The 56185-nt window shown below is 66.3% G+C and carries 52 protein-coding genes, 1 tRNA gene and 1 pseudogene (1 of these 54 running past the window's edge); 22 read left to right on the forward strand and 32 right to left on the reverse strand.

The features are described from left to right. Positions 1-202: 202 nt before the first annotated feature. From ACT7B3_RS11005 to ACT7B3_RS11025, 5 genes and pseudogenes are all read right to left on the reverse strand, one after another. Complete coding sequence (locus ACT7B3_RS11005) at positions 203-667, reverse strand: DUF6586 family protein (RefSeq protein WP_445157974.1); 465 nt, start codon at positions 665-667, stop codon at positions 203-205. Beyond that, the gene (topA, locus tag ACT7B3_RS11010; RefSeq protein WP_445157975.1) at positions 664-3291 is read right to left on the reverse strand and encodes a type I DNA topoisomerase; all 2628 of its coding nucleotides are present in this window, start codon (positions 3289-3291) and stop codon (positions 664-666) included. Before topA ends, ACT7B3_RS11005 begins: the two co-directional genes overlap by 4 nt. Positions 3292-3569: 278 nt before the next feature. Next, positions 3570-3857, reverse strand: a complete 288-nt coding sequence (locus tag ACT7B3_RS11015) for a hypothetical protein (protein WP_444677330.1) — start codon at positions 3855-3857, stop codon at positions 3570-3572. A 456-nt stretch (positions 3858-4313) separates the two neighbouring features. After that, positions 4314-6230 (reverse strand): annotated as a pseudogene (locus ACT7B3_RS11020) (DUF3141 domain-containing protein); the annotation flags it as partial. Next, complete coding sequence (locus ACT7B3_RS11025; RefSeq protein ID WP_445157976.1) at positions 6227-7153, reverse strand: ATP-binding protein; 927 nt, start codon at positions 7151-7153, stop codon at positions 6227-6229. The pseudogene ACT7B3_RS11020 and the gene ACT7B3_RS11025, both read right to left, overlap by 4 nt. Before the next feature lie 98 nt (positions 7154-7251). Between ACT7B3_RS11025 and ACT7B3_RS11030 the strand changes: the two genes are divergently transcribed. Both ACT7B3_RS11030 and lipA read left to right on the forward strand, forming a co-directional pair. Then, entirely contained in the window at positions 7252-8241 is a 990-nt protein-coding gene (locus ACT7B3_RS11030) for a LysR family transcriptional regulator (protein ID WP_445157977.1), read from the forward strand. A gap of 116 nt (positions 8242-8357) precedes the next feature. Continuing rightward, positions 8358-9410: a lipoyl synthase gene (gene lipA, locus ACT7B3_RS11035; RefSeq protein ID WP_444677327.1), complete on the forward strand. Its 1053-nt coding sequence runs from the start codon at positions 8358-8360 to the stop codon at positions 9408-9410. Positions 9411-9435: 25 nt separating this feature from the next. Here the strand turns inward: lipA and lipB are convergent, their stop codons facing one another. The 11 genes from lipB to ACT7B3_RS11090 form a co-directional block, all read right to left on the reverse strand. Continuing rightward, positions 9436-10098, reverse strand: a complete 663-nt coding sequence (gene lipB / locus ACT7B3_RS11040) for a lipoyl(octanoyl) transferase LipB (RefSeq protein ID WP_444677326.1) — start codon at positions 10096-10098, stop codon at positions 9436-9438. Beyond that, positions 10098-10412, reverse strand: a complete 315-nt coding sequence (locus tag ACT7B3_RS11045) for an HP0495 family protein (protein ID WP_444677325.1) — start codon at positions 10410-10412, stop codon at positions 10098-10100. The genes lipB and ACT7B3_RS11045 overlap by 1 nt, the downstream gene beginning before the upstream one ends. Before the next feature lie 86 nt (positions 10413-10498). Further along, the gene (locus tag ACT7B3_RS11050; RefSeq protein ID WP_445158871.1) at positions 10499-11656 is read right to left on the reverse strand and encodes a D-alanyl-D-alanine carboxypeptidase family protein; all 1158 of its coding nucleotides are present in this window, start codon (positions 11654-11656) and stop codon (positions 10499-10501) included. 95 nt (positions 11657-11751) lie between these two features. After that, positions 11752-12711, reverse strand: a complete 960-nt coding sequence (locus tag ACT7B3_RS11055) for a septal ring lytic transglycosylase RlpA family protein (RefSeq protein WP_445157978.1) — start codon at positions 12709-12711, stop codon at positions 11752-11754. Then, the gene (mltB, locus tag ACT7B3_RS11060; RefSeq protein WP_445157979.1) at positions 12708-13712 is read right to left on the reverse strand and encodes a lytic murein transglycosylase B; all 1005 of its coding nucleotides are present in this window, start codon (positions 13710-13712) and stop codon (positions 12708-12710) included. Before mltB ends, ACT7B3_RS11055 begins: the two co-directional genes overlap by 4 nt. Positions 13713-13804: 92 nt before the next feature. Continuing rightward, complete coding sequence (gene rodA / locus ACT7B3_RS11065) at positions 13805-14965, reverse strand: rod shape-determining protein RodA (RefSeq protein WP_445157980.1); 1161 nt, start codon at positions 14963-14965, stop codon at positions 13805-13807. A gap of 2 nt (positions 14966-14967) precedes the next feature. Continuing rightward, positions 14968-16875, reverse strand: a complete 1908-nt coding sequence (mrdA, locus tag ACT7B3_RS11070; RefSeq protein ID WP_445157981.1) for a penicillin-binding protein 2 — start codon at positions 16873-16875, stop codon at positions 14968-14970. Between the two features lie 42 nt (positions 16876-16917). Further along, positions 16918-17385 carry a 23S rRNA (pseudouridine(1915)-N(3))-methyltransferase RlmH gene (rlmH, locus tag ACT7B3_RS11075; RefSeq protein ID WP_445157982.1) on the reverse strand — a complete coding sequence of 156 codons (468 nt, stop codon included), beginning with the start codon at positions 17383-17385 and terminating at the stop codon, positions 16918-16920. Beyond that, positions 17382-17744: a ribosome silencing factor gene (gene rsfS, locus ACT7B3_RS11080; protein WP_444677322.1), complete on the reverse strand. Its 363-nt coding sequence runs from the start codon at positions 17742-17744 to the stop codon at positions 17382-17384. Before rsfS ends, rlmH begins: the two co-directional genes overlap by 4 nt. A gap of 66 nt (positions 17745-17810) precedes the next feature. Then, positions 17811-18473: a nicotinate-nucleotide adenylyltransferase gene (gene nadD / locus ACT7B3_RS11085; protein ID WP_445157983.1), complete on the reverse strand. Its 663-nt coding sequence runs from the start codon at positions 18471-18473 to the stop codon at positions 17811-17813. Continuing rightward, positions 18470-19768, reverse strand: a complete 1299-nt coding sequence (locus ACT7B3_RS11090; protein WP_445157984.1) for a glutamate-5-semialdehyde dehydrogenase — start codon at positions 19766-19768, stop codon at positions 18470-18472. Before ACT7B3_RS11090 ends, nadD begins: the two co-directional genes overlap by 4 nt. 230 nt (positions 19769-19998) lie before the next feature. Between ACT7B3_RS11090 and ACT7B3_RS11095 the strand changes: the two genes are divergently transcribed. From ACT7B3_RS11095 to ACT7B3_RS11105, 3 genes are read left to right on the forward strand one after another with little or no spacing between them, the layout of a single operon-like run. Next, the gene (locus ACT7B3_RS11095; RefSeq protein WP_445157985.1) at positions 19999-20859 is read left to right on the forward strand and encodes a hypothetical protein; all 861 of its coding nucleotides are present in this window, start codon (positions 19999-20001) and stop codon (positions 20857-20859) included. After that, positions 20852-21778 (forward strand): diguanylate cyclase domain-containing protein, encoded by a 927-nt coding sequence (locus ACT7B3_RS11100; RefSeq protein WP_445157986.1) that lies wholly within the window; start codon positions 20852-20854, stop codon positions 21776-21778. The genes ACT7B3_RS11095 and ACT7B3_RS11100 overlap by 8 nt, the downstream gene beginning before the upstream one ends. A gap of 42 nt (positions 21779-21820) precedes the next feature. Beyond that, the gene (locus ACT7B3_RS11105; RefSeq protein WP_445157987.1) at positions 21821-23224 is read left to right on the forward strand and encodes a bifunctional DedA family/phosphatase PAP2 family protein; all 1404 of its coding nucleotides are present in this window, start codon (positions 21821-21823) and stop codon (positions 23222-23224) included. A gap of 20 nt (positions 23225-23244) precedes the next feature. Here the strand turns inward: ACT7B3_RS11105 and ACT7B3_RS11110 are convergent, their stop codons facing one another. The 3 genes from ACT7B3_RS11110 to mpl all read right to left on the reverse strand — a co-directional run bounded on the left by ACT7B3_RS11110 (position 23245) and on the right by mpl (position 25965). Next, positions 23245-23868, reverse strand: coding sequence for a LysE family translocator (locus tag ACT7B3_RS11110; RefSeq protein ID WP_445157988.1), 624 nt, complete (start codon positions 23866-23868; stop codon positions 23245-23247). A 107-nt stretch (positions 23869-23975) separates the two neighbouring features. Then, positions 23976-24593, reverse strand: a complete 618-nt coding sequence (locus ACT7B3_RS11115) for a flavin prenyltransferase UbiX (protein WP_444677315.1) — start codon at positions 24591-24593, stop codon at positions 23976-23978. Next, positions 24586-25965, reverse strand: a complete 1380-nt coding sequence (gene mpl / locus ACT7B3_RS11120; protein ID WP_444677314.1) for a UDP-N-acetylmuramate:L-alanyl-gamma-D-glutamyl-meso-diaminopimelate ligase — start codon at positions 25963-25965, stop codon at positions 24586-24588. The genes ACT7B3_RS11115 and mpl overlap by 8 nt, the downstream gene beginning before the upstream one ends. A 187-nt stretch (positions 25966-26152) precedes the next feature. On the opposite strand from mpl, the gene ACT7B3_RS11125 reads away from it, so the two are divergent. Beyond that, positions 26153-27412 carry a 6-phosphofructokinase gene (locus ACT7B3_RS11125; protein ID WP_445157989.1) on the forward strand — a complete coding sequence of 420 codons (1260 nt, stop codon included), beginning with the start codon at positions 26153-26155 and terminating at the stop codon, positions 27410-27412. 111 nt (positions 27413-27523) lie between these two features. On the opposite strand, the gene ACT7B3_RS11130 is transcribed toward ACT7B3_RS11125, so the two are convergent. Next, positions 27524-29179 (reverse strand): protein kinase domain-containing protein, encoded by a 1656-nt coding sequence (locus ACT7B3_RS11130; protein ID WP_445158872.1) that lies wholly within the window; start codon positions 29177-29179, stop codon positions 27524-27526. A 330-nt stretch (positions 29180-29509) separates the two neighbouring features. On the opposite strand from ACT7B3_RS11130, the gene ppa reads away from it, so the two are divergent. The 8 genes from ppa to purH all read left to right on the forward strand — a co-directional run bounded on the left by ppa (position 29510) and on the right by purH (position 38302). Continuing rightward, the gene (gene ppa, locus ACT7B3_RS11135) at positions 29510-30040 is read left to right on the forward strand and encodes an inorganic diphosphatase (protein ID WP_445157990.1); all 531 of its coding nucleotides are present in this window, start codon (positions 29510-29512) and stop codon (positions 30038-30040) included. Positions 30041-30285: 245 nt separating this feature from the next. Further along, positions 30286-32139, forward strand: coding sequence for a protein-disulfide reductase DsbD (gene dsbD / locus ACT7B3_RS11140; RefSeq protein ID WP_445157991.1), 1854 nt, complete (start codon positions 30286-30288; stop codon positions 32137-32139). 206 nt (positions 32140-32345) lie between these two features. Then, the gene (gene accB, locus ACT7B3_RS11145; RefSeq protein ID WP_445157992.1) at positions 32346-32807 is read left to right on the forward strand and encodes an acetyl-CoA carboxylase biotin carboxyl carrier protein; all 462 of its coding nucleotides are present in this window, start codon (positions 32346-32348) and stop codon (positions 32805-32807) included. Positions 32808-32835: 28 nt separating this feature from the next. Next, positions 32836-34176: an acetyl-CoA carboxylase biotin carboxylase subunit gene (accC, locus tag ACT7B3_RS11150; RefSeq protein WP_445157993.1), complete on the forward strand. Its 1341-nt coding sequence runs from the start codon at positions 32836-32838 to the stop codon at positions 34174-34176. Between the two features lie 65 nt (positions 34177-34241). Further along, a complete protein-coding gene (prmA, locus tag ACT7B3_RS11155) occupies positions 34242-35153 on the forward strand; it encodes a 50S ribosomal protein L11 methyltransferase (RefSeq protein ID WP_445157994.1) in 912 nt (303 codons plus the stop codon). 123 nt (positions 35154-35276) lie between these two features. Beyond that, positions 35277-36320, forward strand: coding sequence for a tRNA dihydrouridine synthase DusB (gene dusB / locus ACT7B3_RS11160; RefSeq protein WP_445157995.1), 1044 nt, complete (start codon positions 35277-35279; stop codon positions 36318-36320). After that, positions 36317-36664, forward strand: coding sequence for a DNA-binding transcriptional regulator Fis (gene fis, locus ACT7B3_RS11165; RefSeq protein ID WP_444677313.1), 348 nt, complete (start codon positions 36317-36319; stop codon positions 36662-36664). The genes dusB and fis overlap by 4 nt, the downstream gene beginning before the upstream one ends. A 54-nt stretch (positions 36665-36718) precedes the next feature. Further along, positions 36719-38302, forward strand: a complete 1584-nt coding sequence (purH, locus tag ACT7B3_RS11170; protein ID WP_445157996.1) for a bifunctional phosphoribosylaminoimidazolecarboxamide formyltransferase/IMP cyclohydrolase — start codon at positions 36719-36721, stop codon at positions 38300-38302. A 116-nt stretch (positions 38303-38418) separates the two neighbouring features. On the opposite strand, the gene ACT7B3_RS11175 is transcribed toward purH, so the two are convergent. The 4 genes from ACT7B3_RS11175 to folE all read right to left on the reverse strand — a co-directional run bounded on the left by ACT7B3_RS11175 (position 38419) and on the right by folE (position 41372). Next, on the reverse strand, positions 38419-39876 hold the full coding sequence (locus ACT7B3_RS11175) for an NAD-dependent succinate-semialdehyde dehydrogenase (protein ID WP_445157997.1): 1458 nt from the start codon (positions 39874-39876) through the stop codon (positions 38419-38421). Between the two features lie 100 nt (positions 39877-39976). Next, the gene (locus ACT7B3_RS11180; protein WP_445157998.1) at positions 39977-40243 is read right to left on the reverse strand and encodes a hypothetical protein; all 267 of its coding nucleotides are present in this window, start codon (positions 40241-40243) and stop codon (positions 39977-39979) included. Between the two features lie 94 nt (positions 40244-40337). Further along, the gene (folX, locus tag ACT7B3_RS11185) at positions 40338-40748 is read right to left on the reverse strand and encodes a dihydroneopterin triphosphate 2'-epimerase (protein WP_444677311.1); all 411 of its coding nucleotides are present in this window, start codon (positions 40746-40748) and stop codon (positions 40338-40340) included. A 66-nt stretch (positions 40749-40814) separates the two neighbouring features. Then, the gene (gene folE, locus ACT7B3_RS11190) at positions 40815-41372 is read right to left on the reverse strand and encodes a GTP cyclohydrolase I FolE (RefSeq protein ID WP_444677310.1); all 558 of its coding nucleotides are present in this window, start codon (positions 41370-41372) and stop codon (positions 40815-40817) included. A gap of 270 nt (positions 41373-41642) precedes the next feature. On the opposite strand from folE, the gene ACT7B3_RS11195 reads away from it, so the two are divergent. After that, entirely contained in the window at positions 41643-42209 is a 567-nt protein-coding gene (locus tag ACT7B3_RS11195) for a hypothetical protein (RefSeq protein WP_445157999.1), read from the forward strand. A 34-nt stretch (positions 42210-42243) separates the two neighbouring features. Here ACT7B3_RS11195 and ACT7B3_RS11200 read toward each other — a convergent pair whose 3' ends face one another. Continuing rightward, a complete protein-coding gene (locus tag ACT7B3_RS11200) occupies positions 42244-43230 on the reverse strand; it encodes a serine/threonine protein kinase (RefSeq protein ID WP_444677308.1) in 987 nt (328 codons plus the stop codon). A 74-nt stretch (positions 43231-43304) separates the two neighbouring features. Further along, a complete protein-coding gene (locus ACT7B3_RS11205) occupies positions 43305-44072 on the reverse strand; it encodes a ComF family protein (protein WP_445158000.1) in 768 nt (255 codons plus the stop codon). Positions 44073-44196: 124 nt separating this feature from the next. Between ACT7B3_RS11205 and bioB the strand changes: the two genes are divergently transcribed. The 7 genes from bioB (at position 44197) to bioA (ending at position 50273) form a co-directional block, all read left to right on the forward strand. Then, positions 44197-45294 carry a biotin synthase BioB gene (gene bioB, locus ACT7B3_RS11210; protein WP_445158001.1) on the forward strand — a complete coding sequence of 366 codons (1098 nt, stop codon included), beginning with the start codon at positions 44197-44199 and terminating at the stop codon, positions 45292-45294. 3 nt (positions 45295-45297) lie between these two features. Next, positions 45298-46458: an 8-amino-7-oxononanoate synthase gene (bioF, locus tag ACT7B3_RS11215; RefSeq protein WP_444677307.1), complete on the forward strand. Its 1161-nt coding sequence runs from the start codon at positions 45298-45300 to the stop codon at positions 46456-46458. Then, the gene (locus ACT7B3_RS11220) at positions 46455-47225 is read left to right on the forward strand and encodes an alpha/beta fold hydrolase (RefSeq protein WP_444677306.1); all 771 of its coding nucleotides are present in this window, start codon (positions 46455-46457) and stop codon (positions 47223-47225) included. The genes bioF and ACT7B3_RS11220 overlap by 4 nt, the downstream gene beginning before the upstream one ends. Continuing rightward, on the forward strand, positions 47200-48009 hold the full coding sequence (locus tag ACT7B3_RS11225; protein ID WP_445158002.1) for a methyltransferase domain-containing protein: 810 nt from the start codon (positions 47200-47202) through the stop codon (positions 48007-48009). The genes ACT7B3_RS11220 and ACT7B3_RS11225 overlap by 26 nt, the downstream gene beginning before the upstream one ends. After that, positions 48006-48707, forward strand: a complete 702-nt coding sequence (gene bioD / locus ACT7B3_RS11230; protein ID WP_445158003.1) for a dethiobiotin synthase — start codon at positions 48006-48008, stop codon at positions 48705-48707. Before ACT7B3_RS11225 ends, bioD begins: the two co-directional genes overlap by 4 nt. A 44-nt stretch (positions 48708-48751) precedes the next feature. Continuing rightward, positions 48752-48836: transfer RNA gene (locus ACT7B3_RS11235), tRNA-Leu, on the forward strand. Positions 48837-49007: 171 nt separating this feature from the next. Beyond that, entirely contained in the window at positions 49008-50273 is a 1266-nt protein-coding gene (bioA, locus tag ACT7B3_RS11240; RefSeq protein ID WP_445158004.1) for an adenosylmethionine--8-amino-7-oxononanoate transaminase, read from the forward strand. 63 nt (positions 50274-50336) lie between these two features. Here bioA and lpxC read toward each other — a convergent pair whose 3' ends face one another. The 6 genes from lpxC to murC all read right to left on the reverse strand — a co-directional run. Continuing rightward, a complete protein-coding gene (gene lpxC / locus ACT7B3_RS11245) occupies positions 50337-51248 on the reverse strand; it encodes a UDP-3-O-acyl-N-acetylglucosamine deacetylase (RefSeq protein WP_444677304.1) in 912 nt (303 codons plus the stop codon). Positions 51249-51359: 111 nt separating this feature from the next. Then, complete coding sequence (gene ftsZ, locus ACT7B3_RS11250) at positions 51360-52529, reverse strand: cell division protein FtsZ (protein WP_444677303.1); 1170 nt, start codon at positions 52527-52529, stop codon at positions 51360-51362. Positions 52530-52563: 34 nt separating this feature from the next. Beyond that, positions 52564-53847 carry a cell division protein FtsA gene (gene ftsA / locus ACT7B3_RS11255; protein WP_445158005.1) on the reverse strand — a complete coding sequence of 428 codons (1284 nt, stop codon included), beginning with the start codon at positions 53845-53847 and terminating at the stop codon, positions 52564-52566. A 201-nt stretch (positions 53848-54048) separates the two neighbouring features. Beyond that, entirely contained in the window at positions 54049-54774 is a 726-nt protein-coding gene (locus ACT7B3_RS11260; protein ID WP_445158006.1) for a cell division protein FtsQ/DivIB, read from the reverse strand. Continuing rightward, positions 54771-55700: a D-alanine--D-alanine ligase gene (locus tag ACT7B3_RS11265; protein ID WP_445158007.1), complete on the reverse strand. Its 930-nt coding sequence runs from the start codon at positions 55698-55700 to the stop codon at positions 54771-54773. The genes ACT7B3_RS11260 and ACT7B3_RS11265 overlap by 4 nt, the downstream gene beginning before the upstream one ends. Next, positions 55697-56185: the 3' portion of a UDP-N-acetylmuramate--L-alanine ligase gene (gene murC, locus ACT7B3_RS11270; RefSeq protein WP_445158008.1), read on the reverse strand. Its footprint extends 924 nt past the window's final position; the window shows 489 of its 1413 coding nt (coding positions 925-1413); the start codon falls outside the window, past its right edge; it ends in the stop codon at positions 55697-55699. Before murC ends, ACT7B3_RS11265 begins: the two co-directional genes overlap by 4 nt.

The raw sequence follows: 56185 nt of genomic DNA on the forward strand, positions 1-56185 counted from the left end.
ATAGCAAGAGTGAGAAGCGGTAACAGGAGCCTGACTCAGGAGGCTTTAACACGGGTGCTGTCACACGAGAACAGTACAGCTACGAAGCGCATCGGCCGTTGCGGGCAGCCGGCTCATGAGGGGGTAGGCCAGCCTGGAGAGGGAAAGCCAAGGGAACGAAGGTAAAAGACCGGCGCCAGCCTGGGCCGCGCCGGTCAGCAGGCTACCACTCGGCGCTGGTTTCCCGCAGCGCCTGGATTTCCCGCTTGGCTTCCAGCACGCAGGTGCGCAGCTCGTCGCCAAAAGCCGCGGCGCTGCCGACGGCGATCAGCCCTGGCGTCGCGCTGCTGGTACGGCGCGCCACGCCCTGGGGCTCGTGCAGCGCCTGGATACGCCCTACCAGCCAGCCGAGCCAGCTCTCCGGCCGGGCCGCCAGCTCGCGCAGCCGCTGCAGCTCGGCCACCGGCGCCCCCTGGGCGGCGAGGAGTTCGCGCCAGTCGTGGCGCTCCAGCCGCGCATGCTCGGTGACTTCGCGCAGCAGCGACTCCAGCGCCAACTCGATCAGGGCGAGCGCCCCTTCTTCGGCGGCCATGCGCCGCGCCTGGGCGTGCTCGTCGCTGCCAGGCGCCACGTCCAGCAGCAGCTCGGCCTGGTAGAGCAGCTGATTGGTGCGGGATCTCGGGTTCACTTGCGCTTATCCTCCACCTGCCACCTGCCATTGTCGTAGACCGCTTTCCAGCCGGTGGCCTTGCCCTCTTCCTCGGTCATCACGAACTGCTCTTTCGCCTTGCGCGAGAAGCGGATCTGCGCCGGTCGGCCATCCGGGTCGCGCTCCGGGGCGGTGAGCAGGAAGTGATACTTCTCCGGCAGCGCCTCGGCGTGGGGCTTGAGCTCCGCCACCAGCGGCGGGCGCGTCTCGCGGTTGCGCGGAAACTTGCTCGCCGCCAGGAACAGGCCGCTGGCACCGTCGCGCAGCACATAGTGATCGTCGACCTTCTGGCAGGCCAGCTCGGGCATCGGGATAGGGTCCATCTTCGGCGGGGCCACCTCACCGCTGCGCAGCAGCTTGCGGGTGTTCTTGCACGCCTCGTTGGTGCAGCCGAAGTACTTGCCAAAGCGCCCAGACTTGAGCTGCATCTCGCTGCCGCACTTGTCGCACTCGATGGTCGGCCCCTCGTAGCCCTTGAGGCGAAACTTGCCGTGCTCGATCTCGTAGCCGTCGCAGTCGGGGCTGTTGCCACAGATGTGCAGCTTACGCTTGTCGTCGATCAAGTAGCTGTCCATCGCCGTGCCGCACTTGCCGCAGCGCAGCTTGGCCCGCAGCGCCTGGGTCTCGGCCTCTTCGCCGGCATCGGCGGGTACCGCCTCATCGCCGGGCAGCAGGTCGATGGTGGTCTTGCAGCGCTCCTTGGGCGGCAGGTTATAGCCGGAACAGCCCAGGAACACCCCGGTGGAGGCCGTGCGGATCTGCATCTTGCGCCCGCAGCTGGGGCAGTCGATGTCGGTGGGCACCGGCTGGTTGGGACGCATGCCCGACTCGCTCTCCGCCGATTCCAGCTCCTGGCGGAACTCGGCGTAGAAGGCGTCGAGCAGTTCGCGCCAGTTGCGCTCGCCCTCGGCCACTTCATCGAGGCTGTCTTCCATGCGCGCCGTGAAGGAGTAGTCCATCAGGTCGGGGAAGGACTCCTTGAGCCGCTCGGTGACGATGTCGCCCAGTTTCTCGGCATAGAAGCGCCGGCTCTCCAGCTTGACGTAGCCGCGGTCCTGGATGGTCGAGATGATCGAGGCGTAGGTCGAGGGGCGACCGATGCCGCGCTTCTCCAGCTCCTTGACCAGGCTCGCCTCGGTGTAGCGCGGCGCCGGCTTAGTGAAATGCTGCTGGGGATCGAGCGAGGCCAACTTCATGGGAGTGCCTTCAGGAATGTCCGGCAGCGCCTGGTCCTCGTTCTTGCCGGCCGGCTTCATGACGCGGGTGTAGCCGTCGAACTTGAGCACCCGCCCCTTGGCCTTCAGCTCGTAGCCATCGGCTTCGACCGTGAGATTACTGGAGAGGTATTCGGCCGGGGTCATCTGGCAGGCCACGAACTGGCGCCAGATCAGCTCGTAGAGCCGTTCGGCGTCGCGCTCCATGCCCGCTAGGTCGGCGGCGCGGCGATTCACGTCGGACGGACGGATCGCCTCATGGGCCTCCTGGGCACCCTCCTTGCTCGAATAGCGGTTCGGCGATTCGGGCAGGTAGCGCTGGCCGTACTCCTGCTCGATATGTTCGCGCGCCATGGCCACCGCATCCTGCGAGAGGTTGGTGGAGTCGGTACGCATATAGGTGATGTAGCCCGCCTCGTAGAGTCGCTGGGCCAGGGTCATGGTCTTCTTCACCGAAAAGCCCAGGCGCCCGCTGGCAGCCTGCTGCAGGGTCGAGGTGATGAAGGGCGCACCGGGCTTGGAGCGGGTGGGCTTGTCCTCGCGACCGGTGATGACCAGCGACGCCTGGCGCAGGCGTTCGATGCGCTCGAGGGTCTCGGCCTCGGAGGTCGGCCGAAACGCCTTGCCGTCCTGGCGCACCAGCTCGAAGCGAATAGCGTCGCCGGTCGAAGCGGTGAGCTCGGCGTGGACGTCCCAGAACTCCTCGGGAACGAAGGCACGGATCTCGCGTTCGCGCTCGACGATCAGGCGTACCGCCACCGACTGCACGCGGCCGGCGGACAGCCCGCGGGCGATCTTGGCCCACAGCAGCGGCGAGAGCATGAAACCGACGACGCGGTCGAGGAAGCGGCGCGCCTGCTGCGCCTCGACGCGGGGAATGTTGAGCGAGCCGGGCTCCTTGAAGGCTTCCTTGATCGCGTTCTTGGTGATCTCGTTGAACACTACGCGCCGGTAGCGCGAATCATCACCGCCGATGGTCTCCTTGAGGTGCCAGGCGATGGCCTCCCCTTCGCGGTCAAGGTCGGTGGCGAGATAGACGGTGTCGGCCTTCTCGGCGAGCTTCTGCAGCTCGGCCACCACCTTCTCCTTGCCGGGCAGGATCTCGTAGTGCGCCTTCCAGCCCTGCTCGGGATCGATGCCCATGCGCCGGATGAGCTGCTCCTTGGCCTTGTGCTTGCGATATTCGGCCTTGGCCTCGGGCGAAAGCTTGCGCGTCGCAGCAGCCTGGCGCGCGCGCTCCTTGGGGTCGGAGGCCGTCTTGCCCGAGCCGCTGGTCGGCAGGTCACGAATATGACCCACGCTCGACTTCACGATAAATTCGCTGCCGAGATACTTGTTGATCGTCTTGGCCTTGGCCGGCGACTCGACGATGACCAATGACTTGCCCATAGTGCTCCACTTTCTGCACGGCGCAGGCTTGCAACCTGCCCCTGACGGTTCCGGCCCGCCCCTGGTTGGCTCAGGCGGACGATCCTTGCGGGGTGAAAAATCCGCCTACCCTACCCCAGCGTTCTGCTTCGCGCCAGTCGCGACCGCTCAGGCTGCAGTAAAGCAGCAGTCGAAACGTGGCATCAAGCAAGCCGTACCGCCCCCCTTGTCAAGCGAGGCGGCAACGCACTGCGCCCCTGCCGGCAGGCAGGGGCGCAGTGGGATAAGACCAGCTTGGCTCAGCGCTTGCGGGGAGTGCGCTTGGACGCGCCTTTGGTCTTGGCCTGACGGGGCGCCTTGGCTTCGGCAGACTCCGCCTGGTTAGCCTGAGCCCTGGGCGTCTGCTTGGCCTCGGCCGGGGCCTTGGCCTGGCCTGCAGCCTCAGCCGGGGTCGGCTCAGGCTGCTTGGCCTGGGTCTGCGCCTTGCCGGCGCCGGCAGGCTTGGCCGGCGGTGCCGCCAGCAGCTTCTCCATTTCGTCGTGCGCTACCTGCTGTGCCTTGGCCCCCGAGGCGACCCGCTCGTGCATGTCGGCGACATCCTGGCGGCGATCGGCCGGGTCGGCCCGCTCGATGGCCTGCTCGAACAGCGCCTGGATATCGCTGTAGCGCTTGCGGGCATGCTCGGAAAGCTCGCCGCTGGCCGCCAGCACATGGTCGATATGCTTGAGGTGACCACGAATGGCGTCGGCACTGTTGCCTTTCAGCAGCTCGGGGATCGCGGCCAAGGCCTCTTCACGGTGCAGCTTGAGCATGAAGAACTGTTCGCGAACCAGCTGCTTGAACTCGGCCAGGCTGCTGCCGGGCTCCAGTTCGGCGCGAGACGCGCGCAGCCGCTTGAAGTTGCGCTCGTCCGTGGTTGGCGCCCCTCCCAGCACATGGATTACCGAGCGCATCACCGCTTCGTGACTGCCACCCTCGGCCACATGCTGCTGCAGCTCGGTGCGACGGCGATCCAGGAAGCGCAGATGCTCCGGCTCGCTGCTGGGACGGCGACGCAGCACATGGGCATCACCGCCCAGCCCCACCATGGTCTGCAGCAGCGGCTGACCGTAGAAGGCCAGGAACAGCTGCTCGGTGGAGTGGTCGCGAAGTTCACGCCAGGCATCCAGGCTGCGCGTGACCTGCGCCGAGAACGATAATTCCAGCGCCCGGAAGGCGTTGTTGCCATCGACCGGGTGACGATCCTGGCGCACCCAGTCGGCCAGCACCGGCAGCGGCACGGAGAGCGGGTTGCGGTCAGACAGCAGCTTGTAGCCCAGGCGAATCGGATGCAGACGGCGCATGATACGCGATGCCTCGGGCGTCATGATTGCGCGCACCCAGGGCTGCACGAACAGGCGATACAGTCCAAGATTGATCTCCGAGACCCTCGCTACGGTGGCAAAGCGAGTATCGTCGTCTTCGCGGTGATGCAGGATGTCGCGCTTGACGCCCTCGATCGAGCGCGGCTTGAACTCCAGCAGGTAGTCGCGCTCGAGCAGCTCCGCATCATCGCGCTCCGCGGCGCTGGTCACCGTGGTCTCGTAGAGGCCCGGCGGCAGCACGTCGATGTAGTCGATGTTGGCGGTGAACTCGGCGTGCTCCTTGCGCGAGACGCTGCCCGACACGAAGATCCCCAGGTGGCCAGTGCTGTCGTGCACGCAGTAGACAATGGTCTGGTCGCTGGCGATGATATCGTCTTCGTCTTCATACAGATCGCGCACCCACCCCAGCGCCTGTGGCGGCGGGGTGATGTCGTCACCCCAGGAGCAGAACACCACTACCGGCGAGCGTACGTTGCGCAGGTCGATGCGGCGCCCGTCGGAGGTGGCAAGTTGGGCCGTCGACAGGCGGTTGCCAATGAAGAGGTTATCCACGATGTACTGGATTTCCTCGCCGCCCAGCACCACATGGCCGCCCCACCAGCGTTCGAAGTTGAGGTAGCGCTCGGCTTCGGTGTCGACGTTGGCATAGAGCCGATACTGCTTGTCCCACCAGGTGTTGGCCGGGTTGAGCCGCTCGAAGTTCTGCACCAGCAGCGCCCCGTCGAATAGGCCGCTACCCAGGTCGCTGGCCAGCGCGGTCGTCCAGCTGCCGCCCGACATTCCGCCGGTGTAGCGCATCGGCGCGTAGCCACGCTTGCCAGCCCAGTAGGAGAGCGGCGCACCGGCGATCAGGATCGGGCCGAACACATCGGGCTCGAGGGAAGCAGCCATCATGATCTGCCAGCCGGCCTGGCAGTTGCCGACCACCATGGGCTTCTCGGTGTCGGGGTGCAGCTCATTGACGCGACGCAGGAAGGCGATCTCGGCCTCGACCACGTCCTCGACCGTCTGGCCCGGCTCCGGATAGGGCAGGAAGCCGATGAAATAGCAGGGATGACCGGCACGCAGAGCCACGCCGATCTCGCTGTCGGGCTTGAAGCCGCCGATGCCGGGCCCGTGCCCGGCGCGCGGGTCGACCACCACGAAAGGCCGCGCCTGAATGTCGAGTTCGACACCGGCGGGCGGCAGGATGCGCATCAGCTCATAGTTGACGGGGCGTGGCAGGGCGCGGCCATCCATGACCACTTCGGCATCGAAACCCAGCACGTTGGGCTTGGTCTTCTCGATATGCTCCAGATACTGGTTGCCGCGCTCGCGCATCACGTCCATGTACAGCACGCTGCGCTCGACGGCATCACGCCAGTAATCGAAAGCGGCACGGCCGAAACCAAATGGATCCAGATAGCTCAGTGCCTCAGCAGGCGGCGTCGGCATCAGTAGATTCATGTTCGACTCCAGGGTTCTCCAGCGCGTCATCAGCGTGGATGGGAGAAAATTTGCTGCACTGCAACAAGTATAGTACGCCCTGTTCAGGCCGAACGCAGCCATTTTGTCGATTTTTTGTTGCCCTTCCGCCTTTTCCCACTCGCGCTTCATACCGTCTCACCCGCACCGAGCAGTTCACTGAGCGCCCGCCGCTCGCGCCGCCTGGCTTCGGCCGCGTCCCGCCCCCACACGACCAGCCGCGCCGCCTCACTACCCGCAGCGCGGTCGAGACGAACCCCAGGCCCTCCGCCCAGCATGCCCAGCGCCCCGGCCAGGCACCGAAGCCGCGCCTGACCGGGGCGGCCCGGACCGTGCCCCATGAGCCCCACCCGAGGCCGCTTCAAACGCTGGCCGGCGGCCAGGCGCAGCTGCTCCACGGCCAAATCGAGCCCGGTCAATGCCTCCACCAGCCCTTCGCTGCCCGACAGTCCCGGGCGCATGCTCACGAAGCCCAGCTGGTGGTCGTGCAGAGAAAAGCGCAGCGTCGCCAGCCCCACCAGTTCGACAGCGAGGGCGCCCTTGACCGCGAGCTGCCCAAGGTAGGCGCGTTGCTCCGGGGTCAACTTTTCGCTGGGGGCCAGGGCATAGCCAGCACTGGCCGCCTCATACTCCACCAGCGCCAGCGCCTGGCCATGCCGATCCACCAGCACCGGCAGGTTCACGCAGGACGAATCCTGCCCCGCCGCCAGGGGCAGGCCGGCCTCGCGCATCAGTAGCCGACACGCCTGCGGGTCCTGCATGGCCGCCAGCAGCGATTCACGCGGGCCGATGAAGCCAAGCCCGGCCTCCCGGCAGCGCCAGGCCAGGGCGAGCTGCTCGGCCAGGTCCATCTCGCCGGGGTGAATGGCATCGCAACCAAGCGCCTCTGCGCCGGCAGCCAGGGCATCGGGGGTGCTCGCCAGCGGGTCGTGGCACCACGCCAGCCCGAGTTCGGTACAGGCCTGCCCGGCCCGCAGCGACGCCAGGCCGCTGCCGGCCACCAGCACGCGCTGCCATCCTGGGGGGCGCCCCCCCGCCTCGCCTTGCTTAATCATGTTTCCTTCTCGTCCTCGGCGGCGGGCATGACCGCAGCCCGGCACGGTGATAGCATTTCGGTGGATGTACCAGGGGTGCCCTACCAAGCGGATCGCTCATGACCATGCCAAGGCTGCTGAACCGCCTGACCTTTCGCCAATTGCAGGTATTCCAGGCTGTCCACCGACAGCACTCCTACTCACGAGCGGCGGAAGAGCTCGGGCTGACCCAGCCAGGCGTCAGCGCCCAGATCCGCCAGCTGGAACAGGCCCTGGGACAGCCGCTGTTCAAGTATTCCGGCAAGACCCTGCACGTACTGCCGGCAGCCGACGCCTTGGCCGCCTCAACCCAGGCCATCTTCGGCCAGGTCTCGCGCCTGCAGATGGCGCTGTCGGACATGGCCGGCACCATTTCCGGCGAACTCAACCTGGCGGCGGTCTCTACCGCACAGTACGTCGTGCCTCATTTGATTGCCCGCTTTCGCGCCCACCATCCCAACGTTCAGGTTCGGCTGAAGGTGTGCAACCGCAGCCAGGCCCTCGAACGGCTGGCGGCGCGGCGCGACGACCTGGTGATCATGGCCATGGTACCGGAAGACGACGACAACCTGGTCTACATGCCAATCCTGGAGAACGAACTGATCCCTGTGGTCTGGCCTGGACACCCTCTGCTGGCCGCAGCCGCCCCCACCCTCGAAGACCTGGCCCAGCACTATCTACTGATGCGCGAGCCCGGCTCCGGCGTGCGTACTGCCTTCGAGCAGCTGGCCGCCGAGCAGGACGTGCCGCTTGCCCACACCATGGAGCTTGGCACCAACGAAGCGATCAAGCAGGGCATCATGGCCCACCTGGGCGTGGCAGTGCTGCCGCGCCTGGCGGTAAAGCTGGAGCTTGGGGCCGGGCTGCTGGCCGAGCTACCGCTGCCCGGCTTTCCCATGCGCCGCTCCTGGTGCACGGTCTATCCTCGCGACCGCTTCCCGACGCCGGTGACCGAGCTGTTCCTGCGCTTCGTGCGCGAGCGGATCGGCGAGTTCGAGGCCCATTTCAGGGCCCCTGCGCACCCCATTCCCGACCATGGCGTGGTGTGCCTGCCCCTGCAATCGCTGTAGCCGTCTACCGCGGTCGCGGCTGTCCCGAGGCAACCGGAATATGCTAGATTAGCCGGCTGCAACCAACCTACCCATGCACACCATAGCGCAGCCGCCGAGCGGAGGGCTGACACCCCATGAGCGATGACATCACTAAGCGCGTGCCCAGCGGTGAGAAATTCCGCAACGAACGCGGAATGGCCGTGATCAAGGACGGCATCAAGCAGCGCAAGACGGTAGAAGAGCGTCCGGAAACCACCCGCAAGCCGCAGTGGCTACGCGCCCAGATTCCGGGTGGCGGCCGTTTCGAAGCGGTGAAGAAGAACGTCAACGAGCATCGTCTGAGCACCGTCTGCGCGGAATCCCACTGCCCCAACATGGGCGAATGCTGGAGCAACGGCACCGCCACCATCATGCTGATGGGCTCGGTGTGCACCCGCGCCTGCCGCTTCTGCGCCGTTGACACCGGCAATCCCCGCGGCTGGCTCGATGCCGAGGAGCCCGCCAACACGGCCAAGTCGGTCGAACTGATGGGGCTGCGCTACGTGGTGCTGACCTCGGTGGATCGCGACGACCTGCCCGACGGCGGCGCCGCCCACTATGCCGCCTGCATCCAGGCCATCAAGACCAACACGCCCCAGGTAGTGGTGGAAGCCCTGACCCCCGACTTCGACGGCGACCCAGCGGCCATCGAACGCGTGGTCGATTCCGGCCTTGAGGTGTTCGCCCAGAACGTCGAGACGGTCGAGCGACTCACTCACTACGTGCGCGACCCGCGTGCCGGCTATCGCAAGACGCTCGACGTGCTGGCCCATGCCAAGCGCTACCGCCCCGACGTGCTGACCAAGACCAGCCTGATGCTGGGTCTCGGTGAGAGCGATGAGGAGATCCTCGCCACCTTCGACGACCTGCGCGCCATCGACGTGGACATCGTCACCCTCGGCCAATACCTGCGCCCCACCCGCAACCACCTGCCGGTGGAGCGCTGGGTCACGCCGGAAGAGTTCGAACGCTACCGTCGACTGGGTCTGGAAAAGGGCTTCATGGAGGTGGCCTCGGGGCCGCTGGTGCGCTCGAGCTATCGCGCCGACCGCGTATTCGAGAAGAACAACCTGGGTCTTGCCGCACCAGCCGCCGTACCTGGCCAGGCAACCGACCCCAACCGCATCGACGCAATCAACGTCGGCTGATAGGCAGGCAGGCAGGCGCGCAACTCTAGGCAGGCGCCTGCTCGGCATCGACCAGGCGCAGCGGGCGGCCCAGCCGCTGCGCAAGGCGCTCGGCGAGACGCATGCCGACCTGCGCGACCGTGGGGCAAGGCGTCGCCAGGTCGGCGACGCGGGTCATCGCCATGCCGGCATAACCACAGGGATTGATGCGTGAAAACGGCGCAAGGTCGCCATCCACGTTGAGTGCCACGCCGTGAAAGCTGGCACCGCGCCGAATGCGCAGCCCCAGCGAGGCAATCTTGGCCTCGCCGACATAAACCCCGGGCGCATCGGCACGTGCCTGCGCCGTGATAGCGTAATCCGCCAGCACGCTAATCACCGCTTGCTCCAGCGCCGTGACCAGCTCGCGTACACCAAGCCCGCCCCGGCGTACATCCAGCAATGGGTAGAGCACCACCTGCCCCGGGCCGTGATAGGTCACCTGCCCGCCGCGATCGGTCAGCACGACCGGAATATCGCCCGGCATCAGCAAATGCTCTGGCTTACCGGCCTGCCCCTGGGTGAACACGGGCGGATGCTCCACCAGCCAGAACTGGTCGGGCGTGGCGCCGTCGCGCTGGTCGGTGAAGTCGCGCATGGCCTGCCAGACCGGCTCGTAAGGGCGCAGGCCCAGCCGGTGGAGCAGAATCGCGCCGTCGAGCTCAGGCATCACACCACCATGTGCACTCGGCCGGTGGCCTTGAGGTCCATGAAAAGCGCCTTGAGCTGCTCTTCGCCGGTAGCATAGAGCGTCAGCCGCACCGACTGGAAGCGGCCGTTGCGGCTATCGATCACCTCGATGGCGCTGGCGTCCAGGCCGGCATCGTAGCGGCTGACGATCTGGCACACGTGGGCGGCAAAGTCGTCGGCAGCGTTGCCGACCACCTTGATCGAATAGTGGCAGGGAAAGGTAATGGTCGGCGCCTGGCCTGGCGAAGGCGACGCGGACACCTGGCGCAGGTCGCGCAGCGTCTTGTCGGTCATGGCAGTATCGCCCCTGGAAAATATCCTAGTATTTTACTCAACCTTTCCCCTGCCACCAAGGCGGCAGGGGAAAGTGATTCTGGCTGTCAGTTGAACCACCGGCCCAGCAGGCCGGAGAAGAACCGCCTTACCTGGTCGAATAGGCGCTTGACGAAGCCGCCCTCCTCGATCGTCTCCAGGGCGACCAGGGGCTGTTCACCCACCACCTCGTCGCCCAGGTGCACCTCGAGGGTGCCGACGCGCTGGCCCAGGCTGACCGGGGCGCGCAGGTCCTGGCGAATGTCGAGGCGTGCGCTCAGCTCGGCGTTGCGCGTACGCGGTACTGTCATGTGCACGTCATGGTCAACGCCGAGACGCAGCTCGTTCTTGTTGCCGCCCCACACGCGCGGGGTGTTGAGCACCGCACCCTGATCATAGAGCTTCAGGGTCTCGTAGTAGCGGAAGCCGTAGCTCAGCAGCTTCTGGGTCTCCTGCGCCCGCGCCTCTTCCGAGTTGGTACCCATGACTACCGAGATCAGGCGCATGCCATCGCGCTTGGCCGAGGCCACCAGGCCATAGCCCGCCTCGGTGGTCCAGCCGGTCTTGAGGCCATCTACGGTCGGGTCGCGCCACAGCAGGCGGTTGCGGTTGGGCTGGCGGATGTCGTTATAGGTGAAGTAACGCTCCGAGTAGACCGCGTAGTGCTCGGGATAGTCGTTGATGATGTACTGCGACAGTAGGGCCATGTCGCGCGCCGAGGAGTACTGGTCGGGGTGCGGCAGGCCGGTGGCATTAGTAAAATTGGTGTTATGCAGCCCCAGCCTGGCGGCATGCTGGTTCATCAGGTCGGCGAAGGGGCCTTCGCCACCGGCCAGATGCTCGGCCACCGCGACGCTGGCGTCATTCCCCGAGGAGATGATGATGCCGTACAGCAGGTCGCGGATCGACACCTCGGTATTGACCTCGATGAACATCTTGGAGCCGCCGGTACGCCAGGCCTTCTCGCTGACGCGCACCATGTCGGTCAGGTTGATGTTACCGCGGTCGAGCTCGCGCTCCACCAGGTAGGCGGTCATCAGCTTGGTCAGGCTGGCCGGCGGCAGACGCTCGTCGGAGTTGTGCTCGACCAGCACCCTGCCGCTGTCGGCGTCCATGAGAATCCACGACTTGGCGGCGATCTGCGGCGGCGCCGGAATCATGGGCTGCGGGGTGGGTATGGCCTGGGCAAGGGCCTGGCCGCCGACCAGCCACAGGCCGAGCAGCATGAGCGGGAAACACCGCAGGCGAACGAAACGGAACAGCACTCTCATGGGCATGAGTCTCATTGAAAGCTTCGAGATGGTCAGAGGAAAGGCGCCGATCAGTCGGCGCCATTGACGATAAAGGCCTGGTCGAATCCGGCGCGGCGCAGCTCATCGCGCGCCGCTCCAACCAGGCCGGCATGAGCCAGCGGCCCCACCTGCACCCGATACATGCCGGTAGCGCTTGCCACGCGCACGGGATGCGACAGTTCGCCCTGCAGCCGCGCCTGAAGCGCCCGGGCGTTGTCGGCCGAGCCCAGCGCCGCGATCTGCAGGAATACCGGGGCCGAAGCGTCCGTGCTGGCGGTGCCGGCAGGACTCGCCGACGCGGCACTTGCCACCGCCGGCTGTGCTTGAGCAGGCGCCGATTGGACCCGCGGAGCGGGGCTTGGGTTCGCGCCACCGCGCCCATTTTCCGCCAGCCAGATTTCCGGATTGATCGCCTCCACCTTCACCGGCCCGGTGCCGCGCCCGAGGATATCCAGGCGCGCCGCCGCGGCGTAGGAGAGGTCGATCTCGCGGTCGTTGTGGAAGGGGCCACGGTCGTTGATGCGCACGATCACCGAGCGCCCGTTCTCCAGGCTGGTGACGCGCGCATAGGTTGGCAACGGCAGCGAACGGTGCGCTGCCGTCATTTTGTACATGTCGTAGATCTCGCCGTTGGACGTGGCGTAGCCGTGGAATTTCTCGCCATACCAGGAAGCCGTGCCCCGGCGCGCGTAGCCATTGGCGTCGGGCAGCACGTGGTAGGTCTTGCCCCAGACCTCGTAGGTCGAGCGGTTGCCACCGCGGGAAAGCGGCTCGATGCGGGGCACCGCATCGGGGATTTGGCTGACGTCCGGCGGGTTCTGCGGGTAGGCATCGCCGCTCATGGCATAGCGACCACCTCCTGAACTCGCGGCTGAGGCCGCAGGTGCAGGCGCCGACGCATCGCGCGAACCGGAGCTCGACTGCGAGCCGCCGCCGGCACAGCCGGCCAATAGCGTCGCCATGGCAAAGGTCGCCCACAGCCGCTTCATGAGCTGGCCTCCTCGGCGTCGGCCGGCCCTTGCGCGGCAAGCGCCTCGATCTCCTCGGCCAGCTCGGTCACCGCCATGGCGTAGAGGTGGCTATGGTTGTAGCGCGTGATCACGTAGAAGTTCTGGTGGCCCACGCGATAGCGCCAGCTCGCCTCCGCCGTCTCCAGAGCCAGCGGGATCACCTGCTCGGTCTCGTCGAGGTTGGCGTCGACCTCGATCTGCGCGGTCGAAAGTTCGGCCAGGTCGACATAGGGCGGACGAGTGCGATTGAACTCGATCGCCTCCGGCGGCGCTTCGGGACCGCGGGCTTCGTGATAGATCGGCGCGCCCGGCTGCCAGCCGTGCACGGCGAAATAGTTGCCGACGCTGCCGATCGCATCCACCGGGTTGTTCCACAGGTCGCGGTAGCCGTCGTCATCGAAGTCGACCGCATAGGCGCGATAGCTGGTGGGAATGAACTGCGGATAGCCCATGGCGCCGGCATAGGAGCCCGTCAGGCTGCCCGGGTCGACTTCCTGCTCGTGGGTGATCTCGAGGAAGGCGGCGAGTTCGCCGCGAAAGAAGTTGCCGCGCACCGGGTGGTGAAACGCCAGGGTGGCAAGCGAGTCGATCACCCGATGGCGCCCGGTGAAGCGCCCGTAGCTGGTCTCGACGCCGATGATCGCCGCGATCATGGCGGCCGGCACGCCGAATTCCGCCTCGGCCCGCTCGAAGGCGTCGCGGTGCGCTTCGATGAAGGCAACGCCACGCTCGACGCGCTCGGGCTGGAGGAAGATCTCGCGATACTCGTCCCAGCGCAGCCGACGCTCCGCGGCTCCCTCCATGGCATCCAGCACCCCCTGCTGGAAGTGCGCGTCGCCCAGCGCCGCCTCCAGCCAGTCGCGTTCGATGCCGCGCTCCATCAGCTCGTCGAGCAGTTGCCCGGCGCCGGCGTGGCGCTCCGGATGGAAGTCCTCGGCCAGCGCAGCCGGCGCTCCCAGCAAGGCGACCGCCGACAGCATGGCAATAACGCCTCTTTTTCCTTTCACCGCGGCTGGCATCATGCGCTGCGCACTCCCTGACAGGCTCTCTCGGAAACCGGGACCACCGAAGGCTAGCGAGGCAGCAGCCGGCGGTGCCCGTGAATGGACATGAGAATACCGAAACCGGCCAGCAAGGTCACGCTGGAGGTCCCGCCGTAGCTGACCAGCGGCAGCGGCACGCCTACCACCGGCAGGATTCCGCTGACCATGCCGACGTTGACGAAGACATAGATGAAGAAAGTCAGGATGATGCTGCCCCCCAGCAGCCTGCCGAAGGTGTCGTGTGCGGCGCCCGAGAGCCACAGCCCGCGGGCCACGATCATGAGGTAGAACACCAGCACCACCAGCATGCCGACCAGCCCGAACTCCTCGCCGAGTACCGCAACGATGAAGTCGGTATGGCGCTCGGGCAGGAACTCTAGCTGCGACTGTGTGCCCTGCAGCCAGCCCTTGCCCCACACGCCGCCGCTACCGATGGCGGTGGTCGACTGGATGATGTTCCAGCCCGCTCCCAGCGGGTCGCTTTCGGGATTCAGGAACGTGAGCACCCGCTGGCGCTGGTACTGGTGAAGATTCATCCACAACAGCGGCAGGGCCGACGCCGCTGCCACCGCCAGCACGGCGATGAAGCGCCAGGAAAGGCCCGCCAGCAGCACTACGAAGATCGCCGCGCTGGAGACCAGCAGCGAAGTGCCGAGGTCGGGCTGGCGCGCGATCAGCAGTACCGGCAAACCGATCAGCACCGCACACACCAGCAGGTCGAGCAGCCGGGGCGGCAGCTGGCGGCGACTCAGCCACGCCGCGACCATCAGCGGCATCGCCAGCTTCATCAGCTCCGAGGGCTGGAAGCGCACCACCCCGGGAATGGTCAGCCAGCGCTTGGCCCCCATGCCCACGTCGCCCACCAGCTCCACCGCAATCAGCAGCAGCAGGCTGCCGCCATAGACGACCGGCGCCCAGCGCAGCAGCGTCGTCGGGGTGATCTGGGCCAGCGCCAGCATCACCGCAACCGCCACCAGGAAGCGCGTGCCTTGGGCGTACACGGCCTCGATGCGTTGGCCGCTGGCGCTATAGAGCACGCCCAGCCCGGCCACCAGCAATACCAGCAGCATGATCAGCAGCCAGGGGTCCAGGTGCGTACGCTCCCAGAAACTCTTGCGACGCGAGATGCCGCCGTCCGGCGCCCGCACCGGCCGTCTGCGCAACCCTCTTGCCATCGGCGTCAATGCCATGATCAGTTCCCCGCCACGGAGCCGGTATCGTTTTCCATCGCCTCGAGCAGCTCCTCCACGTCGGGCGCGCCTTCATCCAGCAGCCAGGCGTCGGTCATGGCGCGGGCCAGGTGGGCGGCATGGGTACTGCCGCCTCCGGCATTCTCTACGATCACCGAAACGGCGATCTGCGGGTCCTCCAGCGGGGCAAAGGCCATGAACAGGGCGTGGTCTCGCAGTCGTTCGGCGAGCTGGTCGGCGTTGTAGCGCTGATCCTGTCCCAGCGAGAAGACCTGGGCGGTCCCCGACTTGCCGGCCATGCGGTATTCGAGCCCGACCCCGGTGCGCCGTGCAGTGCCCTCGTGGCCGGTCAGCACCTTCTCCATGCCGGAGAAGACCCTGTCCCACCACAGCGGGTTGCTTACGGTGATGTCGCGCTTGGTGCCCGGCAGCCGCTGCGGCACCTCGCGATCGCCGACGTGGCTGGCGAGCCGCGGCATCACCCATTCGCCGCGATTGGCCAGCACGGCGGTGGCCGTGGCGAGCTGCAGCGGTGTGACCTGCCAGTAGCCCTGGCCGATCCCGACCGACAGCGTCTCCCCGGGGAACCAGGACTGGCCGAAGCGGCCACGCTTCCACTCCCGCGACGGCATCAGCGCCTGGCTTTCGCCGAACACATCGTAGGCGACGCGTTGGCCGAAGCCGAAGGCGCTCATCTGCTCGTGCAGCCGATCGATGCCCATTTCGTGGGCCAGCGCATAGTAATAGGTGTTGTTGGACACCGCGATCGAGCGCTCCATGTCGACACGGCCATGCCCCCAGCGCAGCCAGTTGCGATAGCGGCGGCTGTCGTTGGGCAGTTGGTAAAACCCCGGGTCGTTGATGACACGATCCGGCGTGATTACCCCTTCCACCAGTCCCGCCAGCGCCAGGAAGGGCTTGATGGTCGAACCAGGCGGGTAGTGGCCGCGAATCGCACGGTTGAACAGCGGCAGGTCGAGGTCCTCCTGCAGCGCACGGTAGGAGGCGACATCGATGCCGGTGACGAACTGGTTGCTGTCGAAGCCCGGCGCCGAGACCATGGCAAGTATCTCGCCGGTCTTGGGCACGATGGCGACGATTGAACCGCGACGGCCATCAAGCAGCTCGTAGGCCAGGCTCTGCAGCCCCTTGTCCAGGGTCAGCCTCAGGTTCTGCCCGGGCACCGGGTCGGTGCGGCCCAGCTCGCGCAGCACCCGGCCGCGCGCGTTGGTTTCCACCTTACGCAACCCGGCCTGGCCATGCAGGACGTCCTCATAGAAGCGCTCCACGCCGGTCTTGCCGATGAAGTGCGTGCCGGCATAGCGGCCGGGGTCGAGCGTCTTGAGCTCTTCGGCGTTGATGCGCCCGACATAGCCGAGCGCATGGGCCATGATGTGCGCGTCGGGATAGTAGCGCAGCAGCTGCGCTTCCACTTCGACACCCGGCAGCAGATGGCGATTCACGGCCAGGCGGGCGATCTGCGCTTCGTTGAGATCGCTCATCAGCAGCGACGGCTGGAACGGGCGCTGGCGCTGGCGCGAGCGCACGCGAAAGGCCTCGGCCTCCTCGGGCGAGAGCTCCATCAGCCGCTCCAGCAGCGCCAGGGTGGCGTCGAGATCCTCGACCCGCTCACGGATCAGGGTCAGGTTGTAGGTAGGCCGGTTCTCGGCCAGCAGCACCCCGTTGCGATCGTGGATCAGCCCGCGGGTAGGCGGCAACGGCTCCACGCGCACGCGATTCTTCTCGGAACGGGTGCTGTATACCTCATGCTGAACGACCTGCAGGTAGACCAGCCGCCCCATGAGCAAGCCCGTCAACGTGACGATCAGAAAAGCGGCGAGGAACGCCCGAATGCGAAAGATCCGCAGCTCGTGCTCGGGGTTCTTGAGAGTCTCACGGCGTTGGCGCATGCCGGCAATGGTCTCGTTGTTGCATTACAGCGGAAGCCGCGGTCAGCGATGATAGGGGTGCCCCACCAGCAGGGTCCAGGCACGATAAAGCTGTTCGGCCAGCATGACCCGCACCAGCGGATGCGGCAGCGTGAGGGGCGACAGCGACCACCGCCGCTCGGCGGCGCGGGACAGCTCGGGAGCCAAGCCATCCGGCCCGCCCACCAGCAGCGCCACGTCGCGCCCCGACAGTCGCCAGGCTTCGGCTTCCCTGGCAAGCTGCTCGGTGCTCCAGGGCTTGCCCTGCACTTCCAGCGCCACGGTCAGCTCATCGCCCCGCAGGCGCTCGCGGATGCGCTGGGCCTCCAGCGCAATGGCCCGCGCCACATCGGCATTCTTGCCGCGCTGGCCGGGCGCGATCTCCTCGATCTCGAGGGTGAAATCGCGAGGAAGGCGCTTGCGATACTCCTCCACGCCCTCGTTGACCCAGGCAGGCATTCGCGTCCCCACCGCCAGCAGGCGGATCTTCATTGCCCGCCGTGCTCCTGCCGGAGTTCGCCGTCGCTGGGCAAGTCCGCCCACAGCCGCTCCAGGTCGTAGAGCTGGCGGGTTTCCGGAAGCATCACATGCACGACCACATCGCCCAGGTCGACCAGCACCCAGTCGGAGCCGGCCTGCCCTTCCACGCCCAGCGGCTGCAAGCCCGAAGCCTTGGCCTTCTCGACCACGTTGTTGGCCAGTGCCGCCACGTGTCGGGTGGAAGTACCGCTGGCGATGATCATCAGGTCGGTGACACTGGTCAGACGCGATACGTCGAGCAGCGACACGTCCTTGGCCTTGAGGTCATCCAGCGCCTCCATGACCAGAGTCTTGAGCGATTCGTTGTGCATAGCCCCTCTTGAGTGGGAAGTCGTGAACGGCGCCATTGTAGCGCCTCACGGCGTAGGAGGCAGCGCTCAGCGGGAAAGATATAGGCGTCGGTGGCGAATTCGTTGCTCGACCGCCTCCGGCAGCAGGTATCTCACGCTGCGACCCTCGGCCAGACGACGGCGCACTTCGGTCGCCGAGATGGCCATGCGCGTGGGCAAGGCGAGACGCAACACCGCCCCTGCCGGGCGCTCCATCATTTCTTCGGCAGTATCGACCTCACGTTCGGCGATCAGTTCGGCCAGGGCCGGCGAAAGCGGTGCGTCGAAGTCGGGGCGGTGGATCACCGCGAGGTGGGCCAGGGCGAACAGACGCTCGGGCCGGTGCCATTCAGCAAGCTTCAGGAAGGCATCGTGGCCAAGCGCCATGATCAGCCGCGCCGCGCCGCCCAGCTCCTCGCGCAGCGAGGCCAGGGTATCGACCGTGTAGGAGGGCCCGTCCCGGTCGAGCTCGCGCGGATCAGCGACCAAGCCCGGAGTGTCGCCGATGCCGAGCGCCAGTAGGGCCAGGCGCTCGGCGGGCGCCACGCTCGGCATACCCCGCAGCGGCGGCGAGGCGGCGGGAATCATGTGCACGCGATCCAGCGCCAACGCTTCTTGCAGCTCCACGGCACTGCGCAAGTGGCCCAGGTGAACCGGGTCGAAGGTACCACCGAGCACGCCGACCCGCAGCGGAGGCACCGCCTGGCTCACTGGCGCACCTGGCCGTCGCCGTACACCACGTACTTGCAGGTGGTCAGCCCCTCGAGCCCCACCGGGCCGCGCGCGTGCAGCTTGTCGGTGGAGATGCCGATCTCCGCACCCAGGCCATACTCGAAGCCGTCGGCGAAGCGGGTCGAGGCGTTGACCATCACCGAGCTGGAATCCACCTCGGCCATGAACCGGCGCGCCAGACCGTAGTGCTCGGTGACGATGGCGTCGGTGTGGTGCGAACCGTAGCGCTCGATGTGCTCGATGGCGGCATCGATGCCATCCACCACCCGCAGCGCCAGCACCGGCGCCAGGTACTCGGCGCACCAGTCCTCCTCGGTCGCGGCAACGATGCCGGGCAGGATGTCGCACGACCGCGCGCAGCCTCGCAGCTCCACCTGATGCTCCGCATAGGCGGCTGCCAGGCGGGGCAGCAGCGCCTCGGCCACCGGGGCGTCGATCAGTAACGTTTCCATGGTGTTGCAGGTGCCGTAGCGCTGCGTCTTGGCGTTGACGGCAATGGCCAGCGCCTTGTCGGGGTCGGCGGTGGCATCGATATAGACATGACAGACGCCGTCCAGATGCTTGATCACCGGCACGCGCGCTTCGCGCGAGATGCGTTCGATCAGCGACTTGCCACCGCGCGGGATAATCACGTCGACATACTGGGGCAGGGTGATAAGCCGCCCCACCGCCGCACGGTCGGTGGTCGCCACGACCTGCACCGCCGCTTCGGGCAGGCCGGCCTGGAGCAGCCCCTGGCGAATGCACTCGGCGATGGCGGCATTCGAGTCGCGCGCCTCGGACCCGCCGCGCAGGATGCAGGCATTGCCCGACTTGAGGCACAGGCTGGCCGCCTCCATCGTCACGTTGGGACGCGATTCGTAGATGATGCCGATCACCCCGAGTGGCACCCTCATCTTGCCGACCTGAATTCCGCTCGGCCGCGAGCGCAGCCCGTCGACCTCACCCACGGGGTCGGGCAGTGCCGCCACCTGATGCAGCCCTTCGATCATGGCGTCGAGGCGCTTGTCGTCGAGCGCCAGGCGGTCCAGCAGGGCGGCATCCAGGCCGCTGTCGCGGCCGCGCGCCAGGTCGCGTGCGTTGGCCTCCAGCACGCCCTGGCGGCCCTGGGCAAGCTGCTCGGCCATTGCCAGCAAGGCGGCATTCTTGTCGCCCGTGGTGGCTTTGCGCATTGCCGATGCAGCACCGCGCGCAGCCTGTCCCAGCCGGGTCATGTACGCATCGACGTCGGCAACGGCGGAGGAGGGTTCGGTTCGGGAAGCGTGGACAGACATGATAATGAGACTCCTGAGCCGCCGCGCCTTAGCGCGCTTCGGACGTTATACTGGGGCAACTACGGAACGGAGCACGGCATACCTTGCATGCAGGAAGGCAGCTACCCTTGCCGAGGCCTAACGCCTCAGCGACAGGGCTGCAGCCCAATGCCGCAACGAGTACGCTCGCGCTCGTCGCCAAGGCCGTGTTCCAGGTCGAAACCCCTAGATAGTAAGGCACCATGCAGAGCATGTACAAAGTCAGGCTGATGCGCCTGAACCTGCTGGCCGCTGCCGTGTTGCTCATGCTGCTCGCGCTGCGCACCGAACCGCTGAGCCACGCGCTGCTGCTGTGGCTGGCGGCGGCCTGGCTTGCCGTGACGGCCGGGCTCATCGAATTCAGCCACCGGCGCCCCGCCACCCTGCCCTGGCAGCTGCTGCCGAGCCTGCTGCTGACCGGCATGCTGGTTTCCGCCCCGGAGCAGCATGCGCTGTGGCTGTGGGTATGGCCGGCACTGCTGATGCTGCCCCAGCCGGGCTGGCTGCTGCTCTTCAGCATGGCGCTGGCGGGGCTGTCGTGGTGGTCGCTGGCGGCGCTGCTGGGCTTCGAGCAGACGCTCTTCTCCGGCCTGGTACTGCTCACGCTGATGCTGGTCGGCCTGGCTCGCAACCGCCAGCTTCAGCCCTGGGAGGCCACCCGCCGGGCCAGGGTGCGCCTTGCTCCGGGCCTGCCGCTGTGGAGCGCGCAGCAGCTGGCCGAAGACCTCAATCGCGAAAGGGTGCGCTGCCGGCGCGAGGAAGTGCACGGCGAGCTGATGCTGCTGCAGGTGCCGCGCCATCAGCTGTGGCCCATGGCCCGCTTGCTGTGCCGACTCATCCATGGCTTCGAGAGCTGCTACCGTCTGGATCATCGCACCCTGGCGGCACTGCTGCTCAGTCGTGACGAGGAGCAGGCAACCCAGCGTCGCCACTCGCTGCTGAAGGCGCTCAATCAGCCGGTGAAGCTCCGCTTCGCCACGCTCGAGGAAGCCGGCTCCATCGAGGCGCTGAGGCGACGCTTCGAACGCCAGCAGGAGCGCCTGGCGATCGAGCCGGAGCCTGCCCATGGATAGCAAGTGGCTGGCCAAGCGTTTCTCCCTTGCCCTGGCCGCCTGCGCAGCCCTGCTCGCCGGCGCCGCCGTGTGGCACTACCTGATGGGCAACTACGATCGCATCCTGCTGCCCTCGGCCCTCGCCCTGTTGCTGCTGATCGCCAGCCTGCTGCGCGCCGCCAGCAGCCAGGTGCGGCTTTCGGGCTACCTTGCCCTGATCGCCGGCTACCTGATGCTGGCGCTGGAGCTGCCGCAACTGGAAGAGGGCGCGCCCACCTGGGTCGGCCTGGCTCCGCTGCTGACGGTACTGCTGCTGCCGCCCGCCCCGGCGATCCTGCTCAATCTTGCCCTGGCACCGATCTGGCTGATGCTGGTGGGCGACGACTCCCTGACGTCCTCGCTGGCACTCGGCTACCTGGCCATGGTAGTGGTAACGGCACTGATTCCCTGGGAGCAACAGCGCCAGCAGGCGCTGCTGAAAGCCACCGACCCGCGCGACCCGCAGTGCGACGCAGTGAACCGCACCACTCTTCACGAGCGACTGGCCAGCGAGTTCCAGCGCACCCAACTGCTGCACCAGCCGCTCAGCGTGATCGTGATTCATTTGCCACAATTGGAGATGGCCACGGAACAATTTGGCCCTCGCGCTCATCAAGGACTGCTGGATGCCCTGTGCCGCACGACCCGCCATCGCACTCGCCATCATGACTTTCTCGGGCGCCAGGGGCCGGCCACCTTCTGGCTGGTGCTGCCTAGCACCGGCCAGAGCGGCGCACAGATGGTGCAGGGACGCCTCGAAGAGGCCTTTCATCGCACGGTGCTGGTCGATACCGGCCGACTGCAAGCCGTCACTGGCCTGTGCCAGCGGCTAGCAGGCGAAAGCTGGTCACGCTTCGAACAGCGGCTGCTGGCCACCACGCGCAGGCTCACGGAGTCGTGACCCGCACTGAGCGCCCGACACCATCCATCAAGGAGTCGCTGCTTGAACCTGGCCGACACCCTCTATCAGCTTTCACCCTCGCCGGAAATGCTGCTCTTGATCATCGCGGCCATCGCGCTGATCGAGTCGCTGGCGCTGGTCGGGCTGCTGCTGCCCGGCGTGATTTTGATCACCGCCACCGCCTCGCTGGCCGGCCATCAGGACGTGGCCATCACTGCCCTGCTGCTGGCCGCCTTCATCGGCGCCGTGCTGGGCGACGGCCTAAGCTTCCTACTCGGCTATACCCAGCGCGAACGGGTCACCCGCCTATGGCCCTTCTCGCGCCATCCCGAGTGGCTGGCCCGTGGCGCCCGGTTCTTCCACCGCTACGGCACCCTGTCGGTCTTCTTCGGCCGCTTCGTCGGCCCGGTACGCCCCATCGTTCCCTTGATTGCCGGCATGCTGAGGATGTCGCCACGCGCCTTCCTGTGGGCCAACCTGGCCTCGGCGGCGCTGTGGGCTCCCGCCTATATCCTGCCAGGCTACCTGCTGGGCCAGACCTGGCAGCAACTCGTCACCCTGCCGCCCGGCGTGGATGAAGCGCTGATCGCCCTGGCAGTGGCGCTGGTGGTACTCGCAGTGGTCTTTTCGTGGCTGCGACAGCAGGCCGGGCGCTCCGGGCGGCTCTATCGGCTGCTGGCGAAGGGAGCGCGCCTTCATCCGGTCATGCGGCGGTTCTGGCTGGCGGAGAGCAGCAAGGGCCAGCGCGAGGTACCGCTGGCCACCTGGCTGCTGCTGATCTTCTCGCTGGGGGCTCTCTCGGCGCTGACCATCGGCGTGATCCGGCAGGCCGGCCCCTTCGCACTGGACCTGCAGGTCCACGCCATGTTCGATCAGCTGCTGATTCCCTCCCTGACCCAGGTCGGCCAAGTGATGGCGCGCATCGGCGACACCTACGGCGTGGTGGCGCTGGTACTGCCCTGGGGAGCTTGGCTGCTGCTACGGCGCCATTACGCCGCCTTCCTGCATATCGGCGCCGGGCTTGGCGCCATCGCGCTGCTCAATACGCTCGGCAAGGCACTGATAGGACGGCCGCGCCCGGATACGCCGGACTACCTCACCGGCTCGCTCGCCTTCCCCAGCGCCCATGCCTCCACCGCCGTGGTGCTCTACGGCCTGGCGGCCGCGTTCGTTGCGCCGGAACTACCCAGCCGCTACCGCTTCTGGGCCTACTGGGTGGCCATCGCGCTGGCCTTTCCCATGGCGATCTCGCGCCTGGTGATCGGCGTGCATTGGCTAAGCGACCTGGTCGGCGGGGCACTGATGGGGCTGGTGGTCTGTGCCCTGGTGCGCCTGGCCTGGCAGCGGCGGCACCGACCCGCGCTGACGCCGTGCCCGTGGCTGCTGCTGAGCGCCGCCTCGCTGGTGCTGGTGTCGGCACGCGTCGCCTGGCTACCCCCGGTCTGACGGCCAGGCGCTCGGCCGGGTCAGCCGAGCGCCAGCCACACCCCGACACCGAGCATCAGCGTCCCGGCGATGCGGTTGAGCAGCCGCACGTTGCCGCTTTCGCCCAGCGCGCGACGCAGCCCCCGGCCTCCGGCGGCATAGAGCAGCAGGCTGAGGAACTCGATGGCCAGGATCACGCCGATCAGCACGCTCAGCTGGCCCGTTAGCGGGCGCGAGGCGTCCAGGAACGGCGGCAGCAGCGCCACGAAGAAGGCCCACCCCTTGGGGTTGGCCACGGCAGTGACGAACCCCTGCAGGACAAGCTGCCCGCGCGAGGCCGGCGCCAGCTCGACGTTCTCCAGCGGAATCGCCATGCGCCCGCGCGAGCGCCACATCATCACCCCGAGATAGCCGAGATAGGCGCCCCCTACCCACTTGAACAGAGCAAACAGCTCAGGCTGGCGCAGCATCAGGGTAGCCACGCCGGCCCCGGCAGCAACGGCCACCAGTCCCACGCCGACAAGCTCGCCGGCCATCATCCACAGGGTGCGCCGCACCCCTTGGGTCATGCCCAGCACCATCGCCAGGGTCATGCACATGCCCGGCGTCAGCGAGACAAACAGGAAGGTCGGTACGAAGACCGACAGCAGCGACAGCTTGATCATGCGATGGATTCTCGTCTTGTGCTCACAGCCAGCCTGGGGAACGGTCACACAGCCGGGGATCGCCGCTTAGCCTGCGGGCATGGGATGACCGGAAGATGACGACCCGCTCATTCGCCCCAGCGCGGCATCAGTCGATGCTCGATGCCGAGCTGGTTGAGGATGCGGGCGACGATGAAGTCGACGAGGTCATCGACGCTGGCAGGACGATGGTAGAAGCCCGGCGCCGCCGGCAGGATCACCGCGCCCAGCCGACTGAGTGTGAGCATGTGCTCGAGATGGATGGCCGAGAGCGGCGTCTCGCGCGGCACCAGGATGAGCTGGCGGCGCTCCTTGAGTGCCACGTCGGCGGCGCGCTCGATCAGGTTGTTGCTGGCGCCAGTGGCTACCGCCGACAGCGTGCCGGTGCTGCAGGGACAGATCACCATGGCCGAGGAGGCGCCCGACCCCGATGCCACCGGCGCCATCCAGTCCTCTCGCCCAAAGCAGCGGATCTGGCCCGCCGCCGCACCGCAGCGCTCACCGAGGGCCGCCGCAAGGCGCTCGGGCCGCGCCGGCAGGGCCGCATCGGTCTCGGTATCGATGACCAGGTGGGCGGCCTTGGAGATCATCACCCACACTTCATGGCCGGCGGCCACCAGCGCCTCGATCAGGCGCAAACCGTACTGGGCGCCGGAAGCGCCGGTGAGCGCCACCGTGACAGGCGCGCCGAACGTAGACTCAGCCATGCGCCACCTCGAGCGCCGCCAGCAATTTCTCGTGGATACCGCCGAAGCCGCCGTTCGACATCACCACGATGCGGTCCAGCGGTCGCGCCTCGGCGGCCAGTGCCGCCACCAGTGCGTCGATGTCACGTTCCAGGCGTGCAGGCACCGGGCTGGCCTCCGTCACCGCTTCGAGCGACCAGTCGAGGCCCGGCGGCTGGTACCAGTACGCCAGGTCGGCGGCGGCCGTGCTCGCCGACAGACGCTCGCGCAGAGTGCCCAGGCGCATGGTATTGGAGCGCGGCTCGATCACCGCCAGCAGCCGACCACGCGGCGTGGCGGCGCGCAGCCCCTCCAGGGTGGCGGCAAAGGCCGTGGGATGGTGGGCGAAGTCGTCGATGACCTGGATTCCAGCCACTTCGCCGCGCACCTCCTGGCGTCGGCGCGGCGTCTCGAAGCGCGCCAGGGCCGCACAGCCACGCGCCAGGTCGACCCCGCAGGCATGCGCCGCGGCCAACGCCGCCAGGGCGTTGCGGGCGTTGTGTACTCCGGTCAGCGACCAGTCGACCACGGCATCCTCGTCGGCGTCTCCCTGCTGGTGGATGACCCGGAAGCGCGAGGCATCCTCGCGCTCCAGCTCGACTCGCCAGGGCGACTGCACAGCGCTGCCGAAGCGCACGACGGGGCTCCAGCAGCCCTGCTCCAGCACCCGCTCGAGCGCGGGCTCGCCATCGGCAACCAACAGTCTGCCGCGGCCCGGCACGGTGCGTACGAGATGATGAAACTGACGCTCGATCGCGGCCAAGTCAGGAAAGATATCCGCATGATCGTATTCGAGATTGTTCAGAACGGCGATTTCCGGCCGGTAGTGAACGAACTTCGAGCGCTTGTCGAAGAAGGCCGTGTCGTACTCGTCGGCCTCGACCACGAAGGGCGCCCCGGGGTCGCCGAGCCGGGCCGACACACCGAAGTTGCGCGGCACGCCGCCGATGAGAAAGCCCGGCGCCAGCCCGGCCGATTCGAGCAGCCAGGCGGCCAGGCTCGCGGTGGTGGTCTTGCCGTGGGTGCCGGCCACGGCGATCACCCGCCTGCCCGGCAGCACCTGCTCGGCCAGCCACTGCGGCCCGGAGGTGTAGGGAAGCCCGAGGTCGAGCACCGCCTCCACCTCTGCATTGCCCCGCGACAGTGCGTTGCCGATCACCACCAGGTCCGGGCGCGGCGTCAGGTTGTCCGCTGCGTAGCCCTCCAGCAGGCGGATGCCGGCCTCCTCGAGCTGCGTGCTCATGGGCGGGTAGACCTGCGTGTCCGAGCCCGTCACCTCGTGCCCCAGCTCACGTGCCAGCAGCGCCAGGCTGCCCATGAAAGTGCCGCAGATACCGAGTATATGAAGGTGCATGACGCCTCAGACCTATCGCTGGTGAATCCGTGGAATCGCCCGTGGCGAGCGAATTCGGCAGCCTAGCACGGCCCCATGCCGCTCTCCAGCGGCGTGCAGGTTCGTACGGTTTCGTCTAGAATAATTCGCCTTTTGGAAAAGCTGAAACGGACCTTTCCCCGCACGATACCAGGAGCACGCAAGCCCAATGGCCCAGCATAACGCCTTCTATGCCCAGTCCGGTGGCGTCACCGCCGTGATCAACGCCAGCGCCTGCGGCGTGATCGAAGCCTGCCGTCAACACGCCGATCACATCGGCAAGGTGTATGCCGGACACAACGGCATCATTGGCGCCCTGACCGAGGACCTGATCGACGTGAGCCAGGAGTCGGACGAAGCGATCGCCGCCCTGCGCCACACGCCCGGCGGCGCCTTCGGCTCCTGCCGCTACAAGCTCAAGGACATCGAGAGCCATCGTGCCCAGTACGAACGCCTGATCGAGGTGTTCAAGGCCCACGACATCCGCTATTTCTTCTACAATGGCGGCGGCGACAGTGCCGACACCTGCCTCAAGGTGTCGCAGCTGTCCGAGAAGATGGGCTATCCGCTGACGGCGATCCACGTACCCAAGACCGTCGACAACGACCTGCCGATCACCGACAACTCACCGGGCTTCGGCAGCGTGGCGAAGTACATCGCCACCTCCACCCTGGAAGCCTCGCTGGACATCGCCTCCATGTGCGCCACTTCCACCAAGGTGTTCGTGCTCGAGGTCATGGGCCGCCATGCCGGCTGGATCGCCGCCGCGGGCGCCCTGGCGGGCGAGGGCGAAGGCGAGCCGCCGCATCTGGTGATCTTCCCCGAAGTACCGTTCGAGCGCAGCAAGGTAATGGCACGGGTCGAGGAGTGCGTGCAGAAGTATGGCTACTGCGTGATCGTGGTCTCCGAAGGCGCTCGCTACGAGGACGGCACCTTCCTCGCCGATTCGGGCAACACCGACGCCTTCGGCCACCGCCAGCTGGGCGGCGTGGCACCCACGCTGGCCGGCATGGTCAAGCAGGACCTTGGCTACAAGTACCACTGGGCCGTGGCCGACTACCTGCAGCGCGCCGCGCGCCACCTGGCATCGCGCACCGACGTCGAGCAGGCCTACGCCGTGGGCCAGTACGCGGTGGAGCTGGCCGTGGCCGGCAAGAACGCCATGATGCCGGCCATCAAGCGCGTCAGCGACACGCCCTATGCGTGGCGCATCGAGGCGGCTCCGCTCTCCGAGGTGGCCAACCGCGAGAAGTTCATGCCGAGCGAATACATCCGCGACGATGGCTTCGGCATCACCGAGGCCTGCCGCCAGTACCTGTCCCCGCTGATCCAGGGCGAGGACTTCCCTCCCTTCGTCAACGGCCTGCCCAAGGTGGCCCAGCTCAAGCTGGCCAAGGTGGAGCGCCGCCTGCCGGAGTTCAAGCTCTAGGCTTCGCACGGCCGGCCACGCGCTGTCAGCCCTGCAAAAACGTGAAGTCCCGGCCCAGGCCGGGACTTCGCATTTTTGACCGGACCGTCTCGGCCAAGAGTCCAGGCTAGCTCAGCGCAGCAGCCATGAGAGCACTAGCAACAGCAGCAGGATGCCGGCAATACCCTGCCAGAAATTGGCCGGTTCGCGCAGCCAGCGGCGCTTCGTCGCCCTGCCCTGCGCCTCCCTTCCATCGTGGTGACGTAGCGCATACAGAAACTCGGACATGCGGCGGTAGCGCAGCGAGCGCTGCGGGTCCAGCGCCCGGCGCAGCGCGTCGTCCAGCAGCGGTGTTACCTCCGGGTTGACCTGCCGGGCGCTGCGATAGCTGAGCCGCTCGATATCGGTATGGCTGCGCAGCTGATCCGGCGTCAGCGCGTAGGGCAGTTCGCCGGTGAACAGCCAATAGATGGTCGACGCCAGCGAGTACTGGTCGCTGCGCCGCCCCACGCTGTCGTTCAGCGCGTACTCAGGGGCGCTGTGCTCGCTCAGGCCCACTTGCCGCGCGAGCTCGCGGGAGCGTCGATGGCCGTCCAGGTCGCGCATATGGCAGGCGCTGAAATCGGTCAGCACCACCTGACCATGCGCATCGATCAAGATGTTCTCAGGATGGATGCGCTGGTGCAGCAGGTCACGATGATGCAGGGCCTGGACTGCCTTGCCGAGCTGCACGGCGATATCGAGCCGCTGGGCCAGGTTGGCCTGGGGATGGCGCCGCGCCCACTCCGCCAGGGTGATGCCTTCCACGTAGACCATCAGGTAATAAAGGAAGCGACGCGGGCGCGAAGGCTCCATCACCCTCACCACGAAGGGCGACTTGACCCGCTCCACTACCCACTGCTGGAGCAGGAAGTGCTCGAGATAGGCGTTGCGGTTGGAGAGCTCGGGGCTTGGCGCCTTCATCACCATCTCGCGCTCGGTGTGGGTATCGCGGACCCGATAGACCCGTGACTGGGCAGTACGTGAGAGCACCTCCTGCACCTCTAGGCCATCGATCCGCTCGCCCGGCGACAGCTCGGGGGGAATCGGCAGGTCGCCGTAGATGCGCCCCGGGTGGTCGCTCTCTTCGCCGGGCAACTGGTCGATCCGGACCAGCTGAAAGCAGAACTGCTCGCCGCCGTAGCCGCGCTCCTGGGCCCGCTCCCTGGCGGCCGAGGCCAGCCGCTCACAGGCCGCGTCGAGGTCGCTGGCATCCTGGCGGATCAGCTGCACGTAGTCCGATGGCATCAGGGTACCGCGCACCGCCTGGGTGGTGAACAGGAAGATGTCGCCCTGCTTGAGCGGCGTGCGCACGTAATCGATATCGATGCTGCCATCGAGTCCCAGCGCCCGCGAGGGGTAGCGATAGCCGCCCAGGTCAGTGATGTGGTCGCGGGTGAGCTGTTCGAACTCGGCGCCACGCAGGCGGAAGACCAGGGTATCGCCCATGTGGAACAGGTGCGCTTCGCGACCTCGGTAAACCATGGCGGAGAGCGACGCTACGTAACTGCCATCCTCGACGAAGGTACTCTGGCTATAGCACCAGCCGTTGAGTGCTCGCAATACCCGGGTGGCGGAGGTCTTAACGTCCCAGTGGTCGGGTGTGGAAAAATAGTCTGCCAGAAACCCGCGCACGCTGAGGTCGCCTGCCTGCTTGGCGATGGCGTTGCGCGAACTGGTGTCACTGATCAGCGCGCACGCGCCCTTGGCGACGAGCTGCCCGGGCTGCTCGGGAATGCGCAACGACATCGAACTGCGGTGGCGTCGGCGATCCGGCGCCACGAAAGCCTGGCCGACGCTCAGTGACAACGGGATGGATGACAAGTCGCGCTCCTTGGAAACGGGATCCGGGGCCCCTTTTGGCGGCCGGGTGGCTGTCCTGGCCGCTTGCGCTCGCCATGATACACATTTGCCCCCGCCGCGACCTGTCAACGAAAGCCCTAGGCAACCGCCACGCGCTTCCTCTCGCCCCTCACCTATGTCGCATTGGTAATCCCCAGGCCGTGTCCGTATAATTCGGCGCATTTGAAGCCAACGCCCCGTGCCGAACGCCTTTTCCGCCAAACGAAGGAAGCGATAATGAACTTCGATCACATCCCCGCCGGCAAGGAACTGCCCAACGACGTGTACGTCGCGATCGAGATCCCCGCGAACCACACGCCGATCAAGTACGAGATCGACAAGGACATGGGTGCCCTCCTGGTCGACCGCTTCATGGCCACGCCAATGTTCTACCCGGCCAACTATGGCTTCATCCCGCACACCCTGGCCGACGACGGCGACCCCCTCGACGCCCTCGTGGTCACGCCATTCCCGGTTCAGCCCGGCAGCGTCATTCGTGCACGCCCGGTCGGCATTCTCAACATGACCGACGAGGCTGGTGAAGACGCCAAGCTGGTGTGCGTGCCCCACGCCAAGCTGACCACCCTGTATGACAACATTCAGGATGTCACCGACCTGCCGGAACTGCTGCGCCAGCAGATCGCCCACTTCTTCGAGAACTACAAGGATCTCGAGAAGGGCAAGTGGGTGAAGGTCGAGTCGTGGGAAGGCGCCGAAGCCGCCCGCAAGGCGATCGAAAAGGCCGTGGCCGCTTACGACAAGGCGTAACCACGCCGCGCCAAGGTATTGTGAACGGGTCGCCCAGGGCGGCCCGTTCTGCGTTTTACTCCAAGGTTCTTGCCCTGGATCATGGGTGGGGCAAGGCAACGCCGCCGACCGCTGCCCTCACGGTTTTACCGCCACGCGCACTGAGGTATGTTAAGGGAACATCGCCCCAGCCAGGGCGAGTGGAACCGAGCCCCTCGAAGCGAGTCACAATGACGCCTGTCTACGTTGCGAGAAAGACGACTGCGATGCCTATCCGCCACCCCCTCTGCCGCCTGCTCCTGCTGCTCTGCCTGCTGGCGCCTGCCCTGGCCCATGCCCAGTGGTTCTCGTCCTCTTCCGGCAGCCAGAGCGACTTCCTGCCGGTGATGGAAGCCTTCCAGCCCAGCGCCTGGCACGACGGCGAGACCCTGTATATCGGCTTCGAGAATGCCGAGGGCTACTACTTGTATCGTCACCAGCTCGGCGTCGAGAGCCGCGACGATGCCTTCGAGGTCGGCGAGCCGGAGATCCCCGCGGGCGAGTTCAAGAGCGACGAGTTCCTCGGCGACGTCTACGTCTTCTACGACCGCGTGGTCTTCGAAGCACCGCTGCAAGGCAGTGCCGAAGGCCCGCTGGACATCACGGTACGTTTCCAGGGCTGCGCCGATGCGGGGCTGTGCTACCCGCCGGAGCGGGTCGAACTCCAGGCGCCCGCCAGCGCCATGCCGGCTACCTTCGTCGGCTGGCGTGACGGCAACGGCTCGGGCGGAAGTGCCGTCACCACGGCTGCCGCCGCCCCGCCCGCCCTGCAAAGCCAGGACGGCCGCTTCAGCAGCCTGATCGGCGAGGCCAGCCTGCCCATGATCCTCGGCCTGTTCCTCCTCGCCGGGCTGGGCCTGACCTTCACCCCCTGCGTGCTGCCGATGGTGCCGATCCTGTCGTCGATCATCGTCGGCCAGAATCCGACACGACCGCGCGCCTTCGCCCTTTCCGCCAGCTATGTGGCTGGCATGTCGCTGACCTACGCCCTGGTCGGCGTGCTGATGGGCCTGTTCGGCGCCGGCCTCAACCTGCAGGCGCATCTGCAGTCGGCCCCGGTGCTGATCGTCTTCGCCCTGCTCTTCACGCTCTTCGCGCTGGCCATGTTCGGTACCTTCGACCTGCGCCTGTCGCCACGCCTGGCGGGGCGCGTCGACGCCTGGCAGGCGCGCGCCCAGCGCAGCGGCCCCCTGGGTCTAGCCGGTGCCGGTTCGCTGTCGGTGCTGGTGGTCTCTCCCTGCGTCTCGGCACCGCTGGCCGGCGCTCTGGTGTTCATCTCCTCTACCGGCGATGCCATGATGGGCGGCGCCGCCCTGCTGGCCCTGGGCCTGGGCATGGGCGTGCCGCTGCTGCTGGTCGGCACCTTCGGCGCCACGGCACTACCGCGCCGCGGCGCCTGGATGAACGGCATTAAGATCGCCTTCGGCATCCTGCTGCTCGGGGTGGCGGTGTGGTTGGTGGAACGCCTGCTGCCGGCCCCCGTCACCCTGCTGCTGTGGGCATCGCTGGCCATTGGCAGCGCCCTGGCGCTCGGCGCGCTGACCTTCAACCAGCCCCAGGGCTGGCCACGAGTGCGCCAAACCGCGGGGCTAATGCTGCTGGCCTGGGGCGTCGTTCTGGTCATCGGAGCCGCACGCGGCGCCCATGACCCCATGCGCCCATTGGCGGCCCCCCTGGCTCAAGCGGTCAGCAGCGATGTCATCGCCATCACCACGGTGGACGATCTCGCCGCACTGGAAGCCACGCTTCAGACCAACACCCGCGAGGGCCGCCCCAGCTTCGTGCACTTCACCGCCGACTGGTGCATCTCGTGCAAGCAGATGGAGCGCCAGGTGTATCCGCTGCCCCAGGTCGCGGAACCGCTGTCCCAGTTTGCGCGTATCAACGTCGACGTAACGCGCGCCAACGCCGCCACCCGCGAGCTTCTCGATCACTTCGGCCTATTCGGCCCGCCCAGCCTGATGTTCTTCAGCGAGGAGAGCGAGATTCGCGAAGCCCGTATCCAAGGTGAGGTACGCGCTCCCGAACTGGCCAGCCACCTCAACAGCGTGCTCGACTGGCTTGATCGCAACGGCAGCTGATTGCACTGGATGGCGCCAGCCGGGATCTCGAACGCTGTTCCTGTCCGGCTGGACATCCCCGGTGATTTTAGGCAAACTCCGCCGACAACGCTTTTAAGGTCGATAGCGTCGGCAAAGTGCATCAACTTGCCGCGATCTATCGAAAGTTGGCTCGGGTTAACAGCACCCAGCCCACCGCTAAACTACCCACCGGTCGAGACAGAGTCATGGATATCCGCAAGGTCAAGAAGCTGATCGAGCTGCTCGAAGAGTCCAACATCAGCGAAATCGAGATCCAGGAAGGCGAGGAGTCAGTACGCATCAGCCGTCACCCCAACGGCGTGAGCTGGCCACAGCCCGCCATGCAGATGCCGTACGCCCAGCCTGCGGCACCCATGCCGGCCGCTGTCGCTCCCGGCGCCGAGCCCGCCCAGGAAGCCGCCGCGGCGCATCAGGGCCACGCCCTGACCTCGCCGATGGTCGGCACCTTCTACCGCAGCCCGGCCCCCGGGTCCAAGGCGTTCGTCGAAGTGGGCCAGAGCGTCAGAAAGGGCGAGACGGTGTGCATCGTCGAAGCCATGAAGATGATGAACCAGATCGAGGCCGATCGTGACGGCGTGATCGCGGCGATCCTGGTCGAGGACGGCGAGCCGGTCGAGTACGACCAGCCGATGCTCATCATTTCCTGATCTTTCACTCGACACTGGCGGACTCCCTATGCTGGACAAGGTTCTCATCGCCAACCGCGGCGAGATTGCCCTGCGTATCCTGCGCGCCTGCAAGGAACTGGGCATCAAGACCGTTGCGGTTCACTCCAAGGCCGATCGCGAGCTGATGCACGTGCGCCTGGCCGACGAGGCCGTGTGCATCGGGCCGGCCCCCTCGGCCCAGTCCTATCTCAACATCCCGGCGCTAATCAGCGCGGCAGAAGTCACCGATTCGAGCGCCATCCACCCCGGCTACGGTTTTCTCTCCGAGAACGCCAACTTCGCCGAGCAGGTGGAACGCTCCGGCTTCGTTTTCATCGGCCCGCGGGCCGACACCATCCGCCTGATGGGCGACAAGGTCAGCGCCATCGAGGCCATGAAGAAGGCTGGGGTACCGACCGTGCCCGGCTCCGATGGCCCGCTAGGCGACGACGAGGCCGAGAACATGGCCATTGCCCGGCGCATCGGCTATCCGGTGATCATCAAGGCCGCCGCCGGCGGCGGCGGGCGCGGCATGCGCGTGGTGCACACCGAGGGCCACCTGCTGTCTGCCATCACCGTGACCCGCACCGAGGCCCATGCCGCCTTCGGCGACGGCACGGTGTACATGGAGAAGTTTCTCGAGCGTCCACGCCACGTCGAGGTACAGGTGCTGGCCGACGGCCAGGGCAACGCCATTCATCTCTACGACCGCGACTGCTCGCTGCAGCGCCGGCACCAGAAGGTGCTCGAAGAGGCGCCTGCCCCCGGTATCGACCCCGAGGCCCGCGCCAACGTGCTGGAAGCCTGTCGCCAGGCCTGCATCGAGATCGACTACCGTGGCGCCGGTACCTTCGAGTTTCTTTACGAAGATGGCAACTTCTTCTTCATCGAGATGAACACCCGTGTCCAGGTGGAGCATCCGGTCACCGAGATGGTCACCGGCGTAGACATCGTGCGCGAACAGCTGCGCATCGCCTCGGGCCTGCCGCTGTCCATTCGCCAGGAGGACGTCAAGCTTAACGGCCATGCGTTCGAATGCCGCATCAACGCCGAGGATGCCCGCACCTTCCTGCCGTCGCCGGGCAAGGTGACCCTTTACCACCCGCCGGGCGGCCTGGGCGTGCGCATGGATTCCCACCTCTACACCGGCTATACCGTGCCGCCCCACTATGACTCGCTGATCGGCAAGCTCATCACCTGGGGCGACAGCCGCGAGATCGCCCTGACGCGCATGCGCAACGGGCTCGACGAGCTGCTGGTGGAAGGCATCAAAACCAACATCGACCTGCACAAGGACCTGGTCCGCGACGGCCATTTCCAGCAGGGCGGCATCAACATTCACTATCTGGAGAAGAAGCTCGCCTCCTGAGCGGGTTCTCTCACCACGGGGTGGCTACGGCCACCCCGTTGCGTTACGCATGGAGACAAGCCGACATGCCCTGGCTGCAACTCAAGGCGCGCATCGCTCCGGAGCAGGCTGAACTGCTCGAGGAGCTGCTGCTGGCCGAAGGCGCCACCGCCATTACCCTGCAGGATGCCCACGACGACCCGGTATTCGAACCGGAGCGCGGTACCACGCCACTGTGGAACGAGACGGTGCTCACCGGCCTCTATGACGATCTGGAAGGGCTGCAGGATATGCTCGAGCGGCTAGCCGCCGCCTGGGCCGAGAGCATGCCCGGTGAACCCTGCCCCGAGATCGAGCATGAACTGGTGGCCGACCGCGACTGGGAGCGCGAATGGATGGAGGATTTCCAGCCGCTGCGCATGGGCCAGCGGCTGTGGATCGTGCCGAGCTGGCACGTACCTCCTGAAGCCGACGCGGTCAACCTGCATCTCGATCCGGGACTCGCCTTCGGCACCGGCACCCACCCCACCACCGCGATGTGCCTGGAGTGGCTCGACGGCCTGGCGCTGGAAGGTGGCCTGGACGGCAAGGCAGTGCTCGACGTGGGCTGTGGTTCGGGCATTCTTGCCATCGCCGCGCTCAAGCTTGGCGCCGCCACGGCCACCGGCACGGACATCGACCCGCAGGCGCTGCAGGCCAGCCGCGACAATGCCGAGCGCAACGACATTGCCGAGGAGGCGTTCACGCTGTGCTATCCCGAACAGTTGGCGGCCAGCCGGCGCTTTCCGGTGGTGGTGGCCAATATCCTGGCCGGCCCGCTGGTCACGCTTGCGCCCACCATCGCCGGCCATGTGGCCCACGGCGGGCGCCTGGCGCTGTCCGGCATCCTGGCGCACCAGGCCGACGAGGTGCTCGACGCCTACCAGGCGCAGGGGCTCAGGATGGAAAACCCCGAGCTGCGCGACGGCTGGGCAAGGCTGAGCGGCTACCGGCCATAGCCTTGACGCACCGATCGACCGAGCGCCGGGCATAGGCTTCACTGCCCGCACCCTCGTCGGCCAGCCCTTCACCCCCATGCGTTAGAGGCGTATGATATGCCCCCCGAATCCTCAGGCCATATCATGACCCCAAGCCGCCCCCTGCCGCAGATCGGCTGCCACCGCCTGCCCAACCGGGTCATTCTCGCCCCGATGGCCGGCGTGACCGATCGGCCGTTCCGCCAGCTCTGCCGCCGCCTCGGCGCCGGGCTGGTCGTGGGCGAGATGGTGACCAGCGACCCTTCGCTCTGGCATACCCGCAAGTCGCGACAGCGGATGGACCATCGCGGCGAACCTGGGCCCAGAGCGATTCAGATCGCCGGCGGCGATGCGGCGATGCTGGCCGAAGCCGCCCGCCTCAACGCTACCCAGGGCGCCGAGATCATCGATCTCAACATGGGCTGCCCCGCGAAGAAGGTTTGCAACAAGGCGGCCGGCTCAGCGCTGCTGCGCGATGAAGCCCTGGTCGGCGAGATCCTCGATGCCGTGGTGGCCGCCGTGGCTGTGCCTGTCACCCTGAAGATCCGCACCGGCTGGTGCGCCGACAGCAACAATGGCGTGCGTATTGCCCATATCGCTCAGGAGGCCGGCATCCAGGCGCTGGCCGTCCACGGCCGCCATCGCCAGCAGCGCTTCAGCGGCGAGGCCGAGTACGACACCATCGCCGCCATCAAGCAGGCGGTGCGCATCCCGGTGTTTGCCAACGGCGATATCGATTCGCCTGAAAAGGCCGCATGGGTTCTGGACTATACTGGGGCGGATGCGGTGATGATCGGCCGCGCCGCCCAGGGTAACCCTTGGCTGTTCCGAGAAATCGACCACTTCCTGCGCCACGGCGAGCGGCGAGCCCCGCCCACCACGGACGAGCGCGCCGAGGTGCTGCACCAGCACGTGAAAGCCCTGCACGACTTCTATGGGGAGCGCATGGGCGTGCGCATCGCGCGCAAGCATCTGGGCTGGTATCTCGCCGCCGACCGGCGCCTCGATGCCGAACAGCAGCATCTGCTCAGAGCGGCATTCAATGGCCTGGAAACGCCCGACGACCAGTATCACTTCATCGATGACCTATTTCGTCCCCGGAGCGAGCGTGAGGCTTCGTGGGCAGCGAACGGAATCCATGCCGCATGAATCGTGACGCTATCAATCCGAACCCGGACCTGACGAATCTCGACGGCGGCGCCTGCGCCGACCTGCCCCCGGAAGCCGCAGCGGTCGCCGCTGCCGCAGCGGGTGGAAGCCTGGCCGAACAGCCCCTGCGCGAAGCCGTGGATGTGGCGATGCGCCGCTACTTCGACCATCTCGATGGCGGTACCGTCACCGATCTCTACGCCATGGTCATGGCCGAAGTGGAGGCCCCACTGATGGCCGCGGTCATGGACTATACCCAAGGCAACCAGACGCGCGCGGCCGAGATCCTGGGACTCAACCGGGGCACGTTGCGCAAGAAGCTCAAGCAGCACGACCTGATCTGACACGGCAGCCGCCCGCCGCCCTTCCTTCACTCCGACTAAGAGTTGCAACGCACCATGGCCGATACTCCCACTCCTTCACCGGTTCGCCGCGCCCTGCTCAGCGTCTCCGACAAGACCGGCATCGTCGACTTCGCCCGGGGCCTCAGTGAACGCGGTGTCGCGCTGCTTTCCACCGGCGGCACCTTCCGCCTGCTGCAGGAAAACGGAATTGCGGTACGCGAAGTATCGGAGCACACCGGCTTCCCCGAGATCATGGACGGTCGGGTCAAGACTCTGCATCCGAAGATCCACGGCGGCATCCTCGGTCGCCGCGGCCAGGACGACGCGGTGATGGCCGAGCACGACATTGCGCCCATCGACATGGTGGTGGTCAACCTCTACCCCTTCGCCCAGACCGTCGCCAAGCCGGACTGCACGCTCGAGGACGCCATCGAAAACATCGACATCGGCGGCCCGACCATGGTGCGCGCCTGTGCCAAGAACCACGCCCACACCACCATCGTGGTGGATGCCGGCGACTATGATCGCGTGCTGGCCGAGATCGACTCGGGCAGCGGCGCGGTGAGCCATGCCACCCGCTTCGACCTGGCAGTGAAGGCCTTCGAGCACACCGCCGGCTACGATGCCGCCATCGCCGACTACCTGGGACAGCGCGTGCCCGGCGGCGAGGATGGCTTCCCGCGCACCTACAACGTGCAGTTCATCAAGAAGCAGGCCATGCGCTATGGCGAGAATCCGCATCAGAGCGCGGCCTTCTACGTCGAGGCCGACGCCCGCGAGGCAAGCGTCGCCACCGCCCGCCAGCTGCAGGGCAAGGAGCTCTCGTTCAACAACGTGGCCGACACCGACGCCGCCTTCGAGTGCGTCAAGAGCTTCACCGACATCGCCTGCGTGATCGTCAAGCACGCCAACCCCTGTGGCGTGGCGGTTGGCGCCTCGCCCCGTGAAGCCTACGACAAGGCCTTCGCCACCGACCCCACCAGCGCCTTCGGCGGCATCATCGCCTTCAACCGCCCGCTGGACGCCGAAACCGCCCGCGCCATTATCGACCGCCAGTTCGTCGAGGTGATCATCGCCCCCGGCGTCGAGGAAGCTGCCCTGGCCATCGTCGCCGAGAAGCAGAACGTGCGCCTGCTCGACGTCGGCGACAACTGGCCCGGCGAGCGTGAGCACGCCCACGACTTCAAGCGCGTCACCGGCGGGCTGCTGGTGCAGGACCGCGACCTCGGCATGGTCGGCCGCGACGAGCTGACCGTGGTCAGCGAGCGCGTGCCCAGCGAGCAGGAGATGCGCGACCTGGCCTTTGCCTGGAAGGTGGCCAAGTACGTCAAGTCCAACGCCATCGTCTACGCCAAGGACGGGCAGACCATCGGCGTCGGCGCCGGCCAGATGAGCCGCGTCTACTCGGCCAAGATCGCCGGTATCAAGGCCGCCGACGAGGGCCTCTCGGTGCCCGGCTCGGTGATGGCCTCGGACGCCTTCTTCCCGTTCCGCGACGGCATCGATGCCGCGGCAGCGGCCGGCATCACCGCGGTGATCCAGCCCGGCGGCTCCATGCGCGACCAGGAAGTGATCGACGCCGCCAACGAGGCAGGCATCGCCATGGTGTTCACCGGGATGCGCCACTTCAAGCATTGAAGTTGTCGGCCGCCGCGCCGCCGTTTTCACTCGCTTGACCACGACACCCCCAGCGGCTCGCGCCGCTGGGGGTGTTCTGTTTTACACGAAGCGCGGTACCCGCCTCGGCGAGACTCTCAGCCCAGATCGAAGCAGAGGTACTTGGTTTCGAGGAATTCTTCGATTCCCTGGTGGCCACCCTCGCGGCCGAGCCCGGAAGCCTTGACGCCTCCGAACGGCGCTGCAGTATTGGAGATCAACCCGGTATTGATGCCCACCATGCCGTACTCCAGCGCATCCGCCACACGCCAGACGCGGCCGAGGTCACGCGAATAGAGATAGGAGGCGAGGCCGTACTCGGTGTCGTTGGCCATCTGCACGGCATCTTCCTCGTCATCGAACGGAAAGACGGCCGCCAGCGGACCGAAGGTTTCCTCCTGGGCCACCTTCATGTCGCCACTGGCGAAGCTGATCAGCGTGGGCGTAAAGAAATTGCCGCCCAGCGGGTGGGGGTGGCCGCCCAGCAGCAGCTCGGCGCCCTTGTCGAGGGCATCGTGCACATGCTCGCTGACCTTGGCCACCGCCTTGTCGTCGATGAGCGGGCCGATGTTGACCTGGGGCTGCGTGCCGTCGCCAACCTTCAGCTCGCTGTTCATGGCCACGGCGAGCTTCTCGCAGAAGGCGTTGATTACGCTGGAATGCACCAGGAAGCGATTGGTGCAGATGCAGGTCTGCCCGGCATTGCGGAACTTGGCTGCCATGGCGCCCTCCACCGCGGCATCCAGGTCGGCGTCCTCGAACACCAGAAACGGCGCATTGCCGCCCAGCTCCAGCGAGATCTTCTGAATGTGCCGCGACGCCTGCGACATCAGCTGGCGCCCCACCTCAGTGGAACCGGTGAAAGTGATCTTGCGCACCAGCGGCGATTCGGTCATCGCCGTGGCGATTTCGCCGGCGCGCCCCGGCACCACGTTGAACACGCCGCGGGGAATGCCGGCCCGCTCGGCCAGCAGCGCCAGGGCCGTCGCCGAGAAGGGGGTCTGGCTGGCCGGCTTGACCACGATGGTACAGCCTGCTGCCAAGGCTGCCCCGGCCTTGCGGGTGATCATGGCAGCGGGAAAGTTCCACGGCGTGATGGCACCGACGACGCCCACCGGCTGCTTGGTGACCACGATGCGCTGGTTGGGCTTGGCGGCAGGAATGGTCTCGCCGTAGATACGCCGCGCCTCCTCGGCATACCAGCGCAGGAAGCTTGCGGCGTAGGCGATCTCTCCGGCCGCCTCCTTGAGCGGCTTGCCCTGCTCGTAGGTCATTAGCAGGGCCAGGTCGTCCTGGTGCTCCATCATCAGGTCGTACCACTTCATCAGGATGTCGGCACGCTCCTGTGCGGTGAGCGCACGCCAGCCGACCAAGGCCGCATCCGCCGCCTCGATGGCGCGCTCGGTCTCGGCACGTCCGAGGCGCGGCACGGTACCGAAGACCTCGCCGGTAGCCGGGTTGGTTACCTCGATCTGCTCGCCGCTGTCTGCGGCGACCCAGCTACCGTCGATATACGCGAAAGGGCAGTAGAGCTGCGTTTCCTTCAGAGCTTCCATGTGTCTCTCCCGGCCATTGGCTGGCCTGTTGTCAATGTGCCTGGGCGCAGGCAGTCCGTTTTGTCTCGCAGCAGCGCATCGCGCCCCTCCCCTGCCGCTCTCATGGTACGGCGGGCTCTAGCATGGCGGTCAGGATGGCGAGAATCAGTGCCAGGGCAATGGCGATCCAGCAGAAGGCCCGACCGGTGTAGCGGTCGGGCTCGCGCCTGATCTGGCGCAGCCCCAGCAGGGCGAACAGGGCCGCCGCAATCGTCAGCGGAGGCAGGCTACCCTCGAACAGCAGGGCCAGCAGCGCCGTAACGATGGCGGTCATGGCCCAGGGGGAGTAGCGCTGGCGCTTGGAAGGAGTGAGGGGATCGCTTGGCAACGGCTTGACTCTCGGCAACTGGCGTTACCCCATGCTAAGCGCAAAGTCGGCGAGACACCAAATTGAGGCCCAGATGAACGCCCGGGCGCCGAGTTCAACCAGTGCGACGCGGCTCCCGGCTCGACGAGAGCGTTACCGAGACGGAATCGGCGAAGCGCAGCGCATGGGGCTTGTCGATCTCCACCTGGGCGGTCAGCACCTGCTGGTGCGACATGATCAGGTCGAGCACCTCACGGGTCATGCGCTCGAGCAGCAGGAAGCGGTTCTCCTCGACCAGGGCAATCAGTGCCTTGGTGATGGTGCGGTAGTTGAGCGCCTGCTCGATCCGGTTGAAGGCCACGGCCTGGTCGGCGCGATAGCGAATCACGGCGTTGATGATCACATCCTGGCGGTTGGCGATCTCGTCTTCCTTGATGCCGATAAAGGTACGCAGCCGCAGGTTCTTGATGCGGATGGTCGCCAGGTCATGGTCGAAGTGCTGGTCGTTCAGCGCATGCAGCGTCATGCTCGTGACTCCGTGGCGGCATTCAATGTAGGGCGACACATCGCTCGCTCTGTCGCGGCATCTGGCTCAGCGTCCACCCACCAGGGTCAGGAACTCCTGTCGCGTGCTCTGCTTCTCACGAAAGGCGCCGAGCATCACCGATGAGGTCATGCTGGAGTTCTGCTTCTCCACGCCGCGCATCATCATGCACAGGTGGCGCGCCTCCACCACTACCGCCACGCCGTGCGCCTGGGTGACCTGCTGCACGGCCTCGGCGATCTGCCGGGTCAGGTTTTCCTGGATTTGCATGCGCCGGGCGTACATGTCCACGATACGGGCAAACTTCGACAGGCCGAGCACCTTGCCGCTGGGCAGGTAGGCGATATGGCACTTGCCGATGAAGGGCAGCAGGTGGTGCTCGCACATGGAGTAGAGCTCGATGTCTTTGACCAGCACCATCTCGTCGGTTTCGGAAGCGAAGACGGCCCCGTTGACGATCTCCTCCAGGGTCTGAGCATAGCCGCGGGTGAGGAACTGCATGGCCTTGGCGGCCCGCTTGGGCGTATCGCGCAACCCTTCTCGTTCGGGGTCTTCGCCCAGGTCGAGGATGATCTGGCGGTAGTAGCTGGCAAGTTCTTCGGTCATGGTCAGGCGATCCTGGTGAAAGCAGAACAGGGGAGTGCGATGGCCTGGCCATCATTGTTATACAAAACATATACAGTTTTATTCGAACGCACAATATGCGTGCCAATAAGCCTGCCATTCTAACGCAAGGGAAGTGGCCATCGCAGTCCCGAAGCGCCACGCAGCGCCCACCGCTGCGGCATTGCAGACGCTGTCGGCAATACGCGGCTATGTTAGACTGCCAATATTGAGGCTGCGCGGTAAGCAGCCGTGTCTATCGAGAGTTTGCTCATGATCAAAATTTCCGACTTGATGACTATGGCTGGCGGTCTGGCGCTGATGACCCTTCCCCTGGTCGCTTCCGCCGCCACCCTCTCGCTGCCAGCCGACGCGCGTCTCGCCATGTCCGTCATCGATGTGGTGTCACTGGACGCCGAGCAGCCCCGCCGCGATGACATCCTGCTGCGCCCGGCCGTTAGCGGCAGTTCACAGGCCAGCCATGAGCTACCGGAATATTGCATTGTGGTGGGTGATGCCAGAGTGGAAGGCGAGCGCATGCGGATCACCACCAAGGCGCTGACTTGCATCCAGACCAACGGCAGCGAGAGCGAGATCTACAGCGGCGAACTCTCGGCGGCAGCCTACGAACAGGATGGTAGCTTCGGCCTGGCGGTCTGCGAGGAAGACCGCTGCAGCGTGACGCCCGACCAGGCCTTCTACCTGCAGCTGGCGAGCCCACTGACCGTCGAGCAGCAGGACAATCCCGGCGCGAGGATCAACGAACAGCGCCGCCAAGCCGATGGCCGAGGCGTGGCCAACCCGATCCCCGCCGAGCGCCCGAACCCCGACGCCAACTGATCCTGCAGGGCGGGTGCATCCAGGATGTGCCCGCTCACGCCAGCCAGCGCGGGCCATGCTCCAGCGCCTGGCGCTGCTGCTCCAGCATCCGGATATGGTCATCCCAGTAGCTAGCCTCGGCCAACCAAGGAAACGCCGGCGGGAAGGCGGGGTCCTCCCAGCGCGCCACCAGCCAGGCGCTGTGGCGCATCAAGCGCAGGGTGCGCAGCGGCTCGATCAGAGCGAGTTCCCTGCGATCGAACTCGCGAAACTGCTCGTAGCCCTCCAGCACCTCGGAAAGCTGCATTCGCCACTCGTCTTCATGCTGCGCGGTCAACAGCATCCATAGATCCTGAATCGCCGGCGCCATCATGCAGTCATCGAAGTCGACCAGGGTGAAGACTTCGTCACGCCCCAGCACGTTGCCGATATGGCAGTCGCCGTGTACGCGTATCGCCCCCCGGCTCACCTCGGCACAAGGCGCCAACGCTTTGCGCAGGGCATCGCTGATGCGCTCGTAGGCCTGGCGCTGGCGCCGGTCGAGCCAGGGGCTTGCCAGCACCTCTCGCTGCGCTTCGCCGGCCATGCCCTCGAAATCGAGGCGCTGGCGATGGACGAAGGCCTTTCGCTCGCTTACGGCATGCAGCTCACCGATCAGCTCGCCCATGGCAAAGAGCTGCGCCGGGTCCTCCAGCTCAGGCGCCTGCCCCGGCACCTGGGCAAAGAGCGCAAAGCGGAACCCTTCCGCCCTATGTAGGGTCCGCCCCTGCTCGTCCTGCCAGGGGGCCGACACGCGCACCCCAGCCGCCTGCAGCTCACGCAGGAAATCGTGCTCTTCCTGGATCTGGCTATCGCTCCAGCGCGCCGGCCGGTAGAACTTGGCGACCCAGCGCCGACCGTCGTCATCGTGCATGAGGAAGACGCGATTCTCGTAGCTGTTCAGCGCATACGGCTCGCCTGGTAGCCAGAAGCCCAAGGATTCCACCACGGAGACGACGCGGGCGGGAGAAAGATCGGCAAATGGGTGAGTGGCGCGCGGCATGAAACTCCTCGGCAAAGCATGGACCACAGGAAACAGGAAGCGACCGGCATGGTAGCAGCATACGGGTCACGCCGTTACCCGCCGGTGGTGGCGACACCGGGTGCAGGCGTACGTGCGAATGCCCACACCTCCACCTCGGTGGCCCCCGCCGCGCGGCAGGCCTCAGCCAGGGCGTCCAGCGTCGCTCCTGTGGTCATGACATCGTCGATGAGCGTAAGCCGCAAGGGCAGAGGCTCTTCGACGTGAAACGCCTGGCGCAGGTTTCGCATGCGCTCGTCGCGGCCAAGGCCGCGCTGAGAGGGCGTGGCCTGGCGGCGCTGTGCCTGGCACAGTGGTAACCCTAGGCGGTGCGCCAGCCGCCGGGTCAGCCACTCGGCCTGGTCGAATCCGCGCTCGCGGGCGCGCTGGCTGTGCAGCGGCACCGGCATCAATGCCTGCGGATGGCGCACCGCTGGTTCCGGCAGGCCACTCAAGAACAGCTCCAACAGCACCGCTCCAGCCCGCGGCGATGCATGAAACTTGAACCGCTGCATGAGCCGCGCCACGTCACCCTCGTAGCGCAACGGCACCCAGGCCCGCCGATAGGCGGGGCACTGCACCAGGCAGCGTCCGCAGCGACGCCCCTCCAGCGAGCCCGGCGGCTTAGGTTCGGCGCACCCCGGGCAGGCCGGCGTATTCCAGCTCAAGGATTCGAAACAGGGCGCACACCAGGAGTGACCCGGCTCGGCCGGCGCCAGGCAGAAATTGCAGCGGCCCGGCATCGCCAGGCGCAACCCACCCTCCAGCCGTTGCCGGAAGCGATGCCAGGCGAGGCTCCGCCAGCCTGCCGTTTGCCAACCCATTCGGCGCTTCACTGCCCCTCCGTCAACATTCACCATTCTCCATGGTTGACAGAAACTCCCGTTGGCGTAATCTCACCGTCAACATTTCGATTTACAAAAGATGACTGCACGACAAGAGGGTGCCATGCCAGCAGAATTCGTCACCTCGCCTGCTCCGACGACATCCACGGTTCGCCATGACTGGACGTTGGAAGAGATTGAAGCGCTGTTTGCCCTGCCCTTCAATGACCTGCTGTTCCAGGCCCAGCAGGTGCATCGCCAGCACTTCGACCCCAACGCGGTGCAGGTGTCTACCCTGCTGTCGATCAAGACAGGCGCCTGTCCGGAGGACTGCAAGTACTGCCCGCAATCCGCCCACTATACGACCGGCCTGGACAAGGAAAAGCTGCTCGCCATCGAAAAAGTCATCGAGCAGGCCAAGGCCGCCCAGGAGGCTGGCGCCAGCCGTTTCTGCATGGGCGCGGCCTGGCGCAGCCCGCGCCAGAAGGACCTGGAGGTGGTGCTGGAGATGGTGCGCCGCGTCAAGGCGCTGGGGCTCGAGACTTGCATGACGCTCGGCATGGTGGACCCCGAGCAGGCGCAGCAGCTGGCGCAGGCCGGGCTGGATTACTACAACCACAACCTCGACACCTCGCCCGACTACTATGGCGAGATCATTACCACGCGCCGCTATACCGACCGGCTCGAGACCCTGGCCAACGTGCGCGATGCCGGCATGAAGGTCTGTGCGGGTGGCATCCTGGGCCTGGGCGAAGCGCCTCGCGACCGCGCCGCGCTGCTGCAGCAGCTGGCCCGACTGCAGCCGCACCCGGAATCCGTGCCGATCAACATGCTGGTCAAGGTAGCCGGCACCCCGCTGGAAGATGTCGAAGACCTGGATCCCCTGGATTTCATCCGTGCCATCGCCGTGGCGCGCATTTTGATGCCAGCCAGCCATGTGCGACTCTCGGCCGGTCGCGAGCAGATGAGCGAATCGACGCAGGCCCTCGCCTTCCTCGCCGGTGCCAATTCGATCTTCTACGGCGAGCGCCTGCTGACCACCGCGAACCCCCAGGCTAGCCGCGATCGCGAGCTGTTCCGCAAGCTTGGCCTACACCCCGAGCGTCGCGACACCTGCCGCGACGACGAGCGACAGCAGGCCGAGCTGGCTTCGGCCGTGGCGCGCCAGGCCGAGCAGGCGCACGTCGCCGCACTGGCCTACGATGCCACCCAGGGCGTCTGACTCATGAACCTCGCCAGCGACGGCTGGGCGTCGCGCCTGGCCGACAGGGCGGCCAGGCGACAGGCAGAAGGCCTCTGGCGGCAGCGTCATTGCTTTGAACAGTCGCCTGCACTATGCGACTTTGCCGGCAACGATTATCTCGGCCTGGCCCGCGACCCCCGGCTTGCCGAAGCCCAGGCCGAGGGCGCCAGGCGCTTCGGCAGCGGTGCCGGCGCCTCGCACCTGGTCAGCGGCCACCTGGCGGTACATGAGGCGCTGGAACAGCGGCTCGCCGCCCTGGTAGGCCGTCCGCGCGCGCTGCTCTTCTCTACCGGCTACATGGCCAATCTCGGCACCCTGCAGGCGCTGTGCGACGACCAGACCCTGGTCTTCCAAGACCGCCTCAACCATGCCTCACTGCTCGACGGCGCGAAGCTGGCCGGGGCTCGCTCCCGGCGCTTCCACCATGGCTCGCTGGAGGACCTGTCGCAACTGCTGAGCCGGGCCCCGGCCGACACCGCCAAGCTCGTGGTCAGCGACGGCGTATTCAGCATGGACGGCGATGTGGCCGACATCGCCGGCCTGAGCACCCTCAGCGCCAGACACGGCGCCTGGCTGATGATCGACGATGCCCATGGATTGGGCGTTCTCGGCCATCAGGGAGACGGCTGCGTAGGACAGCGCCACGGCACGGACCGCGTGCCGGTGCTGGTCGGCACCTTGGGCAAGGCGCTGGGCAGCGGCGGCGCCTTTGTCGCCGGTGACCAGGCCTTGATCGAACACCTGATCCAGTTCGCCCGGCCCTATGTGTACACCACCGCCCAGCCACCAGGCGTGGCTACCGCCACGCTCAAGGCGCTGGACATCCTGGCCGCTGAGCCCGAACGGCGCGAGCGGCTGCATGGCCTGATCGACCATTTCCGCTGCGAGGCGACTCGCCTTGGCCTGCCGTTGATGGCCTCCCCTACTCCCATCCAGCCGCTGCTGCTGCACGACGCCGAGCGCACCCTGCGCTGGGCGCAACGCCTGCGGGAAGCCGGGTTCCTGGTCGGCGCCATCCGTACGCCCACAGTGCCCCTGGGGCAGGCTCGGCTGCGCATCACCCTGAGCGCCTGCCATACGCCGTCGCAGCTCGACAGACTGCTGGAAGCCCTTGCCACCTTGCAAGCGGAGGAGCATCGATGACACGCATCGTCTTGCTCTCGGGCTGGGGTATCGACGCCCATATCTGGCAGCCGCTAGCTCCCTACTGGGAGCCCACCGTACAGGTGACGGCACCCGACTGGCCCGGCTACGGCACGCGGCCACCAGTGGCCCGCCCCAACGATATCGCCGAACTGGCCCATGCCATGGCGGCCGAGCTGCCGGCCGAGGCGCTGTGGGTCGGCTGGTCGCTTGGCGGCCTGCTGGCCGGTACGCTGCTGGCGCATTTACCACCGCCCCGGGGGCTGGTTCTGCTGGGGATGGGCAGCCGCTTCTGCCACCCCGATGGCGTCACCCCAGATGCGCTGGCCCGCTTCCGCCGGGCGTTTTCCCACGATCCCCTGGCCACTTGGCGTCATTTTCTGCGCTGGCAGCTGCGCGGCGAACCCGAGCCACGCGACGCGCTGCGCCGGCTCAGCGGCCTCATCGGCCCCAGCCCCAGGGCGGCGGTTGCCGTGCTCGAAGCCGGCCTCACCCAATTGGCGGAGCTCGACCTCGGCGGCAGGTGGGAAAAGGCGCCTTGCCCCGTGTGGCAGGTGGCCGGCGCCCAGGACCCGCTGCTTGCCACCGCGAACCGGTTGCCTGACAGCATCACCCTGGAAGGGAGCGGCCACTGTCCGATGCTGTCGGCGCCCACCCGGCTGACTCGAACGCTGGAAACCCTCGCCCTGGCGGCCTGCGAAGCGCCTGATGCACCGACCCACAAGAACCCGGAGCCTATCGATGAGCCATGCAGCTCGCCTTTCTGACTTGACGACAGGCCATGACAGCACCTGGCGCCGGCAGGTTGCCGATGCCTTCAGCCATGCCTCGGGCCGGTACGAGCAGCTGGCCGGCGCCCAGCAGGCGCTGGGACAGGCGCTGTGGCAACGACTGCCGTCGCAGGCGGGCGCCATCCTCGACCTGGGCTGTGGGCCAGGCCACTGGAGCCAACGGCTGCAAACCCGCTTCGGCCCGAACTGCCGCATCATCGGGTTAGACATTGCCCCCGGCATGCTCGCCACGGCGCAAGCACGGCATGGCGAGGCGGTACAGTGGCTGCAGGCCGATGCCGCCGCCTTGCCGATCGCACCGGCCTCGCTCGACCTCGTGTTCTCCAATCTGGCCCTCCAGTGGTGCCTTGACCTAGAGGCCGTCTTCACAGAGCTGCACCGGGTGCTGCGGCCCGGCGGCAAGGCGCTGATCAACACCCTGGGGCCCGGCACGCTGCAGGAGATCGGCCATGCCTGGGGGTGCACCGCATCACAGCTCGACTTCCGCAGCGCCGATGCCCACCGGAAAGCCGCCATCCGGGCGCGCTTCGCTGGCATGCAGGTGATCGAACATCAGGCTCGCTTCCACTATGCCGACCTAGGCGGTGTGATGGCCTCACTCAAGGGGGTGGGGGCGCATACGCGCCGTCCTGGTGCTCCGCCTGGGCGCGCCGCCCTGCAACAGGCACGCGCCCGCTACGAAGCCCTGCGTGAGCCGGCGGGCCTGCCGGTGACCTACGCTTGTCTGACCCTAGTGCTCGACAAGGACACAATGCCATGACGCGCTATTTTGTGACCGGCACCGACACCGACGCCGGCAAGACGCTGGTCAGCGCCGGGCTGCTGGCCCTGGCCCGTTCACGCGGCTTAACCACGCTCGGACTCAAGCCAATTGCCTCCGGCTCGCTGCCAACCCCTGATGGACTGCGCAACGACGATGCGCTGGCCCTGCAGGCGCGCAGCGTGCCGCCCGTCGCCTATGACCTGGTCAACCCCTTCGCCTTCGAACCGGCTATCGCGCCGCACCTGGCCGCCCGTCAGGCCGGCGCCGAACTCGACCTTGCCGGCCTGTGTGCCCATCTCAGCCCCCTGCTCCGTGAGCAGCGCGACCTGATCCTCGTGGAAGGCGCGGGCGGCTGGCGCGTTCCGCTCAATGAGCGGGAAGAGCTGGCCGGGCTCGCCTTGGCGCTCGAATTGCCAGTGATCCTGGTCGTCGGCCTCAAGCTGGGCTGCCTCAATCACGCACGGTTGACCGCCGAAGCAATACGCGCCGACGGCGCTCGGCTGGCAGGCTGGGCTGGCAGCGTCGTCGATGCGGCCTTTGCCCGGGACGCTGCGCTGTTTGCCGATAACCTGGCCACCTTGGAGCGCACCCTTGGCGCCCCTTGCCTCGGCGTGGTGCCACGCCTGAACCGGGTGAAGGCCGCCAGGCGCCCAGAGGCCGCCATCGCCTACCTCGAGCTGCCGCATGGCAATTGACTTGCGAGCATGTGTCCGTACAATGTGGACGCCTGCACAACCCTGCGGATGTGGTGGAATTGGTAGACACGCCAGATTTAGGTTCTGGTGCCTTCGGGCGTGGGAGTTCAAGTCTCCCCATCCGCACCATTCATGTTATTCCTTCTCTGTACCCTGCGGCGGCCGTTCTCCTCGCCCCGCTTCATTACCGCCCGTTTCATTGATACTCGTTCGTCATGCTCCTGCCGCACCCCTGGTTGACGGCCACGTGTCGCGCGCCTCGTTCGCCCATCCGCTCGTTCCGGCTCTTTCGGAGGCCCGATGATATCCCCCGTCTGGCACCCCTATGCCCACCTGTCGACCCAGCCCCGCCCGCCCAAGGTCGTCGGTGGCCAGGGCCCGCGCTTCATGCTGGAGGGCGGCGAAATGCTGCTCGATGCCACCTGCTCCTGGTGGTGCATGATCCATGGCTATGGCCACCCCCGGCTGGTGGCCGCGCTGAAGGAGCAGGCCGACATCCTTTGCCATGTGATGCTTGGCGGCCTGACCCATGAGCCCGCCGACCGGCTCGCGAGAGAGCTAGTGCGAATCACGCCCACGGGGCTTAACCATGTGTTCTTCTCCGATAGCGGGTCGGTGGGCATGGAAGTGGCGATGAAGATGGCCGTGCAGTATCACCACCTGCGTGGCAAGCCTGAAAAGCACCGCATGTTGTCGCTGATGAAGGCTTACCATGGCGACACCAGCGGCTGCATGGCGGTCTGCGATCCCGAAGAAGGCATGCATTCACTGTTTGCAGGGTACCTCCCGCAGCACCACTTCGCCCCGGCGCCCACCGCACCGTTCAGCGCTTCCCCCGACGAAGCCGAGGCGGACCTAGCCCGCCTGCGCACGGCGCTGGAACGTCATCACCACGAAACCGCCGCCCTGCTGATGGAGCCGCTGCTGCAGGCGGCCGGCGGCCTCAATATGACCTCACCGCACTATCTGCGCGGCGCCCGCGCCCTGTGCGACGAGTTCGACGTGCTGCTGGTATTCGACGAGGTCGCCACCGGGTTCGGGCGCACCGGCAAGCGGTTCGCGGCTGACCACGCGCAGGTGACGCCGGACATCATGGTGCTCTCCAAGGGACTCACCGGTGGCTACCTGGGCCATGCCGCCACGTTGGCCACCGACCGAGTGCATAACGCCTTCATCGGTGACTCGCCGCAGCATGCCTTCATGCACGGGCCCACCTTCATGGGTAACCCGCTGGCCTGCCGTGTGGCGCTGGAAAGCCTGGCCGTCTTCGAGGATGAGGACTATCTGGGCAAAATCGCCCGGCTCAATGCGCTGCTGGACCAGGAGCTGGAGCAGGACCGCGCCCTGCGCTCGCACCCCGCGGTAGAGGACGTGCGCGTGTTGGGGGCCACGGCGGTGATCGAGGTAAAGGACGCCGCCGCACTCGCTGGGGTGGCCGACCATGCCAGGACCCATGGGGTCTGGCTTCGCCCGTTCGGCCGATGGCTGTATACCATGCCCGCCTATATCACCTCCGAGGCGGAAATGCGTCAGATCACTGACGTGATGAAGAGCTGGTTTCGCTGACAGCAAGACGCCGCTCTCAACGAGAGAGCGGCGCCGCGGTTTGATAACTGTCTGCCAGGGGTATTAGGCCATCGCAGGCTGAGCGTAGGAGATCGGCGACGCTTCGCGTTCGGTTTCGAAGGTCACGACCTCGTAGGCGTCCGGCTGGGCCAGCAAGGCGCGGCACAGCTGGTTGTTCAGCGCATGCCCCGACTTCACACCGCGGAACTCGCCGATCAGGCTATGGCCCAGCAGGTAGAGATCGCCAATCGCATCGAGCACCTTGTGCTTGACGAACTCATCCTCGTAACGCAGCCCGCCTTCGTTGACGATGCGATAGTCATCGACCACGATGGCATTGTCCAGACTGCCACCCAGCGCCAGATTGTTGGCGCGAAGGTACTCGAGGTCGCGCATGAAGCCAAAGGTACGGGCCCGTGACACTTCCTTGACGAAGGAAGTTGTGGAGAAATCGACCACGGCGGTCTGCTTCTGGTCTTCGAACACCGGGTGATCGAACTCGATGGCAAACGAAACCTTGAAGCCGCGATGCGGCAGGAAGCGCGCTTCCTTGCCGTTCTCCTGCACCACCACCTCACGCTTGATGCGGATGAACTTCTTGGCCGCTTCCTGCTCGGCAATACCGGCCGACTGGATCAGGAAGACGAAAGGGCCCGCGCTACCGTCCATGATCGGCACTTCAGGAGCGCTGAGATCCACATAGACGTTGTCGATACCGAGACCCGCCAGCGCCGACATCAGGTGTTCGACCGTCGCCACCTTGACGCCATCCTTGGAAAGGGCGGTGCACAGGGTGGTATCGGTGACCAGCGAGGCGTTGGCGGGAATCAGCACCTCCGGCTCGAGGTCGGTACGCACGAACACGATGCCGGTATTTACCGGCGCCGGGCGCAGGGTCAGATAGACCTTCTTGCCCGAGTGGAGACCCACGCCGGTGGCGCGGATGGTATTTTGCAGGGTTCGTTGTCTGATCATGGGCAGTAGCCAGGCAGTTATTAGTTATCAAACACCGTTCACTATAACACCGAACGCACGTTTCAACAAAAAGAACCTTCCTGGCCATGCCTAATCATCCGATAGCAATCTTCAATCAGCCTGTCGGCGCAGGAAAGCCGGGATGTCCAGGTAGTCGTCAAGCTCGTGCGGTGCACGACGCTTCTCGGGCTGGGGCTTCACCGCCTCCTGGGGCTCGGCCTTGGCCACCGCGCTCTGCTGGCGCAGCGACGGCTGCGCACGCTGACGGTACTCTCCCGCCTCGGGGCGCTTGGCCGGCTCGCGCCCTGCCGCCTTCTGCTGACGACCCTCCAGCCCCGCCGCCACCACGGTGACACGCAGCTCGTCCGACATTTCCATGTCGATGGAAGTACCGACCACGATGGTGGCGTCCTGGGAGGCGAACTCCTGGACGGTGGCACCTACATCGTTGAATTCGCCGATGGAGAGGTCCGGGCCAGCGGTGATGTTGACCAGGATACCGCGCGCGCCGTGCAGGTCGATGTCCTCCAGCAGCGGGCTGCGGATGGCCTTCTCGGCGGCTTCGCGAGCGCGATTCTCGCCAGTGGCGCCGCCGGTGCCCATCATCGCCATGCCCATCTCGGACATCACGGTACGCACATCGGCAAAGTCCACGTTGATGATGCCGGGGCTGGTAATCAGTTCGGCGATCCCCTGCACGGCGCCCAGCAGCACGTCGTTGGCCGCGCTGAACGCGGTCAGCAGGCTGGCATTCTTGCCCAGCACCGACAGCAGCTTTTCGTTGGGAATGGTGATCAGCGAGTCGACGTGCTCGGAGAGCTCCTTCATGCCCTCTTCGGCAACGCGCATGCGCTTGGGGCCCTCGAAGGGGAACGGCCGGGTGACGACAGCCACGGTGAGTATGCCGAGCTCCTTCGCCACCTGCGCTACGACAGGCGCACCGCCGGTACCGGTACCGCCGCCCATGCCCGCCGTGATGAAGACCATGTCGGCACCACTGAGCAGCTCGGCGATGCGGTCTCGATCTTCCATGGCGGCCTGGCGCCCGACCTCGGGGTTGGCACCTGCACCCAGCCCCTTGGTGATCTCATTGCCGAGCTGGAGCACAGTCTTGGCCGAGACCCGCTTCAGCGCCTGGGCATCCGTGTTGGCACAGATGAATTCGACACCTTCGATGTTGCTCTCGACCATGTGGTTGACGGCATTGCCGCCACCACCACCCACGCCGACGACCTTGATGACCGCACTGCTCGAGGGTGCGCTATCTACCAGTTCGAACATAAGCCCCGTCTCCTGGACCGCGGTGCGGTCCCTGTCAGAAATTTCCTTTCAACCAGCCCTTGAGTTTTGCCAGCGCTGGAATCCCTTCCCATCCACCACGCTGGGAGACGTCATCACGCCTGGGTTGCGCTGTTATCACTCGGCCCTCTCGGCCGCGCCCGTGCCGGGCCTCCTGGAGGGCGTAATGTAGCAAACCTACCCCGGTAGAATAAATCGGATTGCGAACGACATCGGACAGGCCGCTGACCCTGTGCGGGCAGGCGATTCTCACCGGCATATGGAAAATTTCTTCCGCCAGCTCGACGACCCCCTCCATGCGCGAGGTGCCTCCGGTCAGCACCACGCCCGCGGCTACCAGATCCTCATAGCCGCTGCGCCTCAGTTCATCACGAATCAGGGTGAAGAGCTCCTCGTAGCGAGGCTCCACCACTTCCGCCAGCGCCTGGCGCGATAGGTCGCGCGACGGGCGGTCGCCCACGCTCGGCACCTTGATCATCTCGTCGCTGGAGGCTAGCTGGGTCAAGGCGCAGGCATACTTGACCTTGATCTCTTCGGCGTACTGGGTCGGCGTACGCAGGGCCATGGCGATATCGTTGGTCACCTGGTCGCCCGCGATGGGAATCACGGCCGTGTGCCGGATGGCGCCTTCGGTGAAAACGGCAATATCGGTGGTCCCGCCGCCGATATCCACCATGCAGACGCCAAGCTCGCGCTCGTCCTCGGTCAGTACCGCCATGCTGGAGGCCAACTGCTCGAGAATGATGGCATCGACCTCCAGGCCGCAGCGGCGTACGCACTTGTCGATGTTCTGCACCGCATTGAGCGCGGCCGTAACCAGATGAACGCGGGCCTCGAGGCGAACTCCGGACATGCCGAGCGGCTCGCGAATGCCTCCCTGGGTGTCGATGGCGAACTCTTGCGGCAGCACATGCAGCACCCGCTGCCCTTCCGAAATGGCCCTGGCCCTTGCGGAGTCGATCACGCGGTCGATATCGGAGGGGGTGACTTCGCGCTCCTTGATGGCGACCACCCCATCGGAATTCATCGAGCTGATATGACTGCCGGCAACCCCGACATACACGGAATGGATATCGCAGCCGGCCATCAGCTCGGCTTCTTCCACCGCGCGCTGGATGGACTGCACGGTAGATTCGATATTGATGACAACGCCTTTTTTCATCCCCCGCGAGGGATGCGAACCGATACCCGCAATTTCGATACCGCCGTCATCGGTTGGCTGCCCAACAATCGCCACCACCTTGGACGTTCCGATATCCAGCCCGACTACCATGTTTGAGGAATTGGAAGTGACTGCCATGTGTCGGAAAATCTCCTGAAACTTGGTCCGCTGGGCATCCATTTATTCTGATGAAAGTCATTGCGCCCATTATAGGAACAACCGGCCTTAGACCACCAGCCCAATACAGAAAACAAAGGTCACGATACGGCTTATTTCAGATAAATGAAACCACGCAGGCTTAACTCACTCACACTGCCGGAACGAACTTCAACGCACCGTTCAACCCGCGTCCTGATCCTCTTCCTCTTCGATTTCCGTCTCGCCGTGCCAGGCTACCGCCACGCCGTTGGGGTAGCGCAGGTCGATGTAGCGTATATGCATGGCCTGGGCCCCCAACTGCCGCTGCCAGGCGGCCCCCAGCCTGGCCAGGCGGGCATCCCGGTCGCTGCGTCCCAGCATCACCCAGACTCCGTCGTCCAGCTGGATGCGCCAGGCGCCCCGTGGCTCCAGGCGCAGCTGAGAGATACGCACGCCCAGCGCATCGAAGCGCGGCGTAAGCCTGGCATAATAGGCCAGCACTTCGGCTCCGCTGCCGTCCGGCCCGGCCAGGTCCGGCAGGCCTTCCGGCGGCGTTACCGGGGCAAAGGCAAAGGGCTCGCCCTCGGGATTGAGCAGGAAGTCGTCGTTCCAGCGTGCCATTGGCACCTGCTCGATCAGCTCGAACGCCAGGCCGTAGGGCCACTCACGAGCGATGCTGACCTCGGCCAGCCAGTCGATCTCACGCGCCATGCGACGCAGTTCCGGCAGGTTGGCCGACAGCCAGGTCTCGCCCTGCACCAGCGGTGCAATTTGGGAACGCAGGTAGTCGGCGCTGACATGGCTGAGCTCACCGCGGATCGAGACCCGCTCGATAGGCCGGTCCAGCCATAGCCAGAGTGCGCGACCGCCTGCTCCCAGCACCAGCAGCAACAGCAGCAGACCCATCATTGAGCCGCGGTTGCTCATGCCGGTCTCGGCTCCAGCGTAGTTGCCAATATCTGTTTCACCAAATCGACGAAGTCGATCCCGATATGGGCGGCGGCCTGCGGCACCAGGCTGTGATCGGTCATTCCAGGCGAAGTGTTGACCTCGATCAGCCAGAACTTGCCCTCGGCGTCGCGCAGCACGTCGACCCGCCCCCAGCCCTCACCACCGACGGCCTGAAACGCCTGCTGACACAGCTCGCCGAGCTCCGCTTCGTCCGCAGGCGCAAGCCCGCAGGGCAGGTGGTACAAAGTATCGTTGGACACGTACTTGGCGTCGTAGTCGTAGAAGCCGCCCGGCACCTCGACGCGGATGGCCGGCAACACCCGCTCACCCAACAGCGACACCGTGTATTCGTCCCCAGCGACATAGCGCTCGGCCATCACCCGTGCATCGAAGCGAGCGGCCTCGCGGTAAGCGGCCTCGAGCTCCTCGGCGCTCCGGACGATGCTGATCCCAAGGGTCGAGCCTTCATGGACCGGCTTGACCACCAGCGGCAGGCCAAGTTCAGCAACCACCTGATGCCAGTCGCTATCGAGCCCCAGCATGAGCGAAGGCGGCGTGGGCAGTCCCAGGGCCCGCCACACCAGCTTGGTGCGCTGCTTGTCCATTCCTAGCGCCGATGCCAGCACGCCGCTGCCGGTATAAGGGATACCGAGCAGCTCCAGGGCTCCCTGCAGGGTGCCATCCTCGCCCCCGCGCCCATGCAGGGCGATGAAGACGCGATCAGGGCACAGCGCCTCGAGCCCGACCAGCCCCCCTTCGGCAGGGTCGTAGCCAATCGCATCGATACCGGCCCCCTGCAGTGCAGCCAGCACGGCAGCACCACTCTTGAGCGAGACCTCGCGCTCGGCCGAATTGCCGCCGTAGAGCACGACGACGCGCCCGAACCGCTGCTCCTGACTCATGACGCCAGCTCCCGCAGATCGAGGCGGCTTTCGGCCAGGCGCAGGGCGATGCCCCCCACGTCGCCCGCTCCCTGAGCGATGAGAATATCGTCGGCTCGCAGCACCTTCGAAAGCAGGGCCGGCAGCTCTGCCTTGTCCTGCACGAAGATCGGGTCGATGCCGCCGCGCTGGCGGATCGAACCGGCCAGGGCGCGGCCATCGGCGCCGGGGATCGGCGTCTCGCCGGCACTGTAGACATCCAGCAGCAGCAGCACGTCGACCTCGCCCAGCACTCGCACGAAATCCTCGTACAGGTCGCGCGTACGGGTATAGCGATGGGGCTGGTAGATCATTACCAGGCGGCGCTGGGGCCAGCCGGCGCGCACGGCCCTGATGACCATGTCCACCTCACGCGGGTGGTGCCCATAATCGTCGACCAGCATCACTTCGCCCACACCGCCGGGGGGCGGAAAGTGGCCATGCACCTGGAAACGACGCCCCACCCC

It is taken from the genome of Halomonas sp. E14 (genome assembly GCF_052568415.1).

What these genes read in the sequence shown, in the direction of transcription:
- topA (WP_445157975.1), bottom strand. Translation starts at nt 3,291, where the DNA reads ATGGGCAAGTCATTGGTCATCGTCGAGTCGCCGGCCAAGGCCAAGACG.
- ACT7B3_RS11015 (WP_444677330.1), bottom strand. Translation starts at nt 3,857, where the DNA reads ATGCACGAGCGGGTCGCCTCGGGGGCCAAGGCACAGCAGGTAGCGCAC.
- ACT7B3_RS11025 (WP_445157976.1), bottom strand. Translation starts at nt 7,153, where the DNA reads ATGATTAAGCAAGGCGAGGCGGGGGGGCGCCCCCCAGGATGGCAGCGC.
- ACT7B3_RS11030 (WP_445157977.1), top strand. Translation starts at nt 7,252, where the DNA reads ATGACCATGCCAAGGCTGCTGAACCGCCTGACCTTTCGCCAATTGCAG.
- lipA (WP_444677327.1), top strand. Translation starts at nt 8,358, where the DNA reads ATGAGCGATGACATCACTAAGCGCGTGCCCAGCGGTGAGAAATTCCGC.
- lipB (WP_444677326.1), bottom strand. Translation starts at nt 10,098, where the DNA reads ATGCCTGAGCTCGACGGCGCGATTCTGCTCCACCGGCTGGGCCTGCGC.
- ACT7B3_RS11045 (WP_444677325.1), bottom strand. Translation starts at nt 10,412, where the DNA reads ATGACCGACAAGACGCTGCGCGACCTGCGCCAGGTGTCCGCGTCGCCT.
- ACT7B3_RS11050 (WP_445158871.1), bottom strand. Translation starts at nt 11,656, where the DNA reads ATGCTGCTCGGCCTGTGGCTGGTCGGCGGCCAGGCCCTTGCCCAGGCC.
- ACT7B3_RS11055 (WP_445157978.1), bottom strand. Translation starts at nt 12,711, where the DNA reads ATGAAGCGGCTGTGGGCGACCTTTGCCATGGCGACGCTATTGGCCGGC.
- mltB (WP_445157979.1), bottom strand. Translation starts at nt 13,712, where the DNA reads ATGCTGTCGGCGGTCGCCTTGCTGGGAGCGCCGGCTGCGCTGGCCGAG.
- rodA (WP_445157980.1), bottom strand. Translation starts at nt 14,965, where the DNA reads ATGGCATTGACGCCGATGGCAAGAGGGTTGCGCAGACGGCCGGTGCGG.
- mrdA (WP_445157981.1), bottom strand. Translation starts at nt 16,875, where the DNA reads ATGCGCCAACGCCGTGAGACTCTCAAGAACCCCGAGCACGAGCTGCGG.
- rlmH (WP_445157982.1), bottom strand. Translation starts at nt 17,385, where the DNA reads ATGAAGATCCGCCTGCTGGCGGTGGGGACGCGAATGCCTGCCTGGGTC.
- rsfS (WP_444677322.1), bottom strand. Translation starts at nt 17,744, where the DNA reads ATGCACAACGAATCGCTCAAGACTCTGGTCATGGAGGCGCTGGATGAC.
- ACT7B3_RS11090 (WP_445157984.1), bottom strand. Translation starts at nt 19,768, where the DNA reads ATGTCTGTCCACGCTTCCCGAACCGAACCCTCCTCCGCCGTTGCCGAC.
- ACT7B3_RS11095 (WP_445157985.1), top strand. Translation starts at nt 19,999, where the DNA reads ATGTACAAAGTCAGGCTGATGCGCCTGAACCTGCTGGCCGCTGCCGTG.
- ACT7B3_RS11100 (WP_445157986.1), top strand. Translation starts at nt 20,852, where the DNA reads ATGGATAGCAAGTGGCTGGCCAAGCGTTTCTCCCTTGCCCTGGCCGCC.
- ACT7B3_RS11110 (WP_445157988.1), bottom strand. Translation starts at nt 23,868, where the DNA reads ATGATCAAGCTGTCGCTGCTGTCGGTCTTCGTACCGACCTTCCTGTTT.
- ACT7B3_RS11115 (WP_444677315.1), bottom strand. Translation starts at nt 24,593, where the DNA reads ATGGCTGAGTCTACGTTCGGCGCGCCTGTCACGGTGGCGCTCACCGGC.
- mpl (WP_444677314.1), bottom strand. Translation starts at nt 25,965, where the DNA reads ATGCACCTTCATATACTCGGTATCTGCGGCACTTTCATGGGCAGCCTG.
- ACT7B3_RS11125 (WP_445157989.1), top strand. Translation starts at nt 26,153, where the DNA reads ATGGCCCAGCATAACGCCTTCTATGCCCAGTCCGGTGGCGTCACCGCC.
- ACT7B3_RS11130 (WP_445158872.1), bottom strand. Translation starts at nt 29,179, where the DNA reads ATGTCGTTGCGCATTCCCGAGCAGCCCGGGCAGCTCGTCGCCAAGGGC.
- ppa (WP_445157990.1), top strand. Translation starts at nt 29,510, where the DNA reads ATGAACTTCGATCACATCCCCGCCGGCAAGGAACTGCCCAACGACGTG.
- dsbD (WP_445157991.1), top strand. Translation starts at nt 30,286, where the DNA reads ATGCCTATCCGCCACCCCCTCTGCCGCCTGCTCCTGCTGCTCTGCCTG.
- accB (WP_445157992.1), top strand. Translation starts at nt 32,346, where the DNA reads ATGGATATCCGCAAGGTCAAGAAGCTGATCGAGCTGCTCGAAGAGTCC.
- accC (WP_445157993.1), top strand. Translation starts at nt 32,836, where the DNA reads ATGCTGGACAAGGTTCTCATCGCCAACCGCGGCGAGATTGCCCTGCGT.
- prmA (WP_445157994.1), top strand. Translation starts at nt 34,242, where the DNA reads ATGCCCTGGCTGCAACTCAAGGCGCGCATCGCTCCGGAGCAGGCTGAA.
- dusB (WP_445157995.1), top strand. Translation starts at nt 35,277, where the DNA reads ATGACCCCAAGCCGCCCCCTGCCGCAGATCGGCTGCCACCGCCTGCCC.
- fis (WP_444677313.1), top strand. Translation starts at nt 36,317, where the DNA reads ATGAATCGTGACGCTATCAATCCGAACCCGGACCTGACGAATCTCGAC.
- purH (WP_445157996.1), top strand. Translation starts at nt 36,719, where the DNA reads ATGGCCGATACTCCCACTCCTTCACCGGTTCGCCGCGCCCTGCTCAGC.
- ACT7B3_RS11175 (WP_445157997.1), bottom strand. Translation starts at nt 39,876, where the DNA reads ATGGAAGCTCTGAAGGAAACGCAGCTCTACTGCCCTTTCGCGTATATC.
- folX (WP_444677311.1), bottom strand. Translation starts at nt 40,748, where the DNA reads ATGACGCTGCATGCGCTGAACGACCAGCACTTCGACCATGACCTGGCG.
- folE (WP_444677310.1), bottom strand. Translation starts at nt 41,372, where the DNA reads ATGACCGAAGAACTTGCCAGCTACTACCGCCAGATCATCCTCGACCTG.
- ACT7B3_RS11195 (WP_445157999.1), top strand. Translation starts at nt 41,643, where the DNA reads ATGATCAAAATTTCCGACTTGATGACTATGGCTGGCGGTCTGGCGCTG.
- ACT7B3_RS11200 (WP_444677308.1), bottom strand. Translation starts at nt 43,230, where the DNA reads ATGCCGCGCGCCACTCACCCATTTGCCGATCTTTCTCCCGCCCGCGTC.
- ACT7B3_RS11205 (WP_445158000.1), bottom strand. Translation starts at nt 44,072, where the DNA reads ATGGGTTGGCAAACGGCAGGCTGGCGGAGCCTCGCCTGGCATCGCTTC.
- bioB (WP_445158001.1), top strand. Translation starts at nt 44,197, where the DNA reads ATGCCAGCAGAATTCGTCACCTCGCCTGCTCCGACGACATCCACGGTT.
- bioF (WP_444677307.1), top strand. Translation starts at nt 45,298, where the DNA reads ATGAACCTCGCCAGCGACGGCTGGGCGTCGCGCCTGGCCGACAGGGCG.
- ACT7B3_RS11220 (WP_444677306.1), top strand. Translation starts at nt 46,455, where the DNA reads ATGACACGCATCGTCTTGCTCTCGGGCTGGGGTATCGACGCCCATATC.
- ACT7B3_RS11225 (WP_445158002.1), top strand. Translation starts at nt 47,200, where the DNA reads ATGAGCCATGCAGCTCGCCTTTCTGACTTGACGACAGGCCATGACAGC.
- bioD (WP_445158003.1), top strand. Translation starts at nt 48,006, where the DNA reads ATGACGCGCTATTTTGTGACCGGCACCGACACCGACGCCGGCAAGACG.
- bioA (WP_445158004.1), top strand. Translation starts at nt 49,008, where the DNA reads ATGATATCCCCCGTCTGGCACCCCTATGCCCACCTGTCGACCCAGCCC.
- lpxC (WP_444677304.1), bottom strand. Translation starts at nt 51,248, where the DNA reads ATGATCAGACAACGAACCCTGCAAAATACCATCCGCGCCACCGGCGTG.
- ftsZ (WP_444677303.1), bottom strand. Translation starts at nt 52,529, where the DNA reads ATGTTCGAACTGGTAGATAGCGCACCCTCGAGCAGTGCGGTCATCAAG.
- ftsA (WP_445158005.1), bottom strand. Translation starts at nt 53,847, where the DNA reads ATGGCAGTCACTTCCAATTCCTCAAACATGGTAGTCGGGCTGGATATC.
- ACT7B3_RS11260 (WP_445158006.1), bottom strand. Translation starts at nt 54,774, where the DNA reads ATGAGCAACCGCGGCTCAATGATGGGTCTGCTGCTGTTGCTGCTGGTG.
- ACT7B3_RS11265 (WP_445158007.1), bottom strand. Translation starts at nt 55,700, where the DNA reads ATGAGTCAGGAGCAGCGGTTCGGGCGCGTCGTCGTGCTCTACGGCGGC.